The sequence below is a fragment of the Vibrio antiquarius genome (assembly GCF_000024825.1).
Lineage (GTDB): Bacteria > Pseudomonadota > Gammaproteobacteria > Enterobacterales > Vibrionaceae > Vibrio > Vibrio diabolicus.
Window position 1 is genome coordinate 57,672 of sequence record NC_013457.1, and the last position, 57,671, is coordinate 115,342.

At 44.4% G+C, this 57,671-nt stretch carries 46 protein-coding genes and 4 tRNA genes (2 of these 50 cut by a window edge); 23 read left to right on the forward strand and 27 right to left on the reverse strand.

Going from position 1 to position 57,671, the window contains the following annotated elements:
• Window positions 1–864, forward strand: the 3' portion of a protein-coding gene (dld, locus tag VEA_RS15295) for a D-lactate dehydrogenase (RefSeq protein ID WP_012842208.1). It extends 843 nt beyond the left edge of the window; 864 of the gene's 1,707 nt are visible here — the last part of the coding sequence; its start codon lies off the left edge, out of view; its stop codon occupies window positions 862–864.
• Window positions 865–1,004: 140 nt separating this feature from the next.
• Here the strand turns inward: dld and VEA_RS15300 are convergent, their stop codons facing one another.
• From VEA_RS15300 to VEA_RS15315, 4 genes are all read right to left on the reverse strand, one after another.
• The gene (locus VEA_RS15300) at window positions 1,005–1,313 is read right to left on the reverse strand and encodes an AzlD family protein (protein ID WP_012842209.1); all 309 of its coding nucleotides are present in this window, start codon (window positions 1,311–1,313) and stop codon (window positions 1,005–1,007) included.
• Window positions 1,310–2,041 carry an AzlC family ABC transporter permease gene (locus VEA_RS15305; RefSeq protein ID WP_012842210.1) on the reverse strand — a complete coding sequence of 244 codons (732 nt, stop codon included), beginning with the start codon at window positions 2,039–2,041 and terminating at the stop codon, window positions 1,310–1,312. The genes VEA_RS15300 and VEA_RS15305 overlap by 4 nt, the downstream gene beginning before the upstream one ends.
• A gap of 316 nt (window positions 2,042–2,357) precedes the next feature.
• The gene (gene alr, locus VEA_RS15310; protein WP_012842211.1) at window positions 2,358–3,587 is read right to left on the reverse strand and encodes an alanine racemase; all 1,230 of its coding nucleotides are present in this window, start codon (window positions 3,585–3,587) and stop codon (window positions 2,358–2,360) included.
• 200 nt (window positions 3,588–3,787) lie between these two features.
• Window positions 3,788–5,419: a methyl-accepting chemotaxis protein gene (locus VEA_RS15315; protein WP_012842212.1), complete on the reverse strand. Its 1,632-nt coding sequence runs from the start codon at window positions 5,417–5,419 to the stop codon at window positions 3,788–3,790.
• A gap of 543 nt (window positions 5,420–5,962) precedes the next feature.
• On the opposite strand from VEA_RS15315, the gene VEA_RS15320 reads away from it, so the two are divergent.
• From VEA_RS15320 to VEA_RS15335, 4 genes are all read left to right on the forward strand, one after another.
• Window positions 5,963–6,049, forward strand: a tRNA-Leu gene (locus VEA_RS15320).
• A gap of 37 nt (window positions 6,050–6,086) precedes the next feature.
• Window positions 6,087–6,160, forward strand: a tRNA-Cys gene (locus VEA_RS15325).
• Between the two features lie 308 nt (window positions 6,161–6,468).
• Window positions 6,469–7,992: an alpha-amylase gene (amyS, locus tag VEA_RS15330; protein ID WP_012842213.1), complete on the forward strand. Its 1,524-nt coding sequence runs from the start codon at window positions 6,469–6,471 to the stop codon at window positions 7,990–7,992.
• A gap of 130 nt (window positions 7,993–8,122) precedes the next feature.
• Window positions 8,123–8,377 (forward strand): hypothetical protein, encoded by a 255-nt coding sequence (locus tag VEA_RS15335; protein WP_012842214.1) that lies wholly within the window; start codon window positions 8,123–8,125, stop codon window positions 8,375–8,377.
• Window positions 8,378–8,451: 74 nt separating this feature from the next.
• On the opposite strand, the gene VEA_RS15340 is transcribed toward VEA_RS15335, so the two are convergent.
• Complete coding sequence (locus tag VEA_RS15340; RefSeq protein ID WP_041853062.1) at window positions 8,452–9,240, reverse strand: lipase family protein; 789 nt, start codon at window positions 9,238–9,240, stop codon at window positions 8,452–8,454.
• 68 nt (window positions 9,241–9,308) lie between these two features.
• A complete protein-coding gene (locus tag VEA_RS15345; protein ID WP_012842216.1) occupies window positions 9,309–10,238 on the reverse strand; it encodes a CHAD domain-containing protein in 930 nt (309 codons plus the stop codon).
• A gap of 302 nt (window positions 10,239–10,540) precedes the next feature.
• Between VEA_RS15345 and VEA_RS15350 the strand changes: the two genes are divergently transcribed.
• The 3 genes from VEA_RS15350 (at window position 10,541) to VEA_RS15360 (ending at window position 13,401) form a co-directional block, all read left to right on the forward strand.
• Window positions 10,541–10,627, forward strand: a tRNA-Leu gene (locus VEA_RS15350).
• Between the two features lie 36 nt (window positions 10,628–10,663).
• Window positions 10,664–10,737 (forward strand) — tRNA-Cys (locus VEA_RS15355).
• A gap of 981 nt (window positions 10,738–11,718) precedes the next feature.
• On the forward strand, window positions 11,719–13,401 hold the full coding sequence (locus VEA_RS15360) for an Ig-like domain-containing protein (RefSeq protein WP_012842218.1): 1,683 nt from the start codon (window positions 11,719–11,721) through the stop codon (window positions 13,399–13,401).
• Window positions 13,402–13,473: 72 nt separating this feature from the next.
• Here VEA_RS15360 and VEA_RS15365 read toward each other — a convergent pair whose 3' ends face one another.
• Window positions 13,474–14,760, reverse strand: a complete 1,287-nt coding sequence (locus tag VEA_RS15365) for a hypothetical protein (protein WP_041853064.1) — start codon at window positions 14,758–14,760, stop codon at window positions 13,474–13,476.
• A gap of 680 nt (window positions 14,761–15,440) precedes the next feature.
• Here VEA_RS15365 and VEA_RS15370 point away from each other — a divergent pair.
• On the forward strand, window positions 15,441–17,036 hold the full coding sequence (locus VEA_RS15370) for a hypothetical protein (RefSeq protein WP_012842220.1): 1,596 nt from the start codon (window positions 15,441–15,443) through the stop codon (window positions 17,034–17,036).
• 63 nt (window positions 17,037–17,099) lie between these two features.
• Here the strand turns inward: VEA_RS15370 and VEA_RS15375 are convergent, their stop codons facing one another.
• The 3 genes from VEA_RS15375 to rnk all read right to left on the reverse strand — a co-directional run bounded on the left by VEA_RS15375 (window position 17,100) and on the right by rnk (window position 20,963).
• Window positions 17,100–18,884: an Ig-like domain-containing protein gene (locus VEA_RS15375; protein ID WP_012842221.1), complete on the reverse strand. Its 1,785-nt coding sequence runs from the start codon at window positions 18,882–18,884 to the stop codon at window positions 17,100–17,102.
• 479 nt (window positions 18,885–19,363) lie between these two features.
• A complete protein-coding gene (locus VEA_RS15380) occupies window positions 19,364–20,317 on the reverse strand; it encodes a GGDEF domain-containing protein (protein WP_041853129.1) in 954 nt (317 codons plus the stop codon).
• Between the two features lie 238 nt (window positions 20,318–20,555).
• Window positions 20,556–20,963, reverse strand: coding sequence for a nucleoside diphosphate kinase regulator (gene rnk / locus VEA_RS15390; protein WP_005394604.1), 408 nt, complete (start codon window positions 20,961–20,963; stop codon window positions 20,556–20,558).
• A 529-nt stretch (window positions 20,964–21,492) separates the two neighbouring features.
• Between rnk and nirB the strand changes: the two genes are divergently transcribed.
• The 4 genes from nirB to cobA all read left to right on the forward strand — a co-directional run bounded on the left by nirB (window position 21,493) and on the right by cobA (window position 26,374).
• Window positions 21,493–24,057 carry a nitrite reductase large subunit NirB gene (gene nirB / locus VEA_RS15395; protein WP_012842224.1) on the forward strand — a complete coding sequence of 855 codons (2,565 nt, stop codon included), beginning with the start codon at window positions 21,493–21,495 and terminating at the stop codon, window positions 24,055–24,057.
• Between the two features lie 13 nt (window positions 24,058–24,070).
• On the forward strand, window positions 24,071–24,394 hold the full coding sequence (nirD, locus tag VEA_RS15400; RefSeq protein WP_012842225.1) for a nitrite reductase small subunit NirD: 324 nt from the start codon (window positions 24,071–24,073) through the stop codon (window positions 24,392–24,394).
• 196 nt (window positions 24,395–24,590) lie between these two features.
• On the forward strand, window positions 24,591–25,442 hold the full coding sequence (locus VEA_RS15405) for a formate/nitrite transporter family protein (RefSeq protein WP_005394601.1): 852 nt from the start codon (window positions 24,591–24,593) through the stop codon (window positions 25,440–25,442).
• A 173-nt stretch (window positions 25,443–25,615) separates the two neighbouring features.
• Window positions 25,616–26,374, forward strand: a complete 759-nt coding sequence (gene cobA / locus VEA_RS15410) for a uroporphyrinogen-III C-methyltransferase (protein ID WP_012842227.1) — start codon at window positions 25,616–25,618, stop codon at window positions 26,372–26,374.
• 13 nt (window positions 26,375–26,387) lie between these two features.
• Here cobA and VEA_RS15415 read toward each other — a convergent pair whose 3' ends face one another.
• Window positions 26,388–26,828, reverse strand: a complete 441-nt coding sequence (locus tag VEA_RS15415; protein ID WP_012842228.1) for a DUF4174 domain-containing protein — start codon at window positions 26,826–26,828, stop codon at window positions 26,388–26,390.
• A gap of 117 nt (window positions 26,829–26,945) precedes the next feature.
• On the opposite strand from VEA_RS15415, the gene VEA_RS15420 reads away from it, so the two are divergent.
• Window positions 26,946–27,434: a LabA-like NYN domain-containing protein gene (locus VEA_RS15420; protein ID WP_005394594.1), complete on the forward strand. Its 489-nt coding sequence runs from the start codon at window positions 26,946–26,948 to the stop codon at window positions 27,432–27,434.
• Between the two features lie 88 nt (window positions 27,435–27,522).
• Here VEA_RS15420 and VEA_RS15425 read toward each other — a convergent pair whose 3' ends face one another.
• Entirely contained in the window at window positions 27,523–28,854 is a 1,332-nt protein-coding gene (locus tag VEA_RS15425) for an anaerobic C4-dicarboxylate transporter (protein WP_005394592.1), read from the reverse strand.
• A gap of 421 nt (window positions 28,855–29,275) precedes the next feature.
• Between VEA_RS15425 and VEA_RS15435 the strand changes: the two genes are divergently transcribed.
• Window positions 29,276–30,013: a siderophore ferric iron reductase gene (locus VEA_RS15435; protein ID WP_012842230.1), complete on the forward strand. Its 738-nt coding sequence runs from the start codon at window positions 29,276–29,278 to the stop codon at window positions 30,011–30,013.
• Between the two features lie 89 nt (window positions 30,014–30,102).
• Window positions 30,103–32,274 (forward strand): TonB-dependent receptor, encoded by a 2,172-nt coding sequence (locus VEA_RS15440; RefSeq protein ID WP_012842231.1) that lies wholly within the window; start codon window positions 30,103–30,105, stop codon window positions 32,272–32,274.
• A 53-nt stretch (window positions 32,275–32,327) separates the two neighbouring features.
• Here the strand turns inward: VEA_RS15440 and VEA_RS15445 are convergent, their stop codons facing one another.
• Window positions 32,328–32,519: a DUF2986 domain-containing protein gene (locus VEA_RS15445; protein WP_012842232.1), complete on the reverse strand. Its 192-nt coding sequence runs from the start codon at window positions 32,517–32,519 to the stop codon at window positions 32,328–32,330.
• A 136-nt stretch (window positions 32,520–32,655) separates the two neighbouring features.
• Here VEA_RS15445 and VEA_RS15450 point away from each other — a divergent pair, with 136 nt between their 5' ends.
• Both VEA_RS15450 and VEA_RS15455 read left to right on the forward strand, forming a co-directional pair.
• Window positions 32,656–33,165, forward strand: a complete 510-nt coding sequence (locus VEA_RS15450) for a GNAT family N-acetyltransferase (protein ID WP_012842233.1) — start codon at window positions 32,656–32,658, stop codon at window positions 33,163–33,165.
• A gap of 13 nt (window positions 33,166–33,178) precedes the next feature.
• On the forward strand, window positions 33,179–33,568 hold the full coding sequence (locus tag VEA_RS15455) for a nitrous oxide-stimulated promoter family protein (RefSeq protein WP_012842234.1): 390 nt from the start codon (window positions 33,179–33,181) through the stop codon (window positions 33,566–33,568).
• A gap of 48 nt (window positions 33,569–33,616) precedes the next feature.
• On the opposite strand, the gene VEA_RS15460 is transcribed toward VEA_RS15455, so the two are convergent.
• Together VEA_RS15460 and trxC are read right to left on the reverse strand one after the other, a co-directional pair.
• The gene (locus VEA_RS15460; RefSeq protein WP_012842235.1) at window positions 33,617–34,777 is read right to left on the reverse strand and encodes an MFS transporter; all 1,161 of its coding nucleotides are present in this window, start codon (window positions 34,775–34,777) and stop codon (window positions 33,617–33,619) included.
• A 176-nt stretch (window positions 34,778–34,953) separates the two neighbouring features.
• A complete protein-coding gene (trxC, locus tag VEA_RS15465) occupies window positions 34,954–35,388 on the reverse strand; it encodes a thioredoxin TrxC (protein ID WP_012842236.1) in 435 nt (144 codons plus the stop codon).
• Window positions 35,389–35,550: 162 nt separating this feature from the next.
• Here trxC and VEA_RS15470 point away from each other — a divergent pair, with 162 nt between their 5' ends.
• The gene (locus tag VEA_RS15470; protein WP_005394577.1) at window positions 35,551–36,645 is read left to right on the forward strand and encodes a ketoacyl-ACP synthase III; all 1,095 of its coding nucleotides are present in this window, start codon (window positions 35,551–35,553) and stop codon (window positions 36,643–36,645) included.
• 86 nt (window positions 36,646–36,731) lie between these two features.
• Here VEA_RS15470 and VEA_RS15475 read toward each other — a convergent pair whose 3' ends face one another.
• The 10 genes from VEA_RS15475 to VEA_RS15520 all read right to left on the reverse strand — a co-directional run bounded on the left by VEA_RS15475 (window position 36,732) and on the right by VEA_RS15520 (window position 50,189).
• Window positions 36,732–38,057, reverse strand: coding sequence for a DUF1501 domain-containing protein (locus tag VEA_RS15475; RefSeq protein ID WP_012842237.1), 1,326 nt, complete (start codon window positions 38,055–38,057; stop codon window positions 36,732–36,734).
• Window positions 38,058–38,066: 9 nt separating this feature from the next.
• Window positions 38,067–39,635, reverse strand: coding sequence for a DUF1800 domain-containing protein (locus tag VEA_RS15480; RefSeq protein ID WP_012842238.1), 1,569 nt, complete (start codon window positions 39,633–39,635; stop codon window positions 38,067–38,069).
• 407 nt (window positions 39,636–40,042) lie between these two features.
• A complete protein-coding gene (locus VEA_RS15485) occupies window positions 40,043–41,305 on the reverse strand; it encodes a hydroxymethylglutaryl-CoA reductase (RefSeq protein WP_012842239.1) in 1,263 nt (420 codons plus the stop codon).
• Window positions 41,306–41,655: 350 nt separating this feature from the next.
• Window positions 41,656–42,891, reverse strand: coding sequence for a mannose-6-phosphate isomerase, class I (gene manA / locus VEA_RS15490; protein WP_012842240.1), 1,236 nt, complete (start codon window positions 42,889–42,891; stop codon window positions 41,656–41,658).
• Window positions 42,892–43,015: 124 nt separating this feature from the next.
• Entirely contained in the window at window positions 43,016–44,356 is a 1,341-nt protein-coding gene (uhpC, locus tag VEA_RS15495; protein ID WP_012842241.1) for an MFS transporter, read from the reverse strand.
• 6 nt (window positions 44,357–44,362) lie between these two features.
• Window positions 44,363–45,865 (reverse strand): signal transduction histidine-protein kinase/phosphatase UhpB, encoded by a 1,503-nt coding sequence (gene uhpB, locus VEA_RS15500; RefSeq protein WP_012842242.1) that lies wholly within the window; start codon window positions 45,863–45,865, stop codon window positions 44,363–44,365.
• Complete coding sequence (uhpA, locus tag VEA_RS15505; RefSeq protein ID WP_005376090.1) at window positions 45,865–46,473, reverse strand: response regulator transcription factor UhpA; 609 nt, start codon at window positions 46,471–46,473, stop codon at window positions 45,865–45,867. The genes uhpB and uhpA overlap by 1 nt, the downstream gene beginning before the upstream one ends.
• Window positions 46,474–46,619: 146 nt before the next feature.
• Window positions 46,620–48,014 (reverse strand): hexose-6-phosphate:phosphate antiporter, encoded by a 1,395-nt coding sequence (uhpT, locus tag VEA_RS15510; protein WP_021707729.1) that lies wholly within the window; start codon window positions 48,012–48,014, stop codon window positions 46,620–46,622.
• Between the two features lie 406 nt (window positions 48,015–48,420).
• Window positions 48,421–49,251, reverse strand: a complete 831-nt coding sequence (fdhD, locus tag VEA_RS15515; RefSeq protein WP_012842243.1) for a formate dehydrogenase accessory sulfurtransferase FdhD — start codon at window positions 49,249–49,251, stop codon at window positions 48,421–48,423.
• 53 nt (window positions 49,252–49,304) lie between these two features.
• Window positions 49,305–50,189 (reverse strand): LysR family global transcriptional regulator AcsS, encoded by an 885-nt coding sequence (locus VEA_RS15520; protein WP_012842244.1) that lies wholly within the window; start codon window positions 50,187–50,189, stop codon window positions 49,305–49,307.
• 668 nt (window positions 50,190–50,857) lie between these two features.
• Between VEA_RS15520 and VEA_RS15525 the strand changes: the two genes are divergently transcribed.
• The 4 genes from VEA_RS15525 to VEA_RS15540 all read left to right on the forward strand — a co-directional run bounded on the left by VEA_RS15525 (window position 50,858) and on the right by VEA_RS15540 (window position 55,738).
• Window positions 50,858–53,182, forward strand: a complete 2,325-nt coding sequence (locus VEA_RS15525) for an FdhF/YdeP family oxidoreductase (RefSeq protein WP_012842245.1) — start codon at window positions 50,858–50,860, stop codon at window positions 53,180–53,182.
• A gap of 297 nt (window positions 53,183–53,479) precedes the next feature.
• Window positions 53,480–53,956, forward strand: a complete 477-nt coding sequence (locus VEA_RS15530; RefSeq protein ID WP_041853065.1) for a DM13 domain-containing protein — start codon at window positions 53,480–53,482, stop codon at window positions 53,954–53,956.
• A 141-nt stretch (window positions 53,957–54,097) separates the two neighbouring features.
• A complete protein-coding gene (locus VEA_RS15535) occupies window positions 54,098–54,898 on the forward strand; it encodes a PhzF family phenazine biosynthesis protein (RefSeq protein WP_012842247.1) in 801 nt (266 codons plus the stop codon).
• A gap of 144 nt (window positions 54,899–55,042) precedes the next feature.
• The gene (locus VEA_RS15540) at window positions 55,043–55,738 is read left to right on the forward strand and encodes an aspartate/glutamate racemase family protein (RefSeq protein WP_012842248.1); all 696 of its coding nucleotides are present in this window, start codon (window positions 55,043–55,045) and stop codon (window positions 55,736–55,738) included.
• 76 nt (window positions 55,739–55,814) lie between these two features.
• Here VEA_RS15540 and VEA_RS15545 read toward each other — a convergent pair whose 3' ends face one another.
• Window positions 55,815–57,518, reverse strand: a complete 1,704-nt coding sequence (locus VEA_RS15545; protein WP_012842249.1) for an FAD-dependent oxidoreductase — start codon at window positions 57,516–57,518, stop codon at window positions 55,815–55,817.
• 71 nt (window positions 57,519–57,589) lie between these two features.
• Window positions 57,590–57,671: the 3' portion of a YgaP family membrane protein gene (locus VEA_RS15550; RefSeq protein ID WP_012842250.1), read on the reverse strand. Its footprint extends 104 nt past the window's final position; the window shows 82 of its 186 coding nt (coding positions 105–186); its start codon lies beyond the right edge, outside the window; the stop codon is at window positions 57,590–57,592.

Here is a 57,671-nt window from a genome sequence, read left to right on the forward strand (position 1 = left end):
GCGAAACTGACGAAGCTGCGAAAAGATTTCTTATCTACGTTTGAGAACTTGCCTGAGATGGGAGAATACTTGCATCGAGATATCTTCAACATGGCAGAGAAGTACGGCAAAGATGTCTTCTTATCCATCGACTTATTAGGCACAGATAAGCTGCCAAAAATGTTTGCACTTAAAGCTAAAGTAGAAAATTTCTTAGAGCGCGTCCCGTTTGTTAGTAAATACCTGCCGGATACCATTTTGTACTACGCGAGTAAGTTGTTCCCACAACATTTACCAGAACGAATGCTGGATTTCCGTGACAAGTATGAGCATCACCTGATATTGAAAATGAGTGATGGTGGTATTGCTGAAGCGCAAAAATACCTCAAAGAAGTTTGGGCTGTTGAAGACGACTGTGATTTCTTCGAGTGTACGCCGGAAGAGGGTAAAAAAGCTTATTTACATCGCTTTGCAGCAGCAGGTGCAGCAATTCGTTACGAGACGATTCACCGAAAAGACGTAGAAGACATCGTTGCACTTGATATCGCTTTGCGACGTAATGATGAAGAGTGGTTAGAAACTTTACCAGAAGAGGTGAGTAAGAACCTTGTTCAAGCGCTCTATTATGGCCACTTTATGTGTTATGTATTCCATCAAGATTACATTTTCAAAAAAGGGACCGACACGAAGTTGATGAAAAAGCTGATGTTAGAACACCTCAATAGCCGTGGTGCTAAATACCCAGCAGAACATAATGTGGGTCACTTGTACGAAGCTGAAAATTCGCTGCAGAAGTTTTACCACGAGCTAGATCCAACCAACACCTTTAACCCTGGTATTGGCAAAATGGACAAATATAAGCGCAATTGTAACTGCTGTGCATAATGTGCTATCTCACCGTGATTAATATCGTTGATCATCGTTAAAATAATGAGCATAAGACAAGCCCTGATGACACTCGTGACATCAGGGCTTCGTGTTTTGGGGCTTTTTATTGATGACTGGTATCGGCGTTGAAACAACGGTTAAAGAGCGCGTACCGCGGCGGCTGCGATGATGCCAGCTGCAATTGCGGGCAGAGGCTTTTTCACGATGAACATGACGACAGCAGTAGAAAAAAGTGCTGCTCTAGCACCGTTATCACCTTCAACCGCTAGTGGGGCTAAAAGGGCAACTAATACGGAACCTGACATCGCAGTGATGAAACGTTGAACCCGTTCGCTAATTGGAATAAATGACATAACATACACTCCGCCCCAGCGGGTTATGAGTGTGACTAACGCCATAGCGATGATGATAAGCAGTGTGCCACCTACGCTCGTTTCGATGTTCATGCTTTTTTCTCCTTCCAACAAGCACCTAAGACTCCACCAGTAATGGCGCCAACCACTACGTGGCTATTCTCTGGTAAATACCAGTACGCCAACATAGAAGAGGCTGCTGCTGTGGCCCAAATCGCAAAGATTCTTAAGTCTTTCGGCCCTGCCACCACCATAGACAGCAGGAAGCATCCCATAACCATATCGAGCCCGAGGCCCACCGGGTCTTTGATTGCGTTACCAAAATAAATGCCGATCCAGGTGCCAACAATCCAAAACGACCACATCGCTAAGCCGCCACCAACAAGCAAGCCAAAACCTGGTTCTTTTCTACCAAATGCATTGAGTGCCATTGCCCAGTTTGCGTCTGATGCTACCAGCATTACGCCGTAACGTTTTGTCGGTGGGAGTTGTCGTAACCATGGATAAAGCGTAGCGCCCATCAAGAGGTGACGAGCATTAATAGCAAATACAGTAATAAGCACTGGAATCAGAGGTACTTCTGCTCCCCACATTTCTAGCGTGGCAAATTGTGAAGCACCGGCGAAGACCAGTGTGCTCATCAACATAGTGGGAAATACATCTAGTCCAGTTTGTACGGCGGCAACACCGAATGCGAGGCCAAATATGACCACAAACATGGACAGAGGTAAAAGTTGAGTGAAACCGTTCCACACGTCGACCCGAGTAAATTCGTGCAACTCAGATGAGGAACGCTGAAGATGTTGAGTATTTTCTGTCATAGAGATACCTAGCCAGCAGGCAAAAAGGGCAGTGCCATATGAATGCGTTTGTTATTCTTTTGTAAACTTCATGTTTAACATCAATTGAAAGGGCTTTCAAACACTAAGTGCTATATAAAAAACAAGTATACCTGAACGATTTTAAGATGAAGGGTTTAGAGGGTTTGTCATTTGCTAGGGCTCAAGGAAAGTAACGCAACGCAAATAGCAAGCTCTGTTCAATTGAGAAGAGCACGGATTGTTACAGATTAGTATATGAGTAGGAAAGCGAGCACGAGGCTCGCTTTTTCGTTCTGTTACGAACAACTGAAAGGGTTTATTTTACGTAGACACGAGGGTTCGCAGCACCCCAAACCGTGTATAGTTCTGGGAAGATGACCTCTGCATGTTTTTCCATTTCTGCTGCCGAAATCGTTTTGCCTTGCTGAGAGCCAAACAGTACAACTTCAGAACCAGGCTCAACATCTTTGATACCTGTAATATCAACCATAGTGGTGTTCATTGAAGCAACACCCGCCACTTTTGCTCGTTGGCCATTGATCAGTACTTCTGCCGTATTGCCCATTTTTCGTGGGTAGCCATCAGAGTAACCAACAGGAATGTTCGCCATTAGGCTTTCTTTGCTCGTTTTGTAGCTGCTGTCGTAACCGACAGTGCTATTTTTTGGCAGATGGTGAACGGATGCCACGCGTGTTTTGAAAGACACGATAGAAGGGTACTCAGGGTTGGTTGGCAGATCACCGTATAAAACGCCACCAGGACGAACCATATCAAGCTGTGCTTCAGAAACATTAAGTGCAGTGTAAGAGTTGGCCACGTGCAGCAAAATATCTTCGCGTTTTAGGCCCGCTTCTTTAATCAGCCATGCAGAGCTGTCTTTGAACGAAGATAACTTTTGACGAACTTCGTCTGCATTGTAGTTAGGGAAATGAGTCATGATGCCAACAATATTAACGCCATCTTGTTGAGCGATTTCTAGCGCTTCTTTCTTGCCCGCTTTTGTTGTCATATCAACGCCATTTCGTCCCATACCACCGTCGTTAAGAGCAAGGTGAACTTTGATTTCTTTATCCGCTTTCTCTGCTAGCTTAGACAGTGCTTTGGCTTGCTCTGCAGTACCAATCAGCTCTTCGATATTTAGGTCGATTGCGGCTTCGATCTCGCCAATATCCGCCGAGCGTACACGCATAAGTTGACCTTTAAAGCCACTGTCGCGAACGGTCTGTGCTTCGGCGTTACTTGCAACGGCAACGCAAGGGATTTGTTGTTCGATAATAGTCGGCATCAGGCCCGCGATGCCATTACCGTATGCGTCGGCTTTCATCACGGCGCAGATTTTCGTTTTGCCATCCATGTGCGACTTGAACTGCTCAATATTATCGCGGAATTGACCTAAGTTTATTTCCAGCCAAGCGTTAGCGCCTTGAACTTGCTCTGCTTTTACTACAGTGTTGCTAATTTGAAGAGGGGCAGCAGTAGCTTGCATCGCAGGAGCAACGGTTGCAGCAGCGATAGTCAGTGATAGTAAGGTTTTATTTAAGCGCATAAAGTCTCCGTACGCGTTTTTTGTATTGGTTATGTTATTGAGTACTTGGGGAAAGTACCTGACGAAGTAAAACGCTCCAAGTAGTGCTTTGGAGCGTTTTTGAAGATCATGATTCAATATACCTAAAATATATCTCAGTGATTGCACTCAATTTGCGCAAATCGAGGTTGATTCAATATCAACTAAGGTATCCACTGAGTTTAACTCAGTTTAAAGCGGCTCATTACATCTTTAAGAGAAATTGACAGCTGGCTTAGCTCACGACAAGCCTGTGCGGTTTGCTCTGAGCCCTGTGATACTTCTTGAGATGCCAAGTGTATGTTTTCAATGCTGCGGTTAAGCTCTTCTGCAACAGAGTCTTGCTGGTTACAAGCCGTGGCGATTTGGGTGCCCATGTCTGAGATATCAGAAATCGAGTGTTCAATGTCGCTCATCAGCTGTTTTGATTGAATGCCTTGCTCTGCACATTCTGAGATACTGGTTCTAGAAAGTTCTGTCGCAGATTTCGCGTCTTTTGCAAGCGATTGTAGCTGTTCAATGATCGACGTAATTTCGCTGGTTGAATCTTGCGTACGGCCTGCAAGCGTTCGAACCTCGTCCGCAACCACGGCAAAACCGCGACCAGACTCACCAGCACGCGCAGCTTCAATGGCTGCATTAAGCGCAAGTAGGTTGGTTTGATCGGCAATGTCACGGATAACATCAACAATAACGTTAATTTTATTCGATTGCTGTTCAAGCTCTGCCACAGTATCGCCCGCAGCACCAATTACGTTTGAAACTTCATGAATCGCATCAACCATGCCTTGCGTTTCACGAACACCGTGTTGTGTACGACGGTTTGCTTCGTTAGCTTGGTTCGCTGAATCTTCAGTATTACGTGCAACATCGGCTACTGCTGCTTTCATTTCTGTCATTGCCGTAGCAATGTGTGTAATTTGCAGTTGTTGATCCTTCATACCAGATGCAGAAATGTCGGAGATTTGATTCATCTCTTCTACCGCACTGCTTAACTGTGTGACCGCAGCAATCACGTTGTCGATAACTTGGCGCAAATCATCTTGCATCTTAGTGGTCGCATCTGCCAGCTCACCTAGCTCGTCATTGCCGATGGCTTTACGATCGATGTCGTTTGATAGGTCACCTGTTGCGATGGCATTTGCTTGCTCGACAACAAGTTTTAGTGGGCCACAAATAAGGCGTGTCAGCACGTACGTCATGCCTACCATGATAAGCAGAATAATCACGTTGCTTGCAATTGACGAGTTACTCAATCCATTTACAGAAGAAAGAATATGAGTTTTGTTACTGTCCATAGCATTTTTAAGTAGACGGATCAGTTCACCGAGCTCAGAGTCAACCGCTTCGAAAGCAGGTAAAGAGTTCGCCAAAATAGGGTGGGCCTTGCTTTTGTCGTTGGCTAGCATCGCTTCGTTGTACTGATCCATAGTGACCAGGTACTTTTTCCACTGACGCATAAGGCGCTGGTAAGTTTGTTGCTCTTCTCCAGGCCAAATCGTTTCACCGTAAGAATCGAGCTCTTTGCTGATCTTTTCACGTTCGCGAATGTTGCTGGCAATTTTGTTTCTGATTTGGTCTGCGTCTTCATAAGTGTATGTCGCAAACTGAGCACGGCGCCAGCGAGACAAGTGATCTCGGATCGAATCTACTCTTTCCATAGCAGGAAGCGTATCATCGGTATAGTTTAAAAGCTCAGATTTAATGCTTTTGAGCTCTGTAGATAAAAATACGCCAAACGCAATGTTGACGATGGCAATGAGTAAAAACGATAGCGATATCTTTTTCGCTATAGAAAGATTCTTGATAGACATTAGTGATATACCTTGTTTTTCTTATGGTGTGTCGCCAAAGTAAACCACGTCCTTATATGTGATATATGTCCATTAAATTACTGCAACGAGTGTAAGCTATCATTATTTATTGATATTTTCGATAATGAATTGAGCTTTTTTTGAAAATAAAAAATGTCAATGATTTTATAAAGGTACGACCACATTCGATGCAAAGTTATCGGTAACAAAATATGATATTGCGTGTGAAACAGTGCCAAGAGTAGGGGCTCCAATTGTTACAGAGCTGAAGAGAGTGGTGACTACGATCCGCGTTAGTCAGGCGTTTACAAGCTAAGCAGTTATGGGCATCAACATGTGTGTGACTTAGAGTTGATGAAAGCTAACGAGTGTTTCTTGGCCTAATTGAATGCCAATTGTACCGTCTGGATCGCTTTTTAAGCACTTAAATCAAAAAGATAAAATTTATTGTTGACCAGATAAATTAATCCGTTAAAGTACGCCTCGTTCTCACGGCAAAGGTCGCTGAGACAGATGGTGTCTAACCCATCGCATGATTGCGTTGCCCTGGTGGTGGAATTGGTAGACACAAGGGATTTAAAATCCCTCGGCGTTCGCGCTGTGCCGGTTCAAGTCCGGCCCGGGGCACCATCAAAATCTTTGGTAACAGAGATATAAAAATCAGAAAGGCGCCTTGGCAGAGTGGCTATGCAGCGGATTGCAAATCCGTGGACCTCGGTTCGACTCCGGGAGGCGCCTCCACTATTTCGAAAGCCAGTCTTAAATGACTGGCTTTCTTCGTTTTAAATCCATCAATCTATACTCGTTCACGCTTCTCTAAATTCCTCCCATGTTTTGATCACCATTCAATATTTTCAATGCGCTAGTCATTGATTTTATAAATGTTAAATAACTCAATAATTGTATAGGGTGATTGGTGCTAATTTCTCTTCGATTGTAATCCGAACTTTTTGTATCACAGGCAGCAACTTGGCTAGCGTGACCGTTGGCAATGCTTGGTGTGTATGAGCAGAAAGGAGGATTTTAGTCCTTAACGTGAGAGAAAAATAATGAAAACATTTAAATTAAAACGCACTATTTTACCTTTAACCTTGTTGCTAAGTTCATCTGCATTGGCTGCTGGGAATGGCACAATGATGCAGTATTTCCATTGGTATGTGCCTAACGATGGCACACTGTGGACTCAAGTGGAAAATAACGCTCCAACGCTAGCAGAAAACGGATTCACAGCGCTCTGGCTACCACCTGCATACAAAGGAGCGGGTGGCAGTAATGATGTCGGCTACGGCGTTTATGACATGTACGACTTGGGAGAGTTTGATCAAAAAGGATCAGTGCGCACCAAATACGGCACGAAAGATCAGTATCTTAGCGCTATCAATGCCGCTCACAACAACAATATCCAGGTTTATGGTGACGTGGTGTTTAACCACCGTGGTGGTGCGGATGGAAAATCTTGGGTTGATACTAAGCGGGTAGATTGGAACAACCGCAACATTGAACTTGGCGATAAATGGATTGAAGCGTGGGTGGAGTTTGATTTCCCTGGACGCAACGACAAGTACTCTAACTTCCATTGGACTTGGTACCATTTTGATGGCGTGGACTGGGACGATGCAGGTAAAGAAAAAGCCATCTTTAAGTTCAAAGGTGAAGGTAAGGCATGGGATTGGGAAGTCAGTTCTGAAAAGGGGAATTACGACTACCTTATGTATGCTGACTTAGACATGGATCATCCTGAAGTTAAACAAGAACTGAAAGATTGGGGTGAGTGGTACATCAACATGACTGGTGTTGATGGCTTTAGAATGGATGCGGTGAAGCACATCAAATACCAATATCTTCAAGAATGGATTGATCACCTACGTTGGAAAACAGGGAAAGAACTATTCACGGTCGGAGAGTACTGGAACTACGATGTGAATCAGCTGCATAACTTTATCACCAAAACTTCTGGCAGCATGTCTCTATTCGACGCACCGTTACATATGAACTTCTACAATGCGTCTAAATCGGGTGGTAGCTACGATATGCGTCAAATCATGGATGGTACGCTGATGAAGGACAATCCAGTCAAAGCGGTAACCTTAGTAGAAAACCATGATACTCAACCTTTGCAGGCGTTGGAGTCGACGGTTGATTGGTGGTTTAAGCCGCTCGCTTACGCGTTTATCTTATTGCGTGAAGAAGGTTATCCATCCGTGTTTTATGCAGATTACTACGGCGCGCAGTACAGTGATAAAGGGCATGACATCAATATGGTCAAAGTGCCTTACATCGAAGAGCTCGTAACACTGCGTAAAGACTATGCGTATGGCAAACAACATTCTTATCTCGACCATTGGGATGTAATTGGCTGGACTCGCGAGGGCGATGCAGAACATCCACATTCAATGGCAGTGATCATGAGTGATGGACCAGGTGGCTCGAAGTGGATGTTTACGGGCAAGCCAAGTACACGCTATGTCGACAAGTTGGGCATCCGAACTGAGGACGTTTGGACAGATGCGAACGGGTGGGCTGAGTTCCCTGTAAATGGTGGATCTGTCTCGGTTTGGGTTAGCGTTGAGTAATCCATTCTTGTGATTTTGATACAGAACAGGCAAATTTTGATGAAACTTTGCAGTGAATCAATACGTTATTTGATATTCATATAACAAATGAGTAACTTGTATTTGAGCATTATCTAGAGGAAGATGAAGAATGGAATCTATTGCTGATGTATTGGTTGTGGCTATTGTGTTCGGTGCCATATTTGGGGGCGGGATAATTAAGTTAATCTTGAATCATCGTAAAGAAGTAAGAGCCTTGGAGATATCTGAACGTAATACAATGAGCCAAGAAGAACAAGATAACCTTAACAAGCAAATTGGTGACTTGAAGCGACGCGTTGAAGTGTTAGAGCGCATAGTCACAGATAGCAAATATCAACTTGAAAAAGAAATTGCCTCTCTGTAATTCACCACAAAAACGTAAAGCCGGCTAATTCCGGCTTTTTAGTGCCTGTACATCATAGTTTTAGGGTACTTAGCTCAGCGTTCGTCAAAGAAGTCTTTATCGCGGATGTATTTACTCATAAAGTGATAAGAGAATGGTCGCATCAACCAACTAAATAGAGAACGTCCAAGTCGAATGAACGTTGGCGTATTCTCGTATATTTTCCCATTATACAACCATAGCATTTTGCCTACATGCCAATAGAGAAAAGGCACTGGCGGCATGAATGTCACGATGTCGATATCGCAACAAATCCGGTAAGTTTTGTGCCCCAAACGATAGCGTTTTTTGAAGGTCCAATCTCCAACTGCGGGCTGACCGAAAGTCACAACGCGTTTAATGCTCTTTGGGTATTTTTTCTCTATATAATCGGCAAAAACACTGCCAATCGCGCCACCTGAAGAGTGACCAGTAATGGTGATTCTTTTTCCCTTAAGAATGAGCGGTACAACGATACCTTCGAGGCGCTCGATCACGGTCAACCCCAACCGATCTTCATTTCGGCTCGGTAAACTTTCTTGAAAAAGAAGATGATAGAAACCCGCGTGAATGCGGTAATTCAGCCCCAACCTTCGACAACTTCTCGTCCACATCGCGAAGTTTAACAACCAATCACTGATACTGTGTGAGCCTTTAATCACTACGACCACTTCATTCTGTTTTTTACTCCAGAGCACGCGAATCATAATCTTACCGTGTTCATTTCTAATGACTCGTTGCCCATTAGGATCGAATCCGTATTGAGTTTGTCTGAAGACGCGAGGATAGGCGAGATTACAGAGTACGGCATAGCGCTCATATTGGTATCGTTTTAATGGTTTCACGTTATCTTTCTTTATGGAGCCTAACGACTGACTGTAATTAATGAATATTAAAAATACGTGAACCTAGGTTAGTGCTGGTAGAGACTTTGTGTGTTGGTATCGTGGATGAAAGCCTCAAATTGGTCTAATTGCGTTAAGATGGTCTGGCGCGAAGTATCGTGATGTTCACTAAGCACGTTAATTAGCTTTTTCAAAGCCTTACGATCTTGTTTATTGAGGTTTACTGCCTCTTTGAGCTGTGTGAAAAATTCAATTTGACTTGAAGTGTCGTTAAAATCACCGAGCTTGTCTTGTAATAGTTTTAATTGTTTCACGTTGTTTTTGTGCTGTGGGGAAGGGTAGAGTGCGGAAAACCCTTCTAACAAATAACGCAGCGCTTTGCACTTTATCCTCATTGAGTGGATCACGCTGTCACGACTTTTGTCCGAGATCTTGCGCCGTGCTTTGTCGACCTTTTTAAATTGTTCGGAGACTTTTTGGCTTGCGAAGAGTAACGCAGGTACGTTGTTATCCACTCGTTCGTGTTGTGTACTTCGCAGCAGACTATTCCTAACCAAAGTGCAGTGCATAGTGTATTCTTTTGTCGCTAGCCAACGCGCAACTTTTGCTTGTTCGTAAGCACGTTCGGATTCTATAAAGCCAAAAAGCGGCTCAAGAGAGGGTTTGTGGTTTGGGAGCATTTCAATGTATTGGCTTTTGTCCAAGATAAATACGTCTAAATCACGCAGCTTATTTGTTTTCTTCATCATTATTTTTAAATGAGGTTTCAAAATACGCTGTTCAAAAGGAGGTATCAATTCGTGAAGTAGCAAGCATAGTGAGCGTATGCGCCTCAGTGTGACGCGATACTGGTGTGTATATTCAGGGTCCAAGTCATGGACGATCCCCTGTTCCAGAGAGCGTGCATAATCAAATTCAGTAAGTAAGAAGTAGGGCACTACGAAGTCGAGTTCGGAATCAGTATGTAGCGGTAATTGAAATGATGACTTTCGAAACATGATGAGCGCTTATTTGTCCCCTGCAGTACGAATTAAGTTTATACCCATACTGTCAATTTGTGCGACTTGTCGATTCCTCGTTGACATTAAGTGATGAAGCAAAGTAAACGAGAGCAAAACACGCTGATGTTCTTGTGAGCAAAATGATCGCCCTTTGTTCGTTTGAGTTGGCTTTTTAACCATTTGAATAAAAAAGACTAATTTTTTTGTTGACCAGATAAATTAATCCGTTAAAGTACGCCTCGTTCTCACGGCAAAGGCCGCTGAGACAGATGGTGTCTAACCCATCGCATGATTGCGTTGCCCTGGTGGTGGAATTGGTAGACACAAGGGATTTAAAATCCCTCGGCGTTCGCGCTGTGCCGGTTCAAGTCCGGCCCGGGGCACCATCAAAATCTTTGGTATCAGAGATACAAAATCAGAAAGGCGCCTTGGCAGAGTGGCTATGCAGCGGATTGCAAATCCGTGGACCTCGGTTCGACTCCGGGAGGCGCCTCCACTATTTCTAAAAACCGGCCTTGTGCCGGTTTTTTACTATCTGGTATTGTCAAACTATTCTAATACACATTTATTATTGAATAATTAATTTTTGTACAAATACCAACCTCAATTATCAGTTAATCACCCTTTAACTGGTTTTCCTGAATTGCTATCTATAGCGTTATATTATCAATGTGATTTTAGTTCAATATTGAAAATAAAGTTGCACATATATCCTGCTTGTTTCTCTATATGTCTCTAGTTGATATTGCACTGTATCGCTCAGTCTGTCTTTTAATCGAGTATAAAACTAGGTGAGCAAAAAACTTTTCACCACTTTAATTTAACGTAAATTTAACAATTAAAGATGGATAATATTACTCAAGAGTTGTTGAGGTATATTATTCGAATGACTCGTTATTAAGTTAATGAATTTAAAGGTTATAATTTCATGCGATGAAATTGAGGTTGTTTTAGTTCAATTTCTACTTGTTTGATTTTTAATGATTTAAATTAGCTGTAGTGCAAGTGATTTATTAAAGTCATTGTTGAATACAAAGGTTGTTCATATAAAACAATCATAAGGTTATTTTAAGTAACTGACAAAAATGGAAAAATTTATTATTACACAAACTTAACCTAAATTACTTATCGCTCTGGTTGAATTTTGACCGGTTGCTTTGCTATGATTCCGGCTCTTATATTTTTGGTGGTTATATTTTTATAACCATGTTGATGTATATAGGAATATATTTGGCTTTATAGGCTAGGGCATTTTATTGCCTAAAATTTATATTATTTTACCCTACCATTTCTGCTTATATTGGCGGGAAGGTGAACAGTTATTAATTTAAAATTAGGTGAAGCAGTGATAAAAAATATTAAAATAAATAGAACAATCCTAAATAAAGGGTTGTCATTTTTATTAGTAATATTCGCTTGTTTACAGAGCATCCATTACGCCAGTGCAGCAGGAAGTACGACGGGACAGCAAAATACATTGGTTATCCTGCTGAACTTCAAAGAAAACCCAAATGAGCAGCCATTAACTTTGTCAGAGGCAAATAATCTAATCTTTGGCACAGTGAATGACTTCTACCGTGAAAGCTCTTTTGATCAAATGTGGCTGTCTGGGAAAGTCGTAGGTTGGTTTAATTTGCCGTTGTCTAATCAGGTTTGTGATTTTACCGCTGTTCAAGATGCAGCGGATCAAGAAGCCATCGCTGCGGGAGTGAAGCTTGAAGAGTACGATCGTATTGTTTACTTGATGACAAAAACGGCATGTGGTGTCGCTGGATCCGCAACTATTGATGGCATGCCTTCACGCGCGCACATCAATGGTGATTTTTCTCCGATGAATATCGCTCATGAGCTTGGACATAACTTTGGTTTGCATCACTCTCGTGCTCTTGATTGTGGCGAGCATACGCTTTCAGACAACTGTACGTTGCGTGAATACGGTGATACCTATGATGTAATGGGTGGTCCAGACATCGGCTATTTGAATACTTTCCAGCGCGAGCGACTAGGATGGCTAGAGGGAGAGCACGCCTCAAAGACACTGGAAGTTACTCAAAATGGTACTTACTCCATCGCGAATTACGAGACGACTAGTGATCAGCCAGTTACGATAAAAGTACCTCGTGGTACTGATCCTTCTACAGGTGCAAAAAAATGGTTTTACATTGAATACCGCCAGTCTATTGGGTTTGACGACTTTTTAGATGCTCGTTCTTACTCGTTCTATCGTGGGGACGTTACGGATGGCATCATCATTCGAAGCGCTGTAGAAGGCGATGGGCGCAGCAGTAATCTGCTTCACTTTAAAACTGATTCTGAATATCGTGCGGTTTTTGGCCGAAATGACTGGTTTGACCCATCTATGCCGGTCGGTGGTAGCTATACTGACCCAGACTCAGGTGTAACATTGAGTTTGGTGAGTGCAGCGAACGGCATCGCCGAAGTAAGCGTTGTCTTTGATGGCTCTGACAACGGTAATATCGGGACTTGTACTGTAAATGCTCCATCAGTGACTGCGAAAGCTGCAACAAACAACTCGGTTGCAGCCGGCGATGAGGTTCAATATCAGGTCACTATTACTAACAAAGATAGTGCAGATTGTTCTGCGAGCAGTTTTTCTGTAAACGCGTCAGTGCCAACTGGTTGGAAAGCAAGCAGCAATGCAATCACGCTAGCAGCAGGTGAAACCGGACAAGTAATGATATCAGTCGTATCTTCGGTGGACGCTAGTGATAAAGACTATGCTTTGAATATGATCGTGACGCACGGCGAGGACTCAAGTCTGCAAACCGCAGCATCCGTAAATTACTCTGTAACCACTGAAATCTCGCCATCACCAGAGCTCGTTGCTGTTGATGATCAGGTGACTATGTCTTCGAAACAGTCGGTGATTATCGATGTGATGGCAAACGATGTTGTTGGAGAGCAAAACTCTGCAAGCGTGGTTTCTTTTACTAGACCAAGCAAGGGGCGACTAGAGCTGTTATCAGATGGCACCCTGCGTTACACACCTGAGAAGAAATTCAAAAATAACGACAGCTTTACCTATACCATAGGTGATGGTCAAAGCAGCTCGACCGCTCAGGTCTCAGTGAAGTTAGAGTCTTCATCTGGTGGAGATTCTGGCAACTCTGGTAACAATGGGAAAGGTAAGAATAAATAGAACGATATAGTTCGAAAGAAAACGCCTGACGAGTTAACGTCAGGCGTTGTTTTATTAAGTTGTAAGTAGACCTTATTCAGGGCAGCTAACAGGCTCTGGACAAGTTGGACATAGCGTACATTCTGCAGACGCTGTTATCGCTTCTACGACAACATTACCGAAGATAGTTTCACCACTCGCATCCACAGTATCTGTAAACGCTCTGACTTCTTCACCCGGTAATGGAAGGCCTTCACCATCTCCTGGGATTGGCTCGTAGTTACCAGTAAAGTCGTAACACTCAGCAGGCGCAAGCATACCAACCTGGATTGGATTCGAGTCTTTGTTGTCGATTACGACAATGCCGTCAATGGTGACATTGGAGGTATTACATACACTACCACTGTAATTGACTTGAAGACCGTATTCATTAATACCAGTATCTTCAAATCGATTCACGACGACGACACTACAGTCTTTCTCTAGAGACAATGAACCAGGGATGTTTTGGCTTGGGCATTCCCAATCTGCGTTGTCAGAAACCGCAACACCACCACCAGTTTCAAGTGCTGCGCTTACTTCTGCGTAGTTAGTGATACCGTTTTGGTCAATAATAAACGAACCATTAAACTCTTGCGTTTGTCCGACGGCGAGCATCGCTAAATTGAACACATGGTCACCGGCAGCCATATCGTTGTCAACGGCTGTAGTGTCTGTTGCCACAACATCATACAATGCAAAGTCACCGGTGTTTTCTACAGTGAGTTTATAGTTGTATTTCAAAGTGTTACCATTGACAACATCACCAAATGTACAAGTTTTAGTGATTTTAATGTCTGGTACGCCTGGTGTGTAACAGAATGAAATATGACTTAAGCCATAGTATCTACCATTGTTACCCACAGGTGCATGTAGTAAGGCATCATCTTGATACAATAATCCATCTGTAAAGTAGTTATATAGGTTTCCGTCAGGACCACCTTTTACGAAGATAGCTTGCATAATCACAGGGCTATCACCTTGATCCCAACTGAAGGTTTTTGCCCCAGGTTGTTGATCAATAACCACTTCAAGCATGCCATCACCGAAAGTGCCGTCTGTAACTGGCTCAAGCTTGTATTCTATCAAACCATCGATCCCTGGAAGTAATTGTTGACAGGTGTTATTCCCTTCAACAAATATTGGTTGCACGCCTCGGCTTGAAGGGTCGCCAGCGGATGCGTAAACAATTTGAGAGCTCAGCACTAAGCTAACCGCTATGACCCAAGTAAACAGCTTAAACATGCTACTGATATTGATCGCTGTAAGTATATTCTGGCTACATAAAGTGGAACAACGGTAACTCTTATTGCCCCACCAAGAGTTAAATATGGTTTTCATAAAACCTCCTTGTGTAAGTGGGCTCGCTACGTCCTTGAGCCCACATACGTGATAGTTTTCTCACAGAGTTAAACTGCGCCAGTTGACTAGCATAGAGTGTTCCATGTTTAACCTTTTGTATTTGTTGATTATTTTTTATTTTTGTACAGATGGGTGAACAGTTTGTTTATATTTTCATAAATGGTTGAGCTAAAACTTATTCGCTAAACGACTGAATATGTTTTAGTTAAATGAGTATTCAATTAGATGTGTAAAGGATGTAACACTATGCAAACAGGTGTTACACATCACCTTCACATTAGTTGGAGCAAGTGAGTAAGCGTCTATTTCATATTCATAGTGGACAGTTTCAATACCGTCGCTTTTGCGCATCTGTCACAGGTGTAAACAATAAAGTGTCAATCTGTAACATTATCCTAGAACACGTATATATCTTTGTTATCGTAGGTTTTTTTGTCTCTTTTGTTTTCTTTCTCTTTCTTTAAAATTGAACACTCTGTTCATTCTCTTCGCTGTTGAAAATATTTAGTTTAATAAAATCATAACCTTAAGTAGTGGCATGCTCTATGCGTTATACGAGCTCGAAACGAAAGTTGTATCTCGCTTTCACTCTTTCTTAAAAGGCAATTAATGACATAGGGACCTTCGTCTAGCTTTAGAAGCGTTCTAAGGAGTAGGTTATGAATTCTTGTAAGTCAGGTATCTGGCATACGATGAAGAGCTTTCTTTATGCAATATTTACAAGTTTGCTAATAGGTAGCTCTGCATTTGCAACACCAACAGATGGCGTATTTGAGTTAGAAGCAAATGCTAATGCGATAGATGACTCTGGAGTAGGTGCTCCAGATGACTGGTCAACGCCGCCAAACAGTGGTGGAGCATTAGTATTTAGCTTTGAGAATGACACGGCAACACCGGATACAATCTTTACTGGTGGTAATAAAGACATCAAAGACATACCGGAACTTGGTTGGAAGACTGGTACGGTACTTGATAAAGGGGACATTCTTCATGCGTATGCAGCGGCATACAACATTAATAATGACCTTGTACTCACCTTTGGTGCAGACCGTTTTGGTAACAGCGGTGATGCCTTCTTAGGTTTTTGGTTTTATCAAGACTCAGTCAGTACAAACCCAGACGGTACATTCACTGGTCAACATATTGCTGGCGACCTTTTGATTCAGGTGAATTATTTGCAAGGGGCAAATGAGGGGCCAGAAATTTTGGTTCTTGAGTGGGACACAACTTGTGCGAAAGCTGATAACAATAATCCACAAGATGGTCAGTGTGCTGCGACAAACTTACGTTTGAAAGTTAAGACAAATGCACTGTGTTCACCAGGCGCGCAAGATGTGTGTGCTTCAACCAATACAACTGACTCACCTGCACCATGGGCGTATACGCCAAAAAGTGGTGTCGAAAATGTCTTCCCTCCAGAAACCTTCTTTGAAGGTGGTGTAAACCTTACTGAACTTCTACAAACAGACACCTGTTTTAGCTCATTTGCAGCCGAAACAAGAGCATCAAGCAGTATTACCGCTCAGTTGAAAGACTTTGTGGTTGGTGACTTTGAGTTGTGTAGTGTTGATATCACTAAAACATGTAATCAAGCGGTCGTGAATGAAACAGAAGATGGTTACGTTTACTCATACAGCGGCGACGTGATTAATGATGGTGTCGGTACGCTCTACGATGTTGTTGTAGAGGATTTAGAAGCAGGTACTACACATAGCTTAGGTGCCATTGCTTCAGGTGATAGTGCTTCATACAGCGGCAGTTTTGAAAGTACAAGCAATGGTCTAACTAATACGGTGAAAGTCACAGCAGCTGCGACTCCGGGTGGCCAAGCGACCATTACTGATACCGCAAGTGATCCATGTGAGTCATTGAGCTTGTCTCCAATGATTAGTGTAACGAAGTCATGTGAAAGCGGCTTCAAGCTTACTGAAAATGGTATCATTGCTGAAGTGAGCTTCTCGGGAATGGTATGTAACACAACGCCTGGACTTACTTTAGTGAATGTTTCTGTTGTGGATGACTCAGGTACGCCTGAGGATGCTTCTGATGACGTGACAGTAGTGAATAATATCGAACTCGCTTCGGATCAATGTCAGTCTTATACTGGTAGTTATATCCCAACGGCATTTAGCAATGCAGAAACACAATCTTTCCGTGATACTGTGACGGCGGTTGGTTTCTTGAAAATCGATAATACTCAAGCGACGAATACAGCTTCTGCAGACTGTGATATTTGTCCTGCACCAAGTAACTAATTGACGTCTTTTGAATAAAAAGCCTGGAGTATTCTCCAGGCTTTTTTGTATGAATTGCGTGATTTAGTTCGGTTTCCCTTTACCGTTTCCACCACCATTCCCACCAGAAGTCGATTGTAAGGTGATACTAATCGTCGCGGTTGAAGAAGATTGACCGTCACTGATCGTATAAGTAAATGAATCATTATTCTTAAACTTCTTCGAAGGTGTGTATTCAATGGAGCCATCACTCAGTACACGGGCGCTGCCTTTGTTTGGCTTAGCGACCGTAATCGCAAGAGAGGTCGATTGTTCAAACGAGTCATTATTTAACTGCTCGATGCGAACGACGGATTTATCACTGATCGTTACGCTATCATTCACCGCCTCAAGTGGTGACGTCGACTCAGACAACACTGTGTAAGATAGCTCGGTTTCGGCTGATTGTTCATTTTCAGCATCTATAACGTCAACGGTTATGCTGTAAGAGTTCGGCTGAGCATCGTTGTTTGACGTAACCATGACCGTCGTTTCTGCACTCATGCCGGAAGGAACCGTCAAGGCGCTTGCGTCATAATTCCATCCGTCAGGAACGCTTAAAGCCGTTGTATAGGTCGCGTCTGCACATTCTGTATTATTCTGGTTCGTCACTTTAAGATTATACGCTAACGTTTCTCCAGCATTTGCATCAGAACCTGATAGTGGGGTTAGAGAGAGTAGAGGCGATGTCGCAACGCATTGCCCGGATTCACCACCAAATATGACACTGACCTGTGCGTTTTGACCATTAGCACTTTCCAAAGTAATCGACACGCCTGTTTTTGGATCGGTGAACGTTCCACCAATTGGAAGAGCAGGGTCTTCCCAGTCATTACTCCCAAATAATTGTTTGAAAGTGGAGTCAGGCTTCATGTGTAGCAAGCGGCTACTTTTAAGATCACCGTCTGTCGCTAGGCGCACAACCACACCTTCTGTCACATCTTGGCGGTATACGATGTACGAACGGTCACGTAAAAAGCTGTCGTAGCCAAGAGCTTGTCGATATTCAACGTAAAACCATTGGCGCTGACCTGTAATTGGATCGGTACCTCTTGGGATTTTTAAAACTTTTGATGAAGTACTTTCAAAGTCTTCATAGGCATCAATAGAGTAAACACCATCACTAGAAATGATTTGAGCAGGGGAGGTCTGCCACCCTAAGTTTTCCAATTGGAAGGCGCTAAAGTAACCCATATCGTAGTTACCCATTGTATCGTAGCTATCACCGTACTCTATGACACGGCAATCACCAGCTAACGTACCGTCTTTACAGTCGAGTGCGGAAGCGTGATGCAATCCAAAATTATGTCCTAATTCATGGGCGATAACTCGAGGCTCGAAAACCGCATTTATTGACGCTCTAGAGGGAGTTACTCCTTGGCTACCAGAGCCTTCTGATGCACATCCAGTTTTGGTTGTTAAGTAGATAAAACGGTCATAGTTTGATAGTTGATATCCCGCAGTTTCAGCCATTTTGTTGGCTTCCGCTGCTACAGCATCATCATCGCAAATTTGGTTTGATATCGGTAAGGTGAATGTTCCAGCAACATCACCAGATAGCCAAAGTTGCCCCTGGGACATTTGCGAATAGAAGTCGCTAACGGTATTAAAAACAACATGATGGGCGTCTTCTTTAGAGATCGGGATCTCTTGAGGGTTTTCTTGGAAATTGACGAGTACAACTAATGTTTTTTGTTCACCACTAGCCACTTGCTCAGCATAAGCCTCTGATGAAAAAGAATATGCTGACACGAGGGTTACAAAGCCTAGAGCTAGCAAGCGTAAATTTGACGCAACAAAGCCCAATTGAGGGAGGATGACCTTCTTCAATTTATATACCTACTTAATATTTTGATATTAAATGAAATTACAAATTCATAATGTTTTAAATAAAATAAATACCGAGCTCTATCCAAATAGAACCAGTAATTATCAAGTGTGCATTATGTTTTATAAAGTTTGTTTTATATTTGTGTGTGTTTATTACTTTTAAACACGAGGCGAGATATTAGCAGAAGGGGTGGTTAAAATTCAACCATGCATTTCGGTTTTTATAAGTTTATGAATTATAATGTTTAACTACTTTTTACTGGTGGTTTTTATAAAAATAATAAGAAATAATATTGTATGCAACAAAAGCAGTTACAAAGACAGTAATAATATTACACCGTGTAGTATGCAACACTCTTAATTGTTTGTTATTTCTTTTGTTTCCTATATAAATGACTTATTAAAAATAAGACGCTATCAATTCCATAGAGAAAATTGTCAAATTAAAGAAATATTAATTTCAAAAAACAAGAGACTTATTATATCTGGATATAGGCAACGCCATTTTTGCCATTTTTCTTTATCTCATACATTGCATGATCGGCTTTTTGATAAACTTCATTAAACTGTTGTTTTCCTTTATCAAATAGACAAACACCGATGCTCATTCCAATCGTTACTTTATTTAAGTCCTGATTTATCGCAGGAATGATGGAACTTAAGAGTCGATCACAAAGTTGAGATATTTCTTCTTGATTTGAATAAGAGCTTAAAACGACAAACTCATCTCCTCCTATGCGTCCGACTTGAGACTTGCTTGGCGCAAGCTCTGTTAAGCTATTGGCGATATTAATGAGGAGAGTATCACCAGTATGATGGCCTAGCTGGTCGTTAACTGCTTTAAAATTATCTATATCAACAAACACTAAGGCAGACTGCTGAGACGGCTTGGTTTGAGGTTGATGATTAAAGTTTTCCTCAATTGCTTTTCTATTTAACAGTCCGGTCAATGGATCACTCGAAGCTAACTTAGCCAGTTGCTGCTCATATCGCTTTTCTTTTGTAATATCGATATGAGTGCCCATCATGCGTAGTGGTTCGCCATCAGAACCATACTCGACGACGCGCCCTCGATCGTAGACCCAACTATCACTGCCGTCTTTATGAATCATGCGATGAACTACCTCATAAAGGTCGGTTTTGCCAGCTAGGTGATCTTCAAATGCACCCACCGCAAGATCATAATCTTCAGGGTGGAGATTGTTTTTCCACGTTTCAACCGTCGCGGTTAACTCATGGGGCTGATAACCTAGCATTTTGCCCCACTGCATATTGAATATCGTCAAAGTACCTGAAGGAATATGCTGCTCCCACAAACACAGTCCATTACTGTCGAGTGCAGCATTCAACTTTTCTTGTAGTCGCGCATTCTTCCGCTTCAGCTCTTCATTTTCTTTTTCTAAGCAGGCAATTCGAGTTAGATATTCTTCCATTTTGCGCATAATTTACGTCGTTTTCGGAGCGACAATATACGAAAAATACTTTGCAATTTCTATGATTGAGCTTGGAGATATAGGTATTGAATATGCGGTAAATAATAAAGAATCGGTGATGTTACTTAAGAGCAGCAAAGTAAATGCTTGGAAAAACAAAGAAGGAAATAGGGGATAAGCGAGGGGCTCTCCTGGTGCAAAGTCATAAATGAGGCCTTTGCACCGGGACTACTGAGGGTTAGCGGTTTAGTGCACCACAACGCTCAGGCTGGTAGGTGATATCGACAATTTCAATTGTCTTCACTTGATTATTTGGCATTGGCCATTCAAGTTTTTGACCAACAGACAAACCGATCAGTGCGCTGCCTACGGGCGCAAAAATGGAAATATCATCACTGCTTTTCAGCTCAGATGGGTAAACCAGTGTCTTTGTCATGGTTCTATCTTCACCTGCAAATTTAAACTCTACAGTTGAGTTCATCGTGACCACATTATCTGGCATTTGTTCTGGCTCAAGAACCGTCGCACGGTCTAGCTCTGCTTCTAGCTCAACAAGCTCCGCCGCGATGTTTGGCATTTTATCCAACAAAGCCGTGATTCGGTTCATATCTAAGCTTGAAATGTAGATAGAATTGTTTTCTGACATTTTATGACTCCCAAATAAAAGGCCGCCTCACAAACATGGGACGGCACTCTATATGTCAATTACGGTATCAATCATATGGATTTTATTCCATATGAACTAAATCAGATTCTAGTCTTTATAGTGCGACTTAGCTAGTAAAAGATTTTTGTTGTGAGACTTGATTTTTCTAAAACTTTCAGTCATTTCAGTTGTTCACCTTTAATAGCCTTGAAACGGCTAGGTTAAAACGAATGCTTTGTTTTTAAACAAAGCAGGGTTTATCGTTAGCGTGGTTTAACTCGACAATCATTGCCATTCTGTAAAAGCCAAAACTGTATAGCCCTTTGTGAGCATGACTGCGGTTATCTCATTTTGTAAAAACTACCAACATCCGTTAATAAATTACCTTTTATTTTTCAATATCAAGATAAAAACGTTTATCTACCCCTTTAGGGTAGTTTGAAATTGTAATTGATTTACATCATGTATTAATTTTCTTTCACAATTAACAATGAGCTCAGTGATAAGAACCTAACCCTTAGGAATTATAATGAGCAAGTTGAAGCTAGTAGTCATCGGTAACGGTATGGTAGGGCACCGTTATATTGAAGACTTAGTCGAGAAAGCTGATATCTCTAATATGGAGATTACCGTTTTCTGTGAAGAACCTCGTGTCGCATACGACCGTGTGCACCTTTCCTCTTACTTTTCTCACCATACTGCAGATGAACTTTCTTTAGTAAAAGAAGGCTTCTACGAGAAACACGGTATTAATATGCTGATCGGCGAACGCGCGATTAACATCAACCGTGAAAACCGCATTGTTTACTCAAGCACTGGCCGTGAAGTTCAATACGACAAGCTGATTCTTGCTACAGGCTCATTCCCATTTGTCCCGCCTATCAAAGGTCATGAAAGCAAAGACTGTTTTGTTTACCGCACGATCGAAGATCTAAAAGCGATTGAAGCGTGTGCGAAAAACAGCAAATCAGGCGTGGTTATCGGTGGTGGTCTTCTAGGTCTTGAAGCGGCAGGCGCACTAAAAGCATTGGGTGTAGAAACACACGTTGTTGAGTTCGCGCCAAAGCTGATGGCTGAGCAACTTGACCTTGCTGGTGGTAATCAACTTCGTCAAAAAATCGAGCGTATGGGCGTGAACGTTCATACCAGCAAAAACACGCTAGAGATTGCAGCAGAAGGTAAAAATGCTCGTAACGTCATGCGTTTCGCTGACGGCACTGAGTTAGAGACAGACTTCATTGTATTTTCAGCGGGTATTCGTCCACAAGACAAACTGGCTCGCCAAATGGAGCTAGAACTTGGCCCTCGTGGCGGTGTTGCTATCAACGACCATTGTCAGACTTCTGATGAGAACATCTACGCGATTGGTGAGTGTGCGTCTTGGAATGAAATGTTCTACGGCCTTGTTGCTCCGGGTTACAAGATGGCGACCGTTGCGGTTGATCACCTACTAGGTAACACAGAAAGCAAATTCGAAGGCGCTGATATGTCTGCGAAGCTGAAATTGTTGGGCGTGAAAGTAGGTTCTATTGGTGATGCGAACGGTCGCACTGAAGGTTGTAAGAGTTACGTTTACCAAAACGAAGAGCAAGAAGTTTACAAACGTCTTATCGTTTCTGAAGACAACAAGAAGCTGCTAGGTGCAGTACTAGTAGGTGACACGTCTGATTACGGCGATTTGCTTCAATTGATGTTGAACGAAATCGACCTACCAGAACACCCAGATGCCTTGATCCTTCCTGCACACGCAGGCGCTGAGAAACCAGCACTAGGTGCAGACGCTCTACCAGAAAGCGCGGTGATCTGTTCATGTTTCGATGTAACCAAAGGCAAGATCGCACAAGCGGTTGCTGATGGCCACCATACATTGGGCGACATCAAAGCAGTGACAGGCGCTGGCACAGGCTGTGGTGGTTGTATTCCTCTAGTCACTTCTGTTCTAAACGCAGAGCTTGCTAAATCTGGTATTGAAGTGAAGAACGACGTTTGTGAGCACTTTGCTTACTCACGCCAAGAGTTGTTCCACCTAATCCGTATCGAAGAGATCAAAACGTTTGATGAGCTTTTAGAGAAATACGGTAAAGGTTACGGCTGTGAAGTATGTAAACCACTTGTGGGCTCTATTTTGGCGTCTTGCTGGGGTGAGCACATTCTTAAGCCACAACTGGTTAAGCTGCACGACACGAACGATAACTTCCTAGGTAACATCCAAAAAGACGGTACTTACTCTGTGATCCCACGTATGGCGGGTGGTGAAGTAACGCCTCAAGCACTGGGTGCGCTAGCGAACGTTGCTGCTGAATACAATCTATACACCAAAGTAACCGGTGCTCAGCGTATTGGTCTGTTTGGTGCTCAAAAAGACGATCTTCCAGAGATCTGGCGTAAGCTTATCGACGCTGGTTTCGAAACAGGTCAAGCATACGCAAAAGCACTTCGTATGGCGAAGACCTGTGTTGGCTCAACGTGGTGTCGTTACGGCGTTCAAGATTCTGTTGGTTTAGGTTCTTACATCGAGAACCGTTACAAAGGCATTCGTACACCTCATAAGATGAAGTTTGGTGTTTCTGGCTGTACTCGTGAGTGTGCGGAAGCACAAGGTAAAGACCTTGGCATCATCGCGACTGACGCAGGCTGGAACATGTACGTATGTGGTAACGGTGGTATGAAACCTCGTCATGCAGACCTACTAGCAAGCGATCTAGATAAAGAAACGCTAATCAAGTACATCGACCGCTTCATGATGTTCTACATCCGTACTGCTGCGCCACTACAACGCACATCAGTTTGGATGGAAAACATGGAAGGTGGTGTTGACTACCTACGCGAAGTGATTGTTGAAGACAAACTTGGCATCAACGCTCAATTAGAAGCAGACGTAGCGAAGCTTGTAGACGAGTACGAGTGTGAGTGGACGGCGACCATCAATGACGAATCACAACTGACTCGTTTCACACACTTCATCAACTCTGACAAGCGCGATGACAACGTTGTGTTTGTTCAAGAGCGCGAACAGCACCGCCCAGCGACCTTCACGGAGAAACATCCTGAAGCGAAAGGCGACATCCTACACGTAGCGATCACTGAAGCATAAGGGAAGGTTGAACATGTCATTTGAAAAGATTTGCCAAATCAGCGACATCGTACCGGGCACTGGCGTTTGTGCTTTGGTTAATGGTCAGCAAGTTGCGGTATTTCGCCCAACAGAAGCGGAAGAAGTGTTTGCCATCAGCAACAAAGACCCATTCTTCCAATCAAACGTGCTTTCTCGCGGTTTGATTTGTGAGCACCAAGGCGAACTTTGGGTAGCAAGCCCACTTAAAAAGCAACGCTTTAACCTGACAACAGGTGCGTGCATGGAAGACGAGCGTTTTAACGTGAAAGCGTACAAAACACGCGTAACCAACGGTGAAGTAGAAATTTCTGCATAAGCTTGGTTTGCATTCCCTCCTCTTTAAGGGGTGGGAATGCGCCGTGTACTTAGATTCAATAGACAAAGGCTTTCCAAGCGTCATCTTGGGGGAACAGGGAAGCGAGATGATGTCGACAGCAGTGGGTGTCAACGGGAAGCCTTTCTCTATTCAATCTTTAACTTTTTAACTTTCAATTTTGAATAAGGACACATTCATGTCTACAGACTTTAAACCTGCTGAATTCGTGCAAACCATGATCAACGTGGGTGAAGCGAAAATTAATACCAGCACTCGAGATCTTCTGCTTCGCGGCACGATGGCAGGCGTTATTCTGTCTCTTGCAGTGGTGGTTGCTATTACCGCGATTGTACAAACGGGCATTGGCCTTGTGGGGGCGCTTGTTTTCCCTGTGGGCTTTGTGATTCTCAGTGTGATGGGTTACGACCTTGTCACAGGTGTTTTTGGTCTTGCTCCTTTGGCTAAGTTTGCTAACCGTCCGGGTATCACTTGGGGTCGTATTTTCCGTTGCTGGGGATTGGTAGGTTTGGGTAACCTGATTGGTTCTCTAATTGTGGCTTACCTAGTGGCAATCTCTCTAACCGGTAACTTCTCTCTAGAGCTCAACGCGGTAGCGAAGAAGTTTGTCGCTGTATCGACTGCCCGTAGCCTTGGTTTCGAAAACATGGGCATGGACGGATGGATCACGTGTTTTGTACGCGCTATCTTCTGTAACCTAATGGTGTGCCTAGGCGTGATCGGCAACATGACGGCACGTTCAGTATCTGGTCGTGTAGCGATGATGTGGTTCCCAATCTTCATCTTCTTCGCGCTAGTATTCGAGCACACCGTGGTAAACATGTTCCTATTCCCACTGGGTATGATCTTAGGTGCGGATTTTGGTATCGCGACTTGGTTGAACTTCAACCTTATCCCAACCATCTTAGGTAACATAGTTGGTGGTCTTGTAATGACTTGTCTGCCACTGTACCTAACTCATGCGAAAACAGCGCCTTCTATCAACGTAGTTGAAGAAGAAGTAAAAGCAGAGCCTGCAATCGCAAAATAAACTGCTTTTATCTGGCCCTACCTATGGAAGGTAGGGCTACTCAACTCATTTAACTTTCAATAGATATTGTATTGATTTAGCTATAAAAAGTAATAACTCCTTGGGGTAGTTTAAACCTTAAGTTAATAACGTGAGTGTTACTCTTTATATCCAAATTTCCGATAGGCGTTGATATGACTACTGCGAACTCATCTTTAAACAGCGGCTTTGTTTCTTTAGTTGGTGCAGGTCCGGGCGATCCAGACTTGCTGACGGTCAAAGGTTTGAAAGCCATTCAAGCGGCTGAAGTTGTGGTGTATGACCGATTGGTGTCGAAAGACATTCTTGAACTGGCTCACGCATCTGCTGAGATGATTTATGTCGGGAAAAAGCTCGATTTTCACTGCGTACCACAAGACCAGATCAATCAAATCTTGGTACAAAAAGCGCAAGAAGGTAAACGCGTTGTGCGCCTAAAAGGTGGTGATTCTTTCATCTTTGGACGCGGCGGTGAAGAGTTAGAAGAGCTTGCAGAATATGGCATCAAATACGAAGTGGTGCCGGGGATCACCGCTGCAGCGGGTGCAACAGCTTATGCTGGTATACCATTAACGCACCGTGACCACGCGCAAAGCGTTCAATTTATTACAGGTCACGTGCAAAAAGACGGTCGCGAAATTGAGTGGCATTCGTTAGCGCAATCTAACAACACACTTGTGTTCTACATGGGTTTGAAGCAAAGCGGTCACATCATGGATAACCTGATCACTCATGGATTAGATCCAGAGATGTCATGCGCCATTATTGAAAATGGTACGCGTCCAGAGCAGCGCGTGTTCCAAGGAAAACTGAACGAACTTTCTGAAATGGCTGAGAAGGCGATCAGTCCAGCATTGATCGTCGTTGGCTGCGTGACTCAGTTGCACAACAAACTAGACTGGTTTAGAAAATAAGTTCATCTAATGGTTAGATTTTGCAGGGGCTATGACGTCTCTGCATTTCTTGCTTACGCATTGGCATTTGATCAATCAAGTTGTTGATAAAAGGCCAATCCGTTTCTGCGCCCCATCGGTATTTCTCTTGGCCATCTTTACCCAGTAAAATTGCGGTATGTGAGCCTTTTTCAATTTCATACAGCTTGGCAAGCATTTTCAAATCAAACTCTTCTTTGAGCCAAGCTGGAGACGTGTAACCTTGTTCTGTAATGACTAATGTGACCACGTCTCTGTCTTCCAACTCGCACTCATTCATGAGTGTTTCTAGTAAGAATTGTTTAACGTATTCATCGTTTTCTGGAGCGAAGTAAAGCACACTCCGATGCGGCCAGTACTTTGAATGTGCTGGATAACCGAATGCTGTCGATGACAAGATACAAGAAAGTAGTATCACTAGTAACTTTCCGCCCATGACAGTTCCCCTAGAAACCCAAATACCGTTTATACGTTAAGTTTAGTGGAATTGGCTCATTGTGCTTTTACCAAAACTGACTTAGGGTAGGCAGCAAATAAATCAAGCGTAGAAAAGATGAATTCAGAAAGAAAACAAAAGATCGCCATTTTGGTTGATGTACAGAATGTGTATTACACCTGTCGCGAAGCATATCGCAGTAATTTTGATTACAACCAGTTTTGGTATGTTGCGACGCAAGGGAAAGAGGTGGTGAGTGCTCGTGCTTATGCCATCGCGAGTAACGATCCAAAACAGCGTCAGTTTCATCACATTTTACGCGGTGTTGGGTTCGAGGTAATGCTTAAACCCTATATTCAGCGTCGTGACGGCAGCTCGAAAGGCGACTGGGATGTCGGTATTACTCTTGATGCGATTGAAATTGCCCCTGAAGTTGAAGAAGTGATTCTCGTTTCTGGAGATGGGGACTTTAGTCTTCTGGTGGAACGAATTCAGCAGCGCTTCAATAAAACGGTGACCGTTTATGGTGTGCCTAAGCTAACATCCCAAACTCTGATTGATTGTGCCGATAACTTTGTCGCGATTGATGATGACTTCTTACTGTAATAACTAACGTGACAAAGAAAAGGCGAGTCATTCAGGCTGTACGCTAACGTACAATGACTCGCCTCTAATTTATTGTTGATTTGGCTAATTATGAAGGAATGATCATTTGTCCTAACAAGTAGCCCAGACAGCAAGCACCAATCACACCAATCAAACCTACCGACATAAATGAGTGGTTGAAGTACCACTTACCAATCTTAGTGGTACCTGACGTATCGAAGTTCACTGTCGCGATATCTGAAGGGTAGTTCGGAATAAAGAAGTAACCGTATACCGCAGGCATTAGGCCGATAAGCAGTGCAGGATCCAGACCCAAGCCAAGACCGACAGGCAACATCATACGTGCAGTCGCTGCTTGAGAATTCACTACAACCGACACAATGAACAACGCAAGCGCGAACGTCCAAGGGTAGTTGGTTACCATCTCAACGATGCCAGATTTGAACTGAGGCATTGCGTATTGGAAGTAAGTATCTGACATCCAAGCGATACCGAAGATAGCAATGGCAGCCACCATACCTGATTTGAATACTACGCCGTTTGGTACGTCACGTGGATCAGTTTTGGTTGCAAGCAAAATGATACCGCCGAAGCAGAGCATCATCATTTGAATCACAACGGCCATGCTGATTGGTTTCGCGCCATCTACGATGGTACGAATGTCCGGCCACATCGCGATAACGACGATAACCAAGATAGACGCGATGAACAGCAACACAGAGTTACGAGCACTTGTTGGTAGCACTTCATCAAGAGACGTTGCAGTGGTGTTGAGGATCTTTTCACGCCACACCGGATCTTTTAAACGCTCTTGGTATTCTTCATCGTCTTCCAGTTCTTTACCGCGTTTTAGGCTGTAAAGTGACATCAGCAACGTACCGAATAGCGTCGCTGGAACAGTAACGAGCAAAATAGAAAGCAGAGTGATCTCGTGCTGAATATCAGAGAGTTGTGCCAAGTAGTAAACCACTGCCGCTGAAATTGGAGAGGCCGTAATCGCGATTTGCGAAGCGACGGAAGCGGCTGCCATTGGACGTTCCGGACGAATGCCGTTTTTCAGTGCAACGTCGCCAATGATTGGCATGATGGAGTAAACCGCGTGACCTGTACCGAGCAAGAAGGTCATAAAGTAAGTAACAAAAGGAGCGATCAGGGTGACGCGTTTTGGGTTTTTACGAAGCACACGTTCGGCAACTTGCAGCATGTATTTCAAACCACCAGCCGCTTCAAGAATGGATGCACATGTTACCACTGCTAGGATGATCAACATAACGGTGACAGGAGGGGAGGTTGGCGGCATCTTAAAGATGAAGACTTCAATCACCAAACCAATACCAGATACGACCCCAAGGCCTATACCACCATAACGTGAGCCGATATACAGCATCACGAGCAAAAATAGAAACTCAAGATACAACATGTGGATTTCCTTATTCAAAACAGGGGGCTATATAGCCAAATTACTTAATTACATTGTCCCGATATTCAGAAAGAAAATACTTCATGTTGTTCACACTCCTTTGGATAAGAAACAGCAATATTCAATTATTGGCAATAACTCACGCTACACAGGGAAACTGTTAACACAGTTTTATCAGGGTGTTTTTATGCTGTGTATTTTTGCGATCATGTCAGCGCTAAATGCGAAGAGGTTTAAGAGTTTGTTGCTATTCATCGCATACGTAACCAGACCTTACGGGCGCAAAGAGCTTGAAAATAGAGGCAGAGACCACAGATGAGAATAGGCTTTTTGTTATGTGAACACAAAGGATAATAGTTTGCATTGCGATTAGTGCTTGGGTATAAAGGTGTCAGAATGACTACACCAACAATAAACCATCATGTCTGAGCAATTTTTCCCGCAACTATTTCAAACTTCGAGTGAGATTACGCCTTACCTTCACGGTGATATTGGCGAAATAGGGCAAGAAGTTATTCATATCGAAAATGATATAAATCCGATCATTCAAGGCCTTTACCAACAGTTGTCTGAGGCTCATCCGGAAGCGGGAAAAGCGTATTGGTTGACGAGAACGTGGGATTTGTTGTGTTGGCAGCCTGTTTATGTTGCGTTCATTTCTATCTACGGTTTCCACACGTTGCCAAACATTCGTGAGATGGCGCAGCACCTCAAGCCTTGTTTTGTGTCTGGATATCGATTCGCTGACGAAACACATATACATGGTAAGCCAGAAGAATTAATAAAAGAGGCCGGACGTCAAATTCGAGAGTTGTTCGATTTCTACCAACAAGAAATGAGTCAATGGACGCGCATTCGCCCAGGCTTCACTCATCAATTGATGTCGGATGGGATCATGGCTTGTTTGATTCGTCTTCAACAGCGTTTTCCGCAAATGACCAACACGACATTGCGTGAGCATGCCATCTTGTGGTTACAGGCATTGGGTTTAGATGCCAACAATAGTCATTCACTTTATGAGACGTCACTGGATCAGCCGCTAAAATTGGTCAGAAAAAGCTGTTGTTTAGTCTATAAGTGTGAAGGCAGAAAGCTTTGTGAAGATTGTCCTCGTTTAGAAAAAAATCGACAGCTTATGAGCAAGTATAATCCTAATTAACATTTGGTTAACTTATGTAACAGTGCTCGATTTGAGAGTGAGAATAAGTATCATTGCACTCTCTTGTTGACAACAAAAAGATAAATACAATGATAAAAAGGACGTTTTCTCTTAATCTCATCGTACTTGCGATGAGCAGTGGATACGCAGTTAGCTCAATAGCTGCGGAAGAACTTCAACAAACATCAACACCAAGTGATGAACAAATGGTGGTCGTGGGCAGTGTGATGCCGAAATCGATCTCTGATATTCCAGGAACGGTTTGGTTTGTAGGGCAAGAGGAAATTGCCCAACAATATCGCGCGGGCAAGACACTTGGTGACATTCTTTCTGCGACCATTCCTTCGTTAGACGTTGGTACGGGTGGTCGAACTAACTACGGCCAGAACCTGCGTGGCAGAGCGATGTTGGTGATGATTGATGGTGTCTCACTGCAGTCTTCTCGCCCAATTAGTCGTCAGCTTGATGCGATTGACCCATTCAACATCGAGCGAATTGAAGTACTATCTGGTGCAACTTCCATTTATGGTGCTGGCGCTACAGGTGGTGTTATCAACATTATCACCAAGAAAGCGTATTCGGATGCATTGTCATTTGAATCCTACGTGAGTGGCACTACAGGTTTTAACAGCAGCGACGATTTTGATTACAAATTAGCCCAGTCTATTTCCGGTGGTAACGATCGAGTTGCCGCTAGGGGTTCGGTTGTGTACACCGAGACACAAGGTGCATTTGACGCAAATGGCGACATTGTCACCCCAGATATTTCCCAAGGTTCTCTGCAATACAACTCGACGCTTGATGTGATGGGATCGACAGAGATTCAAATCTCCGATGCCAGCAAGTTAAACCTTGTCGCACAATACTATGACAGCCAGCAAGATTCGCCATACGGCTTGTACATTGTTAACAATAAATTTGTTGATGTACGAGAGGGATTCGATTCCGATCGTGAACACGGTACAGAGCGAGTTCTCTTAAGTGCGAACTACGCTCACGACAGCGTATTCGACCATCAACTGATTGGCGAGTTGTCTTACCGAAGTGAAGACCAAACGTTTACTCCTTATTACCAAGGTGCTTCTCAGCAAAAGACAGAGGTTTTTGCTGGACGTTTGGCACTGGCAAAAAACTGGGAATCATTCAACCTTGTTTATGGTGTTGATGCGTATTTAGACCGTTTTGAGAGCAATCAAGCTCTATTCGATCCAAGCATTGCAAACAACTCTGGAAACTTGATTAATAAAACGTACGCCGAAGTTGGTCGTTACCCAGGTGTAGATGTAACGTCTTACGCAATGTTTGTTCAAGGTGACTATCAAATTAATCAAGATTGGTCCGTTCAAGCAGGCTACCGCTATCAATACATGGACAATAAGATTGATGACTTTGTTGCCTATAGCGTACAAAAGAAGATTGCCTCGGGTAAGGGGGTGTCAGCGGATGCGGTACCAGGTGGCAGCACCGACTACTCTGTAAGTCTGTTTAATTTGGGCACCATTTATCAGCTTAATGATGAATCTCAACTTTGGGCAAACTTCTCCCAAGGTTTCGAACTTGCTGACCCTGCGAAGTACTATGGTCAAGGCAGCTATGATGCTGTGGATGCAAACGGTCACTATGCGTTGAACAACAGCATTAATGTGTCTAACTCAAAAATGTCAGGTATTAAAACGGACAGCTATGAGATCGGTTACCGTCTTGATACCAACTCTCTTGCGCTTCAGGCGGCAGGCTATTACTCGCTTTCAGACAACTCCATCAAGTATGATAGAAAAACGTTGTTGATTACGAATGTTGACGACGAGCAGCGTGTTTACGGTGCAGAAGCAAACATCAATTACTGGGTGACCCGCGATATCCTGTTAGGGGCATCAGGACACTACGTAGTTTCTGAGCTGAAAACTGATGGTAAATGGGAAGATTTGAGCGCAGGTAAAGCCAGTACGTCTAAGGCTAATGCATGGGCTGCATACTACCAAGATTCGTACTCGATTCGTCTACAAAGTCAGACGATGTTTGATTACGAAGATGACGCCAACAATAAGTTGGAGGGCTACACCACGTTTGATCTTCTGGGTAATGTAACACTACCTGTTGGGCAGTTAGGCTTTGGTATTCAAAACCTATTTGACGAAGACTACACAACCGCTTGGGGTCAACGTGCGCAGATTCTTTACGCGGCACACTACGATGCAGCAGCTTACGACTACAAAGGAAGAGGTCGCACATTCACACTGAACTACAGTGTTGAATATTAGAGTCAATTCTCCTCGTACAACAAACAAAAAAGCCGCATAAAGCGGCTTTTCTTTTAGGCTTGATCTGTCGGCACTGTGTCTACAACATTTTCCGTGCTTTCCGAAGCTTGGTTTTGCTCTTCAGCTTCCATTTTTGCACGTTCAGCTTTGGAGATATAACGCGGCTTATTGCTCTTATGTAGCTTAGCGTTATGCTTCTTCTGCTTCGCTTTTAAGATCTGATTGATTTTCTTCTTGCGGTTCATGGTGGTGGTCCTTTAATTTAGCGGGGCAGGATAGTTATTTTTTTATCAAGTTACAACTAAATAAGCCCTTACGTCGGTCGCAAGATTCAAGTACGTTTCTATGTCCAATCATCTCTCGCGTTTTAATGGAGTCCAAATGAAAACACTGATCACTGAACGTTTGATATTACGTCTTGTGAGTATAGATGATGCACCATTCATATTAGAGCTTTATAACCACCCAGACTTTTATCGTTTTGTCGGAGATAAACAAATTCGTACTGAATATGAAGCGGCGCGTTATATAAAAGAAAACATGCTACGCATGCAAAAAGTTAAAGGCGTGAGTTTACTCGTAGTAGAGAAAAAGGACGATGGACAGCCGATCGGTATTTGTGGGCTAGTTAAACGTGACACATTGCAACACTACGATCTCGGGTATGGTTTTTTACCTTCTGCTTATGGTTGCGGCTACGGAGTCGAGTCGGCAACCGCGGTGCTGGAATATGCTCGAGGGGAAATGAAACTCGATAAGTTGGCTGCCATCACCAACAATGACAATATTCGTAGTATAAGTTTGCTCAAAAAACTGGGCTTTGAGTTTGAACGAGTTGAGCAGCAATACGATAATGGTCGAACGTTAGAACTTTACACAATGACGTTGTGATTTTTGGAAGCTCATGAGCGATATTTTACTTGGCAAGCTCGCCACTGAATTTAAGACGGTAAAAGCCATGGTAGAGGTTTACTGTCACGATCACCATGGAAAAAAAAGTGACTTGTGCTCAGAATGTCGTGAGCTGCTTGAATACGCAGAAGTTCGTCTTGACCGCTGTCCTTATGGAGAGAATAAACCTACGTGTAACAAGTGTCCGATTCACTGTTATAAACCGGATCCGAAAGAGCAAATGCGTTTGGTGATGCGTTACTCTGGCCCCAGAATGCTACTGAAACATCCCATCTTGGCGGTTCGTCATTTACTTCATGAAAAGCGCACGGTACCGGAAAAACCTGCAGCGAACGCGTCAAACCGTCACAAACGTTTATCTAAACAAAAACGCGAAGAATAAAAAACGAGGGCGACATGCCCTCGTTTTCGTTGAGTAGAAGTTGCGTGGTTAGAGGCCAGCGGCCATACGCTGCTTAGTTTTGCTCGCTGCAAGTAGCATGTATACGCCAGTCGCAACTAAAGCGGCAAACAAGTAGCCTAGTAAGCCATGTTCTTGGCCCATAAATTTATCAGCCACAACCGGGCCAGCAACAGAGCCAATGCTGTAGCTAAACAGCATGACTTGTGTGGCAGAGACAATAAAGCGCTCATCAAGTCCTTCGCAACCTAAGTTGATCGCAATTGGGTACAAGGCAAAAGTAGCTGCACCTAAAAAGAATAAAGCAGCAGCTAATACCACGGCTGATGATGAAATAAAGGTCAAACCGATCGAAAAAATACCCAAAATACAGAAGAACGCCATTAGCACTGTGCGGCTCATGTATTTGTTCAATGTGGTCACCATTGGTTGAACCAACATGCCACCTAGGATCACTAATGCCATCAATGTACCAATGTCTTGATGGTTGATTTTACGGTTAGTTAGCTCAACAGGCATTAATCCGTAGATCGCGCCTAAGGTCAAACCTGATACAACACAACCAATAATTGCAGCATGGTTTAGCTTGGCGATTTGCTTAAATGACAAAGCGGTTGATTCATGGCTGTTTGGTTGTTCACACTCAATAAACATTAGCACCAACATCGCCATTAGGATCAGAGTTGTGATTGCAATGAACGGAACACCGCCACTTACGCCAAGTACACCAATGCCAAATTGGCCTAATGCAGAACCGCCATAAAGCGATAGCATGTATAAACTCAAACGCTTTGCACGCGATGCTTCGTCGCCAGACATTAGCCAAGATTCAACAATGACAAAAACGCCCGCAACGGCAATACCTGCGATAAAACGAGCAGCAAGCCACACTAACCCATTAGCAAAAACGGGTAGCGTGACAATCGTTAGCGAGAATGCCGCTAAGCAGCCAATAAACGCTTTACGGTGACCAACTTGACGCACGACACGCTCAATAAACATCGCGCCGACCAATAAGCCGCCATAAAAAACACTCGCCAACCAACTCGCATAATCTGCTGAGATGTTGTATTCACCGAGCATGAGAGGGATCAAGCTCATTAAATAGCCCGAAGCCACCGCATAAAGAGACAGTGCGACGACTGGAACTGTAACTCGTGGTGATGCTGCAGGAACGACTGTGTTTTCCACTGTTTTGCGCCTATAAGTTAAATGAAATCTATGGGTTATTCGGCGCGAATATGAGGCTAATAGTTAGGCAAGTAAAATGATTAATTTAAGTCGTTTCGACAAATAATATTTGTTAAATAGATAGGTCGATAAGTTGCATAAAAACGCCAACCTACCAGTGAGGTTGGCGTGGAGGATTACTTATTAAGTGCTTGATTTAACCATTGATCAAACTGACTCTTAGGTAGCGCACCATTGATCATATCAACGCGTTGACCGTTCTTGAAAACCATGATGGTAGGAATGCTTCGAATGCCAAATTGTGCAGCGAGCGCTTGTTGTGCTTCTGTATCAATCTTTACAAAACGAGCCGTTCCTGCTTGTTCATGAGCGACATCCGAGAAAACAGGGGCAAAACCGACGCACGGATTACACCAAGGGGCCCAAAAGTCGACGACAACAGGCGTATCACTTTGTAATAGGACAGAAAAGTTATCTTGCGTTCCTTCGATAGGCGCGCCATCAAAAAGTGCACTTTTACATTTACCGCAAGTTGCAGACTCTGCAACACGCTCATTCGGGACACGATTTAGACCGCCGCATGAAGGGCAGCGAGTTTTAAACGATGACATGACTTCTTCCTTTATTACGTATTGATGAAAACATGACTTACCAGTCAGCCTCATTATTTGTATACTTATTTTTTAACCTGCCGAAATAACGCAGAGCAGGTTTGTATTTGAGCCTAAGGTTCTAAGAAATTTTATTAAAATACAACAATAAATAGGTCTGCGATGACAAATTACTACGCTGAAATTACAGGTTGGGGGAAATGTGTTCCTCCTGCCGTGCTCTCTAACGATGATCTTAGCACTTTCCTTGATACTTCAGATGAGTGGATTCGTACCCGCACCGGTATCGAAAACCGCCGTATTAGCCATGTAAATACTTCAGACATGGCAACCGTTGCTGCCAAACACGCATTGGCGCGCGCGGGCGTTGACGCCAGCGACGTTGATTTAATCATTGTGGCGACTTGTTCTCCGGATTCACTTATTCCAAACATCGCATCTAAAATACAGCAGAACTTGGGCATTCGTTCTGCGGCGGCCTTTGATTTAAATGCCGCATGTACGGGATTTGTCTACGGCCTTGAAACGGGCACACGTTTGATTCAATCAGGTAACTATCGCAACGCGATCATTATTGGCGCGGAAAGATTGTCTTTCTACATTGATTGGGCCATGCGAGATACCGCTGTTCTATTTGGTGATGGCGCGGGCGCCGTTGTGTTATCAAGAACAGAAAAAGAAACGGGTCTACTGCAATCTCAAATTGGTTGTGACGCTAAAGGTCGCGATATTCTATCCGTGCCAAAGTTTGGTACTTGTATGGATCGCTTTGCTGAGGACAACGGTTACTGGGATTTCAACTTTGTAGGACAAGAAATTTTTAAACGTGCGGTAAAAGGCATGGGGCTAGCTGCGAAAACCGTGCTTAAAGCATCACAGTTAACTACCGACCAAATCGACGTTGTTATTCCTCATCAAGCGAATATTCGCATCATTCAAACCCTATGTGACCTATCTGGGATCCCACACGACAAAGCGTTTGTGAACATCCAAAACTACGGCAATACTTCTGCAGCGACGGTGCCAATTGCATTGTGTGAAGCGGTAGAGCAAGGCCGAGTTAACCCAGGTGATAACATGCTTCTTGCTGCGTTTGGTGCAGGTTTGACATGGGGTGCGGCAGTATTGAAATGGGGTGACCGCGTAACGCCAATTGGTGAAAGTGATGCGGCTCTGCCTGAATGTGAGCAATCCGCGCTAGAATTGCTTGAGCGTGCCATTAAGCTGTGTAACGAGCGTCGTCGCGACGAAGCGTAACGGACACTCAGCGGAAATGATATTGAAAAGGGAGCGTAAATGCTCCCTTTTTCATGACAAGTTAATTAAGAGCTCATTAAAGCAGCTTAAGCCATAAAGCCAAGGTTTGAATTAGCGAAGTTGCGGATATTCGGGAACACGTATTCCAATGCCGCGTTATCACTCACGCCCATCCATTGCGCGAGAGTTGAGCCCACCTGATCTGCTGCAATTTGGGGTATGAGTCGACCTTGAGAATAGTCATCGTTTCCACCCAATACTAGTTCAGGCCATGTGCCGATAGGTCGCTGACCATTCACCGCGCCTCCAATCAATAGTTGATGACCACCCCAACCGTGATCGGTGCCGTTACCGTTGCTTGTCATCCGTCGACCAAAGTCAGACATTGTAAAAGAGGTGACTTGCTTGTTTAGCCCCAACCGCGCAATCGCACGATACATTGCTAAGAGGTTAGTTGCTAGATCTTCGAGTAGTACGGGGTGTCGAACTAATTGAGAATCGTGTAGGTCGTAGCCAGAGTGTTTAACGAAGAAGACTTGTCGTTGTTGCTTTAACACATCTTGGCTTGCGATCAATTTATAGACGGTTTGCATCTGCTTGCCGAGTGTTGATGAGGTGAACAGCGGCGCGTCATCAATATGATTGAGTTGCTCGCTTAGCACACGGCTCATCATCATCGACTCATCAACCATCAAATTAAAGTGGCCACTAAACGGATTCTCTGTTTGATGAGAAAGCAGTTGGTCATAGATCCCCTTGTATAGCGGGTTATCAATCGCGGTAAGCTGAACCGCACGGTCTTTTTTCAGCACGGTTTGGCGGTGTTCCATCGCGCGTAACCAAAGCGAGTTCCCGTGAACACTGTATAGTGGGGTTATTTCTGATTCAGAAGTTAATACGTCCAACATTCTGCCCGCCCAACCCAAATTGCTAGATTCTTGCATACCACCAAGTAACCAAGCGTCTGTTTGTGAATTGTGGGAAAACAGTTGCTCGGGAAGTGACGCTTCACCTAGCTCAATCGCTTGTTTTGTAACGGGATGGTTGAGAATACCGCTATTGAGCACGATATTGGCATCGCCTTGTTCGAAAATTGAAGACAGCGCCTTTAGTTTGGGGTGTAAGCCAAGTTCTACCAGATTATCCGAGCTATCGGTGGTACGCAAATTGATAGGGAGTATGTCGTCTTTGGTGACAGAAAGAGCCCCTCTGACTTTGGCATATTGGTTATAGTGCGCGTCAGACAACGGCAGTACAGTGTTGAACGCATCGTTTCCACCTGCTAAATAAACACATATCAATGCTCGAAAGTCATTGGATGGCGCCGCGAGAGAATAACCCGGTAGACCAAGCGAAGCTAAAGCGCCCATCGATGCAGTGCTTTTTATAAAATGTCGTCGTGAAATATCCATAATCCACTCCTAATCCTGAATATAGAATTCATCGCCGGAAATGGCGGTAAAAATCACCAAGGCGAGCTTTGTTGTTGGCACATAGTCCTCACGATATTCATCTAACACGGTGAGCATGAGTTTTGTTAATTCCGCCGAGGCCATTCCAGCAAAGAAGCGTGCGTTAACCAGCTCAACTAAGGCATCGTGATCATCCAAAAGAAGATAAAACTCGCCGAGATCGAGAGTGTAGGAATCACCGCCGCCTCTGCGAGTACTGGTCAACATATAGTTGACCAAATCGGTATAAACGGACCAGTTCAGTAGCTCATACTCAGGAGAGCTAATACCAGACTCCGTAAACTCGTTAGATGGTTGGTAGCCAGGAGAGTAAAAATTAAATACGGAAGGAGAACGAAGAGGTCCTTGATTGGCGATATTCATCATCGTAGTGGCGTCTTCGTAACGTGTAGATTTGATTGTAAAACCCGCAGCTCGATGAAAATTAGTAAGGACCAGTATTGGCTCTTTCACTTTTATTGGCGGGGTATCTGTCATGCCTAGAGCCTCAGAATCGAGCAAGATGGCATGAATGACCGCGTTTAAATCTCCTTTTTCTCCTTTGCCATTGTTATTGAATACCGAAGCAACACGTGCGATGTACTCCGGACTTGGATTCGAAGTTACAAAACGTTGGATAAGTAGCTTAGAAACAAACGGCGCCATGTTTGGATGAGACATCAAAATATCGATCACTTTTGAAAGCTCTTCTTGCGCAGTTAAACCAGCAGGAATTGTGTTACCAAGCAATCGTTTCTCGCCATCATCGTGTCGGTGGCTGATGACTCGCATCGGTTCGACAAACGCTAAATCGGCATTTTTCCACCCAGTTAATGCTCGAGCGAGTTCTTGAATATCCGTTTGGGTATATGTGGGGATAGGCTTACCCGTTGTACGATCAAGCTTTTTACTGCCATCGATATTCAGTTCATACAAGCCTAGGGTGAATAACTGCATCAACTCTCGAGCGAAGTTCTCATCAGGTAATGCACCCGTCGTGTTGTTCTCTTTTGCGCTACCGAGCATTGACAAATAGCTGCCCATAACAGGATGAATGGAAACGTCATATAATAAATCTCGGTAGTTGCCAAAAGCGTTAGCAATCAATACATCATAGTAGTCGACTAGACCTGTGGGCTTACTGGAAAGAACACCGCCATAGCGAGAGACCACTAAGATCTGGCTTAATGCATACGCCATGCGTTGTCTGAGTTGATCATCAGCAGTAATAACAATTTGATACCAAGCGTTTTCGCGATTGGATTGTGCGCCTTTGGAAAAAGGTGTCCGATAGAGCGGTTGATGATAGGTGGCAGGAAGGTAGATTTGTTGAGATATCCAACTTTCCATCCCGACTTCTTCTACCTCATCAATTAATGTTGGTGTTGGCCCAAAAGTGCTCTGATAGAGGAAACGCGCAACGGTTTGATCGGAGGGCGTTAGTTCCATTTCTGCTGGTACTGAAGGGACGTAACTTAGTAATAAGATGATCAACCCTAGTACCCAACAAGAGATTTCATTCTGTTTCTGACGTCTCATAGTTAACTCGCTTACCCGAGGGAACGACTTAAATCCATTTAACGGGAGTGATTAAGCTCATTTGAGCTAAATAATAAATTTAGAAAAATCAAGCAGCTGCAGGAACGAGTATAGTATCTATAAGTGACTAACAAAAAACTCAATCTATGAATTTGGTACTTTAGTGCTAGATGTTTTTGATATTTATTTAGGTAACGTACTGATATTTAATATCGCGTGAGAATAGGGTCAAACAGTGATATAGCGAGGAATGTGTGGTGATACTGCAATAATGTGGTCAACGTGAGAGTGGTGTAATTATTAAGTCTGCAATATAACTTAAACTAATTTATGAGCTAATAAATAAAGTTGTTTTATTGGCACAAGAGAAAACCGCATGGGTGTTCTCTTGTACAAAGTAAAAAGGATTATTTTCTAGCAAGTTTATGGTGAGCCCGGGAGAAGTGATCGGCACAAAATGCGCCCACAATCGAGAGTTCGCCAGCCAGACAAAGCGCAGCTGCGACTTCGGCTAAGGCTTTCGCATTGCCGTTGCCGTGCAAACCCAAAATATCCAAACATGCTTTTTGCGTTAGAAGGCTAGTGCCCCCGCCAACCGTGCCAACCATGATGTTTGGCAAGGTCACGCACGCGTACAAGTTGCCTTGAGCGTCCACATCCATACGAGTGATACCAATGGCAGACTCTGCAACGCAAGCGGCATCTTGACCACACGCAATGTACAGCGCGGCAAGGGCATTCGCGTAATGCGCGTTTACGCCAATCGTCCCACTGAGTAAACCACCCACCGTGGTCATTTTGCCAAATTGAACCATAGACTCTGGCGTGGTATGCAGATATTTTTCCACTAACTCAGCAGGAATGGTCACTTCGGCGGATACTTTCTTACCGCGTACCGAGCGCAGCGTGTGCGCGTTTGGTTTTTTGTCGCCTGATAAGTTGCCATCCAAGAAGGCTTGCGTTGGTTTGATTGGGCTGGTCGCCAAAATATGATGGAACACTTCGTTTGTTGCGATGGTCACCATGTTTTGTCCGGAAGCGTCACCGGTCACGTATTCAAAGACCAAATAAACGTGGTTTCCTTCGATATTTACATTGATGTCTTTGAGTTTGCCATGTGAGGTGGTGGATTCCGCTATTTGACGAAATGCGTCAAACTGGGTCACAACCCAACTGACGAACTGACCCGCATCGGCAAGGTTATTAAAGGCGAACACTGGCGTTCGGCTCACCCCTTCACTCAGCAACAATGCGCTCGCGCCACCAGCAGCGGTAATAAGATTTGCGCCACGGTTGTAGGAAGCGACTAACGCGGCTTCTGTCGTTGCGAGCGGAACCAAAAAGTCGTCGTTCGCATACAAACCGTTGACGCGTAAAGGACCTGCAATGCCGACCGGCACATTAACAGTACCAATGAAGTGCTCGATGTTGTTGGAGTAAGCATCGCAATGTGACTGCGTGAAAGGATCAAGGATATGATCTTTATTGGTCACGTGTTCCAATACTTGCCAACGGCGCGCCAAATGCTTATCCGATAGGCCAGGGCTTAAGCAGAGACGTTTCTCTGGCTTGTGAAACTTCGGTTCTAATGCCGATTGAATCTTACTGCTGGTTTCGATATCGGAAAGGGCGGAGCTTTGAACAGGGTTATCTTGGTTTAACTTCGGCATACAAACGTTAACTGAAAAATCGAACCAGAGATTGTAGTGATTGGGGCTTTGATTACAACGTTGATTATACGTTTTGCAACAAATACCACTGTGTGAGCGCCTTTGTTATCCAAGTAATTTGATATTGGAGCGGAGGATTTACCAGAAATAAATGGGTTTTGACAATGAGTGCTGTAGTGAACAGAAGAATCGGGGGTAGAGAACTTAGATGGCTTAGGCCGCTGCGGATTTGAGTCGAAAAAGTGTAAGCATGAGTACCTTAAAAGCGGACTGGCTCAATCTATGAAAGGAATAAATTGTCTAACCCAGTCCCTTGGGTCAGACGCTAGTTTGAATCAGTTGTTCAAAAACTAGTTGAAGGCGCGAGCCACACGTCCCGCACTTTGAATGCGATAATGGCCAACGTAAGCAGGAACAAATACAGATTGTCCTTTCGCGGCGGTTAACGTCTCACCGTTATCACTGATGAGTGTCAGTTCGGCATCAATCGCCATCAAAATCTCTGCGCTGTTTGCCTCAACCACGTCGTGATTCGGTTGGTTAAGAATGCTGAAACTAAAGTCTGCGACTGGAACGGGGTAAAGGCTCTGGCAACCATTTGCATTGGGTTCAAGAACAAGGCTTTCAAACGGCTTAGGCACAAAGTCTGTGCATTTAACCAGTTCTTCAACATCCATGTGTTTCGGCGTGAGTCCTGCACGCAAAACGTTATCTGAGTTCGCCATGATCTCTAATCCCGTACCTTTAATGTAAGCGTGTGGCGTTTTTGCGCTCAGGAACATCGCTTCGCCAGGCTGCAGCGTGATGACATTCAACAGTAATGGCGCAAACAAGCCGACATCGCCGGGGTATTGAGTGGATAGTTCCAAGATGAGCTGGAAAGCGTCGCTGTCAGTGCCTTGCTCCGAGTCAGTGCTTTGTTCCGATTGATGTGAAGCGTGGGCAAGAAGCTGTTTCAGTGCTCGCTCTTTTGTTTCTCCTTCCATGGTCAGAATGTGCACAAAGAAATCGCGTAAACCTTGTGAGTTGGCTTCGTGTTTGAATGCATCTAGTGGCGCGCGTAGCTCATCGATATCGCAAAGGCTAAATGCCTCAATAATCTCGGAATACGAGCGAAAACCGTTCATGGCTTGGTAACTTGTCAACGCGTACACCAACTCAGGTTTGTGGTTAGGATCCTTGTAGTTACGATGGCTCGCGTTTAGTGGAATGCCAGCACTTTGCTCTTTTTCGAAACCTATTTCGGCATCTTGTTTGCTTGGGTGAACTTGAATCGACAGTGCGTGTTCGGCCGCTAAGATCTTAAACAGAAAGGGCAGGTCGCCAAATTTCGCTGCGGTTTCTGCTGATAAGTAAGCGGGTTGGTTTTGTTTAATCAGTTCAGACAAAGGCAGCGTGTTTTGCTCAACCTGAACTTCAGAGCAGCCGTTTGGGTGAGTACCCATCCATACTTCTGCTTGAGGTTCATTTGTTTCGTTAGAAAAGCCAAACAAATCGTGAATAGACGAGGTGCTTCCCCAAGCGTAGTTTTGGATTTTGTTGTTCATTTGAAAGAAGCTATGCGATGAAATAGTGTTCAAATTCATGAATTTTTCCCATAGTTAACCCTCCGAACTGAATCGGAAGAAAAATTGAGCAGAGATACGTTAAATAAGGATGGCGAGCGCGGTTAGGTCACTCGCCAATTTGCCCGAAGGGCGATAAGTCGATTTACAACCGAGGTTTTGGTTCGAGTGGTTTTCGTGATGGTTGCGCTTGCAAAAATGGCAGCAATAAAAGGCCAATGACGGCTGCACAAACTGAAATGGTGATGAAGAAACCCGTCCAATGATATTCTTCAAGAATTAACGCCAGTGGATAGCCAGACAATGCTGCGCCCATGTAGGCGAACAAGCCCACGAATCCTGTTGCCGCGCCTGCAGAATCTTTGTGAGAGCACTCCGCTGCCGCCATACCGATCAGCATTTGTGGCCCAAAGACAAAGAAGCCGATGGAGAACAATCCCGCCGCTTGGAATGCAAAGTTGGTCAGAGGCATCAGCCAAAGCGCAGAGACAGATAAGAAAATCCCAATCGCGAACAGCAAGTTCATTGGCCCACGGTTACCGCCAAAGAGTTTGTCTGAGCCCCAACCCGCAACCAATGAACCAACAAAACCACCGATTTCAAACATCGACAGAGCAGCGTTGGCGTTAATCAGGCTATAGTGATGCTGCTCTGTTAAGTACAGGTTTCCCCAGTCATTGATTGCGGTTCGGACGATGTAAACCAACACATAACTGAACGCGAGCAGCCAGATGTATTCGTTGTTAAATACGTACGATTTCAGAATTTCGCGGTAGGTGAGGCCACGTCCGTAATTTTCTTGCGCAAGTTCTAGCGCGTCGTTGCGCCATTGTCCGACACTTGGCAAACCCATTGTTGTGGGTTTGTCGCGCAATCGCCAACAAACGAATAGACCGAGTAATACGCCGATGATACCGGGTAGAATAAAGCCTTCACGCCAGCTGTAGTGCAACGTTAAATAGCCCACCAAAATAGGGATCAGCGCGCCACCAACGTTGTGTGCGGTGTTCCAAATCGCCCATAAGAAGCCACGCTCGGAGCGTGAATACCAAGTGGTTAGCAGCTTGGAGCATGAAGGCCAGCCCCAGCCTTGGAACCACGCGTTTAAGATCCACAGAGTGATGAAAGCCGCGAGTGAGCTAGAAAAGCCGAACGCGATATTGACCAGACCTGTCGCAATCAAGCCTAGCCCCATGAAATAACGAGGGTTAGAGCGATCCGAAATCGTGCCAGAAATAAACTTCGAGCAGCCGTAGGTGATGTAGAAAAGCGTGCCTATAAGACCCAAATCGCCTTTGTCTAGGCCAAGATCGGTAATCATAGCTGGTGCGGCGTAGTTAAAGGTCTTACGGGTAAAGTAGAAACCTGCGTAGCCGATGTACATCCCCAACATAATGTGCAAACGCCAATGGCGGTAACGCTGGTCGATTTGCTCTTTGCTCAGACTCGGTTGAGTAAATTTAGGTGAACGTAAAAATCCAAACATCTTGAGTTACACCTTAGGTAAAGTAATGCTGATTTGTGTGCCAATAACTTGATCGCTGGTGGAGTAGATAACCATTTTTCCACCTAACGCGTGCACACGCTCTTGCATGCCGCGAACGCCCATGCCTTTCATGCTGTCCTGAACTTTGAAGCCGACACCATCATCGTTAATCATCAGTGAAACCGCAGCTTCTCCAATTGTCAGTTCAATATTGATCAACTGCGCTTCTGCGTACTTGGCTGCGTTATTTAATGATTCTTGGCATAAACGGAATAGGGTGACTTTGAGTGTGTCACTCAGGCTGGTGTAATCGCCCTGCCAGTTCAGTTGAACGTTGGTTCCGTGATTGGCGAACTCCATTTCTCGCGTTAGTTGCTCGACGGATTCTTTTAAGTCCAAATCATCCAGCATTTTTGGTCTTAGCTTGCTTAACAGTCGCTTAGTGGTGTCGTACACGTTGAGGGAAAGCCCTTCGATCATGTCGGCGCAACCCACGCTTGTTTCTGCGTTATTTACCCGCTTAATGATGTTGGCTTGTGTGCGGATCGCCGTGATGTTCTGGCCGATTTCGTCATGTAGCTCGCGCGCAATATCGCGTCTTACGGATTCTTCCGCTTTGATAAGCTGGCGAGACAAATTCTGGTTGCGTGCAAGTTCGCCGCGCAGTTTGTGATTGAGGTCTTTTTGTTTCTGAACCCCTAAACCGAGCATAATGCCGGTGATGGTTTGCGCCGAGAGAGATAATAACAAATCGGTGATTTCTAGATTTGATACGCCGCTGCGAGCCGCAATCAGCGCAATGCTGTTGAGCATGGTGGCGAGTAGGGCTCCTTGCCAGCCGTAACGCAGAGCAAGCACGATGATTGGAATCGCCATACAAAATGGCGCAAATCGTTTTAGCTCTTCAGGCAAACTGGTTTGCACCAAAATACTGCCGATCAAAAGCAGCGCATAAAGCACGATATGACGCACCTGAAATACAACGGCATTACTAAGTAGGAGAGAGCTAAGCGGAGACCAACGACTTTGGAACAAATAACTCCATAACAAGTAGCACATAGGCACCACGAGCAAGCCTCCAGAAATGCTAGCCAGCCACACCATGTAAACCGAAGGAACGTGAAAACCAACGGCCATCACATTAATAAACGCGCTAATGATAATGACAACGCCCATGACGGCTAAGTGGCGGTTTTGGTCACCGTAGTAGTATTTTTTCGCAATCAGTGTGACAGGGATGCTGGCAACGCTGGCGATCAGCACGGTGAGCCATTGAGGTTGCTCTAATAGGGTCGCAAGTGCAATCGTCAGCGCCCATTCTGATACGTAGATTGTTGGCCAGTAAGCGGTGCGAGTGTGCAGCGCAATCCCCAGTCGTAAGGCGAATGGGAAAAGCAGAATGGCGAGCTCTGGATCATTGACAAAGTAATAGGCAATCACCCACAAGCAAAACCAAGCGCAAGCCATAACAAAAAGTCCGCAAATGGTGGTAACAGCGTAAGCTCGCATTAAAAGGACTCTTGAGAAAATAGTTTGGCGAGCTCAACGTTGTTTTTCACGCCGAGTTTGTCGATGGCATTCGCACGATGCACATGCACGGTCTTGTGGCTCAAGCCAAGCTCTGCCGCGACTGACTTTACATCCAACCCGGTCGCAAGTAGCTGACATACCTCGTTTTCACGTTTTGTCAGTTGGCATAGAGAGGTGGTGTTGTCGCTAGGCGTTGCAAGTTTAAGTGCAATATCTGATGTGAGGTAACAGCCACCAGAAGCACTGGTTCTCACGGCTTGAATAAGTTCGTCTGGGCTACAGCGTTTACTAAGATAGCCTTTTGCACCTAGCTTTAGTGATTTTTCCACCATCGCAGGGGAGTCATGCACGCTAAGCATCACGCAGGCAATGCCAGTTGGTATTTCGCTAAGAAAGTTTAAGCCGCTTTCATCTGGCATGGAAATATCTAGGATGACGACGTGTGGGTGTACCGCAGGCAACCCTTTGCGCGCTTCTGCGACAGAACCAAATTCACCAACAACGGTAATATCACTTTCTAAATTTAATAATTGTGCGAAACCAGAACGCACGATGACGTGATCATCAACTAGAGCAACATGAATCATTATTACAACCAAATAGAGCAGACGACTAACAACAATAAGCTCCAACAGGAGCCAATAGAAAAATCTTTAATGATACTGAATTGAACCATGCTTTTTAATGATCTTGCGCGCTTTACCGCTTTACCGAAGTAAAGCGCGCAGAGAAGTTAGGCTTGGTTTTGTGCAAGTTGAAGCTTCTTCGCGTGTCGAATCTTCTTCTCTTCCGCGATAGCGACGAAAGCAAGCAAAACAATACAAATCATGGCGGAGGTATCTAGGGCTGCGAAGGTACCTTTCCAACCTGTTAAGCCGAAGATAGGTGTACCGTCTGCAATCATACCCAAGCCTAGTTTTGCAAAGCTATCGCCGATTAGGTAAGCGAAAGTACCTTTTACGCCGTCAGCCACACTGATTGCTTTTTTAGGGACAAAACCAACCGCGGCAACACCGATAAGAAGTTGCGGACCAAACACCAAGAAGCCCAATACAAATAGAGAGGCCAAGTACATGAACTCGCTAGTGGCGTGTTGGTAGAACTCAAGCGATACGATGATCAAACCAAGAGACACACAAGCAACCAATGCGCGGCGACCGTTTGCTAGGTCAGATAAGTAACCCCACATCAACGTACCCACAAGTGCACCGACTTCGAACAGAGTAAAGCCAGAGATTGCCGTTTCTTTTGACAGGCCAAGCTCTTGGTACGCGTATACCGTTGACCATTGGTCGATGCCGATACGAACGATGTAAAGGAAGATGTTTGCAAAGCAAAGTAGCCAGATAACTTTGTTTTTGAGAACGTATTCAACAAAGATTTCTTTTTTGGTCATCTGGTTTTCTTCTGCGGCGGTGTCTTCTTCACTCACTGCTTCATCGAAAAGTTCTTCTACTTTACCTAGACCGTAAGCTTCTGGAGAGTCGCTACCAAAGCGCATACCGATAAAGCCAACGATGATCGCGATGATAGAAGGGAACACGAACATACCGATTACGTGGCCGTCGAATAGGTAGTTAGCACCGAAAAGAGCAACACCCGCTGCGCCAGCACCACCTACGTTGTGAGACATGTTCCACAAGCCTAGGTAAGAGCCGCGTTTGTTACGAGGTGTCCATTTTGTAATGGTTGAGTAACTAGAAGGGCCACCAGTACTTTGGAAGAAACCACTCAGAGCGTAGAAAGCCACCATCAAGAACAGGCTTGCACTACCGCCGCCCATGCTGAAGCTGAAACCAAGCATTGCAAGACCAGAAAGGATCAGCATAAAAGGGAGGAATTGCTTGGTGTTCTTACCGTCAGCGTAGTAAGACACAACGGTTTTACCGATGCCGTATGTGATGGAGAAGCCAAGGCCAATAAGACCTAGGTCTGTCATGCTCAAACCGTAAGTTGAGATCATGTCGTTTTGCGCGACATTGAAGTTCTTACGAATCAAGTACATGGTTAGGTAGCCGATGAATACGACCAAGTAAGATTGGATGAAGGGTTTAAACCACATCTTTCTTCTAACTTCGACAGGAAGATCGAGGGTCGGCTTCCGCACCTGTTCGAGGAATTTTAACATGATGAACTCTCTTGTAATTGTTTTAGAAACACAACGGAGACCGTTATGCGCTCTTGTTACCTTTGACTGAGCGGAATTCTAGAGAGTGGTTTTGTGAGGCACATGAGATGGTTGCCTAGATCGGCTAGGAAAAATTCCTAGAAATGCCTAGGAAGGCGGAAAAGCGTGAAAAGAGTCACACAAAATCCTTACTAATTTATGGGTTTTTGACAGGGTTCTTATCGGATTGGAAAGCGTTCAAATGCAAAGGGATTAATATGCATAAGCTTAGTGGTGACAAGGGGTGAGCACGTTTGGTTGGAGAGAATAGTGTCTTGTCGCTAAGTATCAATTGGGAGTGAGAAGCAAACAAAAGAGACCCAGAGGTCTCCGTTAGAAATATTAGGAATTCGGCTAGGTCGACGTGTTAAGGCGCAGGGCTGTATAGACGCGGCGAGCCGTGTTTTGGCAAGTGAATTAGGTTCAAATGGTTTCTTCTTGCCCATTCGACGGTTAACGCTGTAGGTGCAGATAAGCAAACCAGTGTGGGGATGCGCGCGCGAACGGCTTTGTGGATCAACTCTAAGCTGCAACGGCTTGTCATGATTGCGAAGCCACTTTGAGGTTCGATGTGATTGTTGGCCAATGCGCCAATCAACTTATCTAGCGCGTTGTGGCGGCCGATGTCCTCTCGGCACAACTTGATGTTGCCTTGTAAATCTGCAAATAAAGCGGCGTGTAACGCGCCAGATTCACGTGCGGCTTCTTGATGCTGTGCGACTTTGTCTCGCAGCCCTTCGAATACATCGGAGCGCGGAGGAAGAGACGGTGTCAGTGGCACCAAATCAGGCAAAGCTTGTTCAAGAGCCTCGACGCCACAAATGCCGCATCCGGTTGTGCCAGCAAGATTTCGGCGTTGTGTTTTTAACGCCCAGAAAGCGCGGTTGCTGATTTCCACTTCCGCATAGTAAGATTCGTGATCGCCACCAATTTCAATGTCTTTGATCTCTTTGAAGTCGTGGACGATGCCTGTGCTTAGGCTAAATCCTTTCACGAAGTCTTCCAGATGGCCTGGCGTCACCATCATGACCGCTTGGCTAATGCCGTTGTAGCTGATAGCTAAAGCTGACTCACTCGCCAGCGACATTTGTTGCACTGGGCGGCCATCAATCAATTCTCGGTAATTGAATGCACTTGGTTGAGGTGGTGCTTGATTGAAATCGGACAGTTCAAAATAAGATTGAGTAGTACATCTCATGAAATCACCTCATAAGCCGTTGTGTATGCCAAACATTGACGTGTGGATTGTTGTTATCGATTGAATATGCTTTTTGCTGCTGCGAAACACTGATCGGTTAGCGCGGAGAAGGGTTCTTGTTTTCGCTTTAACAAACCTAGCGGGGCGTGAACGGCGGCTTCTTCGATAGGCATAATGCGAAGCGTATCGTTCAACTCTTCCAATCCACAATTCAGCGGCATAATGGCGCAACAAAGGCCACTGGTTACTGCTTGGATCAAGTGAAAGGTGGAGTTACTTTCAATGACGGTTTGTGGAACTAGCCCTTTACTCACAAAGCTAAGATCAACCGAGTGGCGATAGTGCATGCCCTTCGAAAGCAGCCCTAGCGGAATGTTATTGAGTGACTCCCACAACACTTCAGATTCGGCAAAATCAAAATGACGCTCATCGAATAAAACGCCAAGTTTGGTCGAATCTAGCTCGATAACATCGAAGTAAGCGGTGTTGACTTGATCGACATAACACATCCCCAAATCAAGCTGATTGCGATTGAGTTGGTCTATGATCTGTTCGGTCGTCATGGAGAGTATTTGAAAGCGTAACTCAGGGAACTGTTGAGCTAATGGTTTGAGCAATTGTATCGGGTTTTGGCTGGCGAGTGGCACCATTCCAAGCCGAAGTGAACCGACCAACTGACCACGGCAGTTAGCAGCCTCGGCTTGCAATCCATCATGAGCGGCTAATACGGTTTTCGCCCAAGCTAAAATGCGTTCTCCGGCTTCAGTAAATCCTTCAAATCGTTGACTTCTCTGGATTAATTCGAGGTCGAGTTCTTCCTCTAAGCTTCGGATTCTCATGGACAAGGTAGGCTGCGTAATGTGGCACAATGCGGCGGCTTGACCAAAGTGTTTGGTCTGTTCAAGTGCGATGAGATATTTCAGTTGTTTGATATCCATAATGGATTGTTCACCTTGCGTTGTGAGTCACATGTACGGGGGAACTCCCTAAAAAAGGGCACAGCACTACCGTACTTTTTTAAGCGCTGGAGCGTTTTAACTGGGAAATGGAAAACCAAAACCAAGTCAAGAATAAAACCACACTCAAAATTGATCTGAATCAAGGCTATTCCTGATATTAATTAGGGTCAAATTTAAAGTATCTATAGTGTGATAGATACTATCTATTATCAAGAATGCCGATTTTATTGAGTTCGTTAAGCGAACTAGGTGGAATCGAATGGGAAAACAATTAACCTCATAAACTGTATTGATTAAAAATGTGATGAGCGTCAGTGGAAAAGTTCGTCATAGATTTTGTTTATCACTCGGTCAGGATTATCAATTGGACGCATATTGAATAACGACTTAATCTTTGATTTAGATCAAGGCGCAACAATGCAAGTTGAATCTAACAGTCTTAGAAACAGTAGGCGGGTATCCGATAGCAAGAATCTAGATAAGTAAACGCTCGGACAAGCGAGAGCATGTTGAGTGGTTACTTATTTGGATTAAAAAATACATGGATTAGAAACTAAGCCCTTCAATACTTCCGCATTATCTCAATAAATAACGCGCTTGTTTTCACGGGCACCCTGCTTGCTGGTATATCTGCGAGGAGTAAAGTCGTGAGCCAAAAAGAACAAATAAAAGCATACAAAGGTCCAGCTGGTGGTTGGGGGGCATTGAAAGCCGTAACCAGAAGTTGGTGGGGCAGTGAAAATGCAGTGAAGAACATTCGCACTATGCTCAAAACCAACCAAAATGGCGGTTTCGACTGCCCGGGATGTGCATGGGGTGAGTCGCCAGATAGTGGTAAAGTCAATTTCTGTGAGAATGGCGCGAAAGCGGTAAACTGGGAGGCGACCAATCGTCTGGTTGATCCTGAGTTTTTTGCCAATCACAGCGTTTCATCTCTCTCAACGCAAACTGATTACTGGTTGGAATACCAAGGCCGTATCACGCGCCCAATGCGATACGATGCTGAATCCGATCACTATGTGCCAGTCTCTTGGGATGAGGCTTTTTCTCTTGTGGCTAAACATCTCAACCAATTGGATTCACCACACCAAGCTGAGTTTTATACCTCTGGCCGTGCAAGCAACGAAGCGGCGTTTTTATATCAGCTATTTGTACGCGCATTCGGTACCAACAACTTCCCAGATTGTTCCAACATGTGTCACGAAGCCAGTGCAATCGGGATGAAAGACACCATTGGCGTTGGTAAGGGCACGGTGATCTTTGATGATTTTGAAGAAGCTGATGCGATTTTCGTGATTGGTCAAAACCCGGGCACTAACCACCCACGAATGCTTGAACCTCTGCGCGAAGCGGTAAAACGCGGTGCACAGGTTATCTGTCTAAACCCGCTGAAAGAGCGCGGATTAGAGCGTTTCCAAAACCCACAAATGCCGATTGAGATGTTGAGCAACGGCTCAGAGCCAACAAACACAGCGTACCTGCGTCCTGCTTTAGGTGGAGACATGGCAGTGTTTCGTGGCATCGCGAAGTTCTTGCTGCAATGGGAACGCGAGGCATTGCAAAACGGCGGCAAAGCGGTATTTGACCGTGAATTCATCAAGCAGCACACGATAGGTATAGATGAGTATTTGGCTGAAGTGGACGCAACCGCTTGGGAACACATCACGGAACAATCGGGTCTTGATTTAAGTGAAATCGAGATGGTGGCGAGCATGTATCGACGTGCAGAACGTGTGATCATGTGTTGGGCAATGGGGTTGACTCAGCATCGTCACTCTGTGCCAACCATTAAAGAAGTCGCAAACGTGCAAATGTTACGAGGTAACGTTGGTAAGCCGGGCGCGGGTCTTTCACCTGTGCGAGGTCACAGTAACGTTCAGGGCGACCGTACGATGGGCATTGATGAAAAACCTTCAGATCTGTTGTTGGATCGCATTGAAAGTCGATTTAACTTTGCCGTCCCGCGTGGTGAAGGCCACAACACTGTGCAAGCCATTAAAGCGATGGAAGAAGGGCAAGCGAAAGTATTTATCGGTTTGGGCGGTAACTTTGCACAAGCAACGCCAGACACAGAACGTACGCACAACGCGATGCGAAACTGTAATTTAACCGTACACATTTCGACGAAGTTAAATCGTTCTCACCTTGTCACAGGTAAAGATGCGCTTATTCTTCCATGCTTAGGTCGTACCGAGATTGATCAGCAAGCGACTGGCTCACAAGGCGTGACGGTTGAAGATACCTTCAGCATGGTGCACATCTCATTTGGTCAGCTAAAACCGCGTTCGGAGCATTTGCGTTCAGAACCAGCGATTATTGCCGGTATTGCCAATGCTACACTTGGGGCTAAACCAATTGATTGGCTGTGGGCAATTGAAGATTACGACCGTATTCGCGATTTGATTGCCGATACCATTCCGGGCTTTACCGACTTTAACCATAAGCTTAAACACCCGGGTGGATTCCACTTGGTAAACCCAGCAGCCGAGCGTCGATGGAATACACCAAGCGGCAAAGCACAGTTCAGCTCTAGCGAGTTGCCGAAGCAGTTGATCAGCGAAGCGATACTCGAAAAAGGCCAAAAGCCAGATTTGATTTTGCAAACCATGCGCTCACACGACCAATACAATACGACACTTTACGGCTTGAATGACCGTTATCGTGGAGTATTTGGCATGCGCGAAGTGCTGTTCATCAATGACGCGGATATTCGTAAACTCGGATTTGAACCGGGCGATAAAGTAGACATGGTGTCATTGTGGGAAGATGGCGTTGAGCGGCGTGTGAGCGGATTTACGCTTGTTGCCTATGACGTACCAGCAGGTCAGGCGGCGGCTTACTATCCAGAAACGAACCCATTGGTTCCTTTAGATAGTTATGGGGATAGAACGTTTACGCCAACCTCTAAGTTTATTGCGATCAAATTGGAAAAATCGACATCCGATAAGATCGCTTTGGTGGAAGCAGAATAGTTCCCAAACCAGCACAACGACATTCCAGATAAGCAAACGGCTGATATCAATTATCAGCCGTTTTTAATTGCTCATTTTGCCTTTAGATCATTTCGTCGAAGGCGCTTAGGGGGCTGAATTTAAATAGTTATTTTCGTTAATAACGGGGTTATTGGATAGCACTCTAAAAGGCAGCAATTAAGGCGCATTGGTCCAGCTTGTGTATAATATTAATGAAATTAGGCTATTAGACGTATAACCTGACGGATGTCTGTATTTGAGCCGAAATCTAAGCTGATGAAACTAACAAGAAGATAGATGACCTTGAAAAGTATAATTAAATTAACGTTAAGCCACTTAGTGGCTGTTGCGATTGGTATTGCGATAGGTATCTATACTTTACCGATTCTTATTGCACCGCCTGCGCCGACCGATGAGCAAGTTTCTGAGAGCATGCAAGGTGCAGAATACAGTGCAGTTGTCACGAGGGACCTCAAAGATAGCGACGCTTTTCATTGGGGAGAAGGTGAAATTCATTTGAGTTCCCAAGCTATTACGCTGGTAGGAAAACTCGCTCCCGGGCCTGACTATAAACTCTATTTATCTCCTAAATTTGTCGAGACTGAACAAGCGTTTAATGACCTTAAATCTGAGATGAGCTTGGTTGGTGATGTCAAAACATTCAATAACTTCGTTGTTGAGGTTCCTCAAGGGATTTCCATTTCTGAATACAATACTGTTGTTGTTTGGTGTGAAACATTCGGTGAGTTCATTACTTCGGCAAAATACCAATAAATCCCATTAGGAGAAAAAGTGGTTTCTTCTTAGTTAATAAAGGTTTACTACTCAAATAACTGGTGCAATACATTACGTGGTACAAATGCACTAAGTGCTGCTAATGGTTCTACAGTGGTTGATAGAACTTAAGGATATTTTGTGGAAGTTAAAATTTTTCAGGTCGACTCGTTTACATCAGATGTGTTCAAAGGCAATCCTGCAGGTGTGTGTATCACAGAATCAAGCCTTGATGAGGAAGTGATGTTGGCCATAGCGGCAGAGATGTCACTATCTGAAACCGCGTTTCTGTCATTAAACACAATGCAACTTCGTTGGTTTACACCTGAAACGGAAGTCGCTTTGTGTGGACATGGCACATTGGCCACGGCGCACGTGCTGAGAGAGCAAGGGTTATATAATACTGGTGATACCATTGATTTTGCTACGCTATCCGGCGTTTTAACTGCACAACTTGATCATGACGACATTCATTTGGTGTTTCCTGCCCCTCTTTTAGATATGCGAGCAAGTATTAACACAGATTTGCTTCACGGCTTAGGGCTCGATGTGGCTGATGTAATCGCTTATGGTCAGTTTGATAATAAGCAGTTGATCGTCATCAATGATGAGTCTTTGATAGAGCAACTCGAACCTGATTTTAGTGCGTTACTTAAACAAAAAGGTCGTGGAGTTGTTATCACTGCTCAATCAAGCACTGACGCTGATTTTGTCTCTCGTTACTTTGCCCCTTGGGTGGGTGTTGATGAGGACCCAGTAACAGGTTCTGCTCATTGCGCTTTATGTGTTTACTGGGCCAAAGAGCTCGGTAAAGCGCAATTAAAAGGCTTCCAAGCATCCAAGAGAAGTGGAGTTGTTTATACAGAACTATTGAGTCCGGAATACGTTAAGCTTTCTGGAAGTGCGGTAACAATGTTGCGAGGAGATATGAGAATTGCGTAGTCGTCCTTTTTGGTTCTCGTTTTTCTGATTGCAGGTTTATCCAGTTCTCACTAGTGACAAAGCTAGAAGGCTGTCTATTCACATGGTTGATTTTGTTTGTAAAAACACCCCTGCCATGGTGGTGTATAACGATTGGAGAGTTATATGAAAACTATCGGTCTTCTAGGCGGCATGAGTTGGGAGTCGACGCTTAGTTATTACAAATTGATCAACGAAGGAGTCAAAGAGGCGTTAGGCGGCCTAAATTCCGCAAAAATTTGTATGTATAGCGTGAATTTTTCAGAGATAGAGAAACTTCAACACCAAGGTAAATGGGAAGAAACGGCAAGTATTCTATCTGATGCTGCATCTTCAATAGAAAAAGGGGGCGCTGATTTTATTCTTATTTGTACGAACACAATGCACAAAGTTGCTCCTCAAATTGAAGCCAGCATTAATATCCCCATACTACATATCGCAGACGCGACTGCTGAGTTACTTCGTGAGAAAGGGGTTCAAAAGGTCGGACTCCTAGGTACTCAATTCACAATGGAGCAAGACTTTTACAAAGGACGGCTTTCCGACCTCTATGGGCTGGATGTCATAACTCCTGCTCAAGATGATCGCTCTATAGTGCATAACATTATTTATAAAGAGTTATGCCAAGGTGAAATCAAAGAGGAATCGAGAACGATATACCTGCAAATCATTGAAAAACTAAAAGAGCAGGGAGCTGAAGCTGTGATTCTCGGGTGCACTGAAATTGCCTTACTTGTAAACCAAAGTCACACCGATGTTACGCTACTTGATACCACTTCTATCCATGCTCAAGCGGCAGTCCGTTTGGCGATAGAAGGTTAATGAGTTAGATTTGAGTCCATGTAAATAAACAAAAGAGAAAACCAATCTCTCGGTTTTCTCTGTTTTTATTATCCCGTTATAAGCGCGAGAATTTGAGTGTTCTGTATCCACCAATCAAGTTACGAGCTTTGTAACCATTGTTGACCAGTTGACGGTATGCCACGTTACCGCGCAAGCCTACTTGACAGTAAATCACAATCTCTTTGTCTTTTGGTAGTTCACCCATACGATGGCGTAGCTGATCAACCGGAATGTTGATTGCCCCTTCAAGATAACCAACAGACTCCAATTCACCCGGGTTACGGACGTCGAGGAGAATTTGATCTTCAGTCAGGTTGTCGATTTCATCGTAATGGATCGCCGCTGCGTCACCTTTGATGATGTTATTTGCCACAAACGCCGCTTGGTTGATCACATCTTTTGCACTGCCGTAAGGTGGCGCGTAAGTCAGTTCAAGATGCTGCAGTTGTTCAACCGTCATGCCAGCACGTTGTGCAACAGCCATAACGTCAATACGTTTGTCGATACCGTCTTTACCAACTGCTTGAGCACCTAAAATCTTGCCTGATTTTGGATCGAACAACATTTTGAACGACACCACTTCTGCACCAGGGTAGTAGCTCGCGTGGCTTGCGGTATGCACGTACACTTTGTCGTATTCAATACCAGCGCATTTCAATTGTTTCTCATTTTTACCTGTTGAAGCCACAGCAAGGCCAAAGATTTTACAAATCGCTGTCCCTTGTGTGCCTTGGTAAGTTTCTTTGCGGCCTAGCATATTGTCTGCTGCCATACGACCTTGACGGTTTGCCGGGCCTGCAAGTGGCACTAGAGTTTGCTCGCCAGTCACGAAGTCTTTCTCTTCTATCGCGTCGCCGACAGCGTAGATCGAAGGATCGCTGGTTTGCATGTATTCGTTCGTGTAAATACCGCCTAGCGCGCCAATTTGAAGGCCAGCTTCTTGCGCCAGTTTTGTCTCAGGACGTACACCGATTGCCATGATCAGAATATCGGTAGTGAGTTTTTCACCGTTGTTTAGTGTTAACTCCAATTCACCTTCTAAGTGTTGGTGTTTATCACTCTCACCAGAGTCGAAACTTGCAACGTGCTCGTTAGGTACGAATTTCACCGACTCAAGCGCGACGCCAAGTTTTAGGTCGACACCTTTATCACGAATCTCTGCATGAACAAAACCTGCCATTTCACGGTCTACTGGCGTCATGACTTGGTCTGCCATTTCGATCAGAGAGGTTTTAATGCCAAGTTGGTGGAAGGCTTCCATCATTTCTAAACCGATGAAACCGCCGCCAACAACCGTCGCATGTTCTGGCTTGTTCATTTGGATCGTTTCGATGATGCGATCCATATCTGGAATGTTACGTAGCGAGTGGGTGAGCGGGTTATCGAGGCCTGGGATTGGTGGAACAATAGGGCCAGCACCTGGGCTAAGCAGTAGGAAGTCGTATGATTCTACGTATTCAGACTCATCCAACAGGTTTTTGATCGTAACGGTTTTGTCCTGTCGGTTAATAGAAACTACTTCATTCATCACGCGAACATCAACGTTAAAACGTGCTAAAAAGCTTTCTGGCGTTTGTAGTAGTAACTTACTGCGTTCTTGGATATCGCCGCCGATGTGATAAGGCAAGCCACAGTTGGCAAATGAAACGAATGGACCACGTTCAAACATGATGATTTCGGCATCTTCGCTCAGACGACGAGCACGCGCCGCCGCAGATGCACCACCTGCAACACCACCGACGATTAAGATCTTAGTCATTTTTAACTCCAAGTTTTAGGGCGAACTGACCTTTCACGAATAGTCAGTGTGAAAGGTCACTACGCTCTAGATTATCTAAAACCAAATTTCTTTAAAAAATAAGCAGCAGGGCAGATTCCCGTGTAAGCACTTTGAATAAGATTAACGCCGATA

Coding starts and splice junctions, on each gene's coding strand:
- VEA_RS15305 (WP_012842210.1), bottom strand. CDS start 2,041: ATGACAGAAAATACTCAACATCTTCAGCGTTCCTCATCTGAGTTGCAC.
- nirB (WP_012842224.1), top strand. CDS start 21,493: ATGAGCAAGTTGAAGCTAGTAGTCATCGGTAACGGTATGGTAGGGCAC.
- uhpC (WP_012842241.1), bottom strand. CDS start 44,356: ATGTTTGGATTTTTACGTTCACCTAAATTTACTCAACCGAGTCTGAGC.
- trxC (WP_012842236.1), bottom strand. CDS start 35,388: ATGTCATCGTTTAAAACTCGCTGCCCTTCATGCGGCGGTCTAAATCGT.
- nirD (WP_012842225.1), top strand. CDS start 24,071: ATGTCATTTGAAAAGATTTGCCAAATCAGCGACATCGTACCGGGCACT.
- amyS (WP_012842213.1), top strand. CDS start 6,469: ATGAAAACATTTAAATTAAAACGCACTATTTTACCTTTAACCTTGTTG.
- VEA_RS15520 (WP_012842244.1), bottom strand. CDS start 50,189: ATGGATATCAAACAACTGAAATATCTCATCGCACTTGAACAGACCAAA.
- VEA_RS15445 (WP_012842232.1), bottom strand. CDS start 32,519: ATGAACCGCAAGAAGAAAATCAATCAGATCTTAAAAGCGAAGCAGAAG.
- VEA_RS15415 (WP_012842228.1), bottom strand. CDS start 26,828: ATGGGCGGAAAGTTACTAGTGATACTACTTTCTTGTATCTTGTCATCG.
- VEA_RS15470 (WP_005394577.1), top strand. CDS start 35,551: ATGACAAATTACTACGCTGAAATTACAGGTTGGGGGAAATGTGTTCCT.
- VEA_RS15530 (WP_041853065.1), top strand. CDS start 53,480: ATGACCTTGAAAAGTATAATTAAATTAACGTTAAGCCACTTAGTGGCT.
- VEA_RS15420 (WP_005394594.1), top strand. CDS start 26,946: ATGAATTCAGAAAGAAAACAAAAGATCGCCATTTTGGTTGATGTACAG.
- fdhD (WP_012842243.1), bottom strand. CDS start 49,251: ATGAGATGTACTACTCAATCTTATTTTGAACTGTCCGATTTCAATCAA.
- VEA_RS15365 (WP_041853064.1), bottom strand. CDS start 14,760: ATGAAAACCATATTTAACTCTTGGTGGGGCAATAAGAGTTACCGTTGT.
- VEA_RS15450 (WP_012842233.1), top strand. CDS start 32,656: ATGAAAACACTGATCACTGAACGTTTGATATTACGTCTTGTGAGTATA.
- VEA_RS15370 (WP_012842220.1), top strand. CDS start 15,441: ATGAATTCTTGTAAGTCAGGTATCTGGCATACGATGAAGAGCTTTCTT.
- VEA_RS15545 (WP_012842249.1), bottom strand. CDS start 57,518: ATGACTAAGATCTTAATCGTCGGTGGTGTTGCAGGTGGTGCATCTGCG.
- manA (WP_012842240.1), bottom strand. CDS start 42,891: ATGAATTTGAACACTATTTCATCGCATAGCTTCTTTCAAATGAACAAC.
- VEA_RS15425 (WP_005394592.1), bottom strand. CDS start 28,854: ATGTTGTATCTTGAGTTTCTATTTTTGCTCGTGATGCTGTATATCGGC.
- VEA_RS15405 (WP_005394601.1), top strand. CDS start 24,591: ATGTCTACAGACTTTAAACCTGCTGAATTCGTGCAAACCATGATCAAC.
- VEA_RS15480 (WP_012842238.1), bottom strand. CDS start 39,635: ATGAGACGTCAGAAACAGAATGAAATCTCTTGTTGGGTACTAGGGTTG.
- VEA_RS15475 (WP_012842237.1), bottom strand. CDS start 38,057: ATGGATATTTCACGACGACATTTTATAAAAAGCACTGCATCGATGGGC.
- VEA_RS15540 (WP_012842248.1), top strand. CDS start 55,043: ATGAAAACTATCGGTCTTCTAGGCGGCATGAGTTGGGAGTCGACGCTT.
- VEA_RS15345 (WP_012842216.1), bottom strand. CDS start 10,238: ATGTTTCGAAAGTCATCATTTCAATTACCGCTACATACTGATTCCGAA.
- rnk (WP_005394604.1), bottom strand. CDS start 20,963: ATGTCAGAAAACAATTCTATCTACATTTCAAGCTTAGATATGAACCGA.
- alr (WP_012842211.1), bottom strand. CDS start 3,587: ATGCGCTTAAATAAAACCTTACTATCACTGACTATCGCTGCTGCAACC.
- VEA_RS15300 (WP_012842209.1), bottom strand. CDS start 1,313: ATGAACATCGAAACGAGCGTAGGTGGCACACTGCTTATCATCATCGCT.
- uhpB (WP_012842242.1), bottom strand. CDS start 45,865: ATGCGAGCTTACGCTGTTACCACCATTTGCGGACTTTTTGTTATGGCT.
- VEA_RS15335 (WP_012842214.1), top strand. CDS start 8,123: ATGGAATCTATTGCTGATGTATTGGTTGTGGCTATTGTGTTCGGTGCC.
- VEA_RS15455 (WP_012842234.1), top strand. CDS start 33,179: ATGAGCGATATTTTACTTGGCAAGCTCGCCACTGAATTTAAGACGGTA.
- VEA_RS15435 (WP_012842230.1), top strand. CDS start 29,276: ATGTCTGAGCAATTTTTCCCGCAACTATTTCAAACTTCGAGTGAGATT.
- VEA_RS15315 (WP_012842212.1), bottom strand. CDS start 5,419: ATGTCTATCAAGAATCTTTCTATAGCGAAAAAGATATCGCTATCGTTT.
- VEA_RS15440 (WP_012842231.1), top strand. CDS start 30,103: ATGATAAAAAGGACGTTTTCTCTTAATCTCATCGTACTTGCGATGAGC.
- uhpA (WP_005376090.1), bottom strand. CDS start 46,473: ATGATTCATGTTGCTCTAGTTGATGATCACGTCATCGTGCGTTCTGGT.
- cobA (WP_012842227.1), top strand. CDS start 25,616: ATGACTACTGCGAACTCATCTTTAAACAGCGGCTTTGTTTCTTTAGTT.
- uhpT (WP_021707729.1), bottom strand. CDS start 48,014: ATGTTAAAATTCCTCGAACAGGTGCGGAAGCCGACCCTCGATCTTCCT.
- VEA_RS15380 (WP_041853129.1), bottom strand. CDS start 20,317: ATGGAAGAATATCTAACTCGAATTGCCTGCTTAGAAAAAGAAAATGAA.
- VEA_RS15485 (WP_012842239.1), bottom strand. CDS start 41,305: ATGCCGAAGTTAAACCAAGATAACCCTGTTCAAAGCTCCGCCCTTTCC.